Raw genomic sequence first — 57,671 nt, forward strand, 5'->3', positions numbered from 1 at the left:
CGCCCCAATCATCATAGGTCTCGACCAGCGAACTCGCGCCGCCCGGCAGCGGCGCAGCGGTCGCAAGACCAGCTGTGATTGCGAGCGCAGCTGCCACAAATGGACCGCTCAACAAAGGAAACCGGAATGCAGTCATTCGAATGAACCCTCTATGGTTGAAGACTGATCGCCCACGCGGACGGTTTGAGGTCGCCCCGCCCGTAGCCCGCGAAAGCCGATCAGACTTTAGTGTCTCGTCCTCGCCGGCAACAAGATACAGCGATTGCTATCGAAGCAAATGACCGTTCCGTCGAAACGCGGATCTTCCGTCATAACGCGGCTGCCATCGGCAGTTTCGGCATTGCCTGTCCGGATCGAGCGGAGCGGTATGAAGCGACCCGTGTCAAAGGCCGCCACCACTGAGCTTGCCGTCGTACCGGGTTCAAAACTCGCAGCTGGCTCCACCGACAGGATTCCAGGAACAAAAGTCGCGCTGTAGTTGGCGGAGGCCTGCAGCGTGCCCTGCGTTACTGCGTAGGCTCCTGGCTCGCTGAGACTCGTCGCCGTCGTGGCTAGGCTGCCGGACAGCGTATCGCCATTGACCAGTCCGGCACCTCCTACCCTGTAGGTGAGTGCAGGATTGGAGAGTCCGTAGCGGCGGCGAAGCGAATCCGCCACAACGATTATGGCGCGTTGGGTAACGGTTAGATTCGCACCGGTGTAGCTGATGGTATAGTTGGCGTTAGCCAGCGACCCCACAGCAATGCCGTAAGTGCCGGCATCGGCGTATTGCGTCGCCATCGTCGCCAGCGATCCGAAGAGCGTGTCGTTGTTGACGAGGCCGGTGACGCTGTAGGTAAGCGTCGGGTTGGCATCGCCGTAAGTCTTGGTCTGCGTATCGGCTCTTACGGCAATGACGCGCTGGCTGACGGCAAGGTTGGCGCCGGCATAGGTGATGGCATAGTTCGACGAAGCCGCAAGCGAGCCCTGGGTAATGGCATAGTTGCCGACATTGCTTGTAGCGCCGGCTGCCGAGGCGAGACTGCCGGACAATGTATCGCCATTGACAAGACCTGCGCCGCCAACGGCATAGCTCAACACCGGGTTGGCATCACCATAGGTGCGGCTCTGTGCATTCGCCGTCACCATGATAGCCCGTGGGGTGATCGACAGTGCGGACGCATTGCCGCTCGCCTGGACGAACACATAGTTGCCGTTGTTGACGGTCAATCCCGAGCCGACGATGCCATAGCCGCCAACGGCTGACGTACCGTTCGCGCTGGTTGAGAACGCCAGGGTGCCACTGAGCGCCGATGTCAGCGTATCGCCGTTGACGAAGCCGGTCACGATACCGGAGAAAACCGGGTTGGCATCGCCGTATTGCCGGGATGCAGCACTGGCCGCGTAGGTGAGCGTTGCCGGCGTGATGGTCAGCGTGTTGCCGCCATAGCTGATGGCGTAGTTCGGATTGTTGGTGCTGGTGATGCTGCCCTGGCCGATGGCATACCCGCCGGCAATCACATGCTCGCCCGCGGTGCGGTCGAGCGCGCCTGACAGAGCATCCCCATTGACCAGGCCATCACCACCGACAACGTAGCCGAGTGCCGGGTCGGCACTGCCATAGATCTTGCTCTGCGCATTGGCCGTCACGGTAATGGCCCGTGGCGTGATCGACAGCGCGGTGGCGTTGCCCGCAGCCTGGACGAAGGCATAGTTGCCGTTGTTGGCGGTCAAGCCGGAACCAATGACGCCATAGGTGCCGATACCGGACGTGCCGCCGGCGCTGCTTGAGAATGTCAGGGTACCGCTGAGCGCCGATGTCGGCGTATCGCTGCCGACAAAGCCTGTTACCGAACCGCCAAGAAGCGGATTGGCGTTGCCATAGGCGCGTGTCGCCGCATTGGCGGCATAGGTCAGCGTCGCTGGCGTGATCACGAAACTGGCCGGGTTCGCAGCCATCGCCAGGGTGTAGTTTGCACCGGCCGACAGCGTGTTGAGGGTGTATGCATAGGGTCCGCCGGCCACGGTCTCGCCGAGCGCTCGTCCGAGCGCACCGCTCAAGACCAAGCCGTTGTCGTCGATGCCGAGCGCGGCATTCACTACCTGTCCGCTGGCATTGTAGTTGAACAGCGCCGGATCCGCGCCACCATAGATCTTGGACTGGCCGGCATGTGGGGTAATGGTCAGGGTTGCCGGCGTGATTGTCAGGGTGCTGCCGGCATAGCTGATGGCGTAGTTCGGATTGTTCGTGCTGGTGATGCTGCCTTGGCCGATGCCATAGCCGCCTGCAATCACGTTCTCGCCTGTGGTCCGGTCGAGCGTGCCCGCCAGGGTGTCGCCGTTGACCAGGCCATCGCCGCCGACCACGTAGCCGAGTGTCGGGTCGGCACTGCCATAGATCTTGTTCTGCGCATTCGCCGTTACCGTTATGGCGCGTTGCGTGATCGACAGCGCGGTAGCGTTGCCGGCCGCCTGGACAAAAGCGTAATTGCCATTGTTGGCTGTCAGGCCGGAACCGTTGATCCCGTAGGCACCAACCCCGGTTGCGCTGCTGGCACCGGTCGAGAACATCAGGGTGCCGCTGAGCGCCGATGCCAGCGTATCGCTGCCGACGAAGCCGGTCACGGAGCCTTCCAGAAACGGATTGGCATTGCCATAGGCACGCGTCGCCGCAGTGGCGGTGTAAGTCAGCGTCGCCGGCGTGATCACGAAACTGGCTGGGTTTGCAGCCATCGCCAGCGTGTAGTTTGCACCGGCCGACAGCGTATTGAGGGTATAGGCGTAAGGTCCGCCAGCCACGGTCTCGCCGGTCGCGCGTCCGAGCGCGCCGCTCAGGACCAGGCTGCCGTCATTGATGCCGAGCAACAGGTTCAGGATCTTTCCGCTGGTGCTGTAGCCGAACGTCGGATCCGCGCCGCCATAAATCTTGGACTGGCCGCCATCTGGGGTGATGGTCAGAGTTGCCGGCGTGATGGTCAGGGTGCTGCCGGCATAGCTGATGGCGTAGTTCGGATTGTTCGTGCTGGTGATGCTGCCCTGGCCGATGGCATAGCCGCCTGCAATCACGTTCTCGCCTGCGGTCCGGTCGAGGGTGCCCGTCAGGGTGTCGCCGGCCACAAGTCCCATGCCAAGGACAGCATAGGTCAGCGCCGGGTCGGCGTTTCCATAAACCTTGTTCCGCGCGTTTGCCGTCACGGTGATGGCGCGTGGCGTGATTGCGAAGCTTGCCGGGTTCGCTGCCAGCGCCAGCGTATAGTTCGATCCGGCGGACAACATGCCGAGCGTATAGCCGTAAGGACCGCCGGTCACCGTCTCACCTGCGGTGCGCGTCAACGCACCGGTCAGGCTGAGACCGCTGTCATCGATGCCGAGCATTGCGTTCACCACCTGGCCGCCTGCGGCATAGCGATAGATCGGATCCGCGTTGCCGTAGACTTTGGACTGGCCGCTGTCAGGCGTGATGATGAGTGTCGCCGGATTGATCGCGAAGCGGGCCGGGTTTGCCGTCATCGCCAGCGTGTAGTTCGATCCAGCGGAAAGTGTATTGAGCGTATAGCCGTAAGGTCCGCCAGCCACCGTTTCGCCAGCCACGCGCCCCAGCTTTCCTGCATAGCCAAGACCACTGTCGTCGAGACCAAGCGTCGGATTCACCACTTGGCCGTTTGCGGTATAACCGAAGATAGGGTCCGTCTGACCGTAGATCTTCGATTGGCCGCCGTTGGGCGTGATCGTCAGCGTTGCCGGCGTAATTGCGAAACTGGCCGGGTTGGCGGCCACAACCAGGGCATAGTTCGCGCCGGCGGAAAGCGTGTTCAAGGTGTAGCCATAGGACCCGCCGGCCACCGTTTCACCCGCGATGCGTCCCAATGCACCGGTGAAGCTGAGAAGGCTGTCGTCGATACCAAGCAAAGGATTTACCACCTGCCCGCTGGCCACGAAGCCGAAGGTCGGGTCCAGATGACCGTAGATCTTGGACTGGCCGCCATTCGGGGTGATCGTCAGCGGCGCGGGCGAGATCGTCAGCGTGTTGCCGCTATAGCTGATGGCGTAGTTTGGATTGTTGACGTTGGTGATGGAGCCCTGGCCGATGGCATAGCCGCCAGCGACGACGTTTTCGCCGACGATACGGGTCAGTGCTCCCGTCAGGACGTCGCTGTTGACGAGGCCATTGCCACCGACCGTGTAGCCGAGCGAGGGATCCGCACTGCCATAGATCTTGGTCCGGGCGTCGGCAGTGACCGTGATCGGTCGTGCCGTGATGCTGAGATCGGCTCCAGTGAAGCTCGTGATTTGGTAGTTGGGGTCCCCGAGATTTCCCTGGGAGATGCCGTAGTTACCGACGCCCGACGCCTGAACGGCAGAAGTCGCCAGAGCTCCGCCCAGGATGTCGCCGTTGGCGAGACCAAGGCCACCGACAGTGTAGGTCAGCGACGGATTTGCGGCGCCGTAGATACGCGATGCCGCATTCGCCGCCACCGTGATCGGCCGTGCGTTGATGAGGAGGTTGGCCGGGGTATAAGCCGTGATCTCGTAGTTGGAATGGCCGAGACCTCCCAACGAAATGCCGTAACTGCCGATGCCGGATGCCTGGGTGGCCGAAGTGGCAAGTGATCCGAGAAGGACGTCACCGTTGACGATGCCGGAACCGCCTACCGCATAGGTGAAGGTCGGATTGGCATCGCCGTAGTAGCGCGACTTTGCATCGGCCGTGATCGTGATCTTGCGCGCCGTGATGGTCTCGTTCGCGGTCACATAGGTGATGGCGTAGTTCGAATTGCCCAGCGTTCCCTGGTTGATCGCGTAGTTTCCGACACCGGTGGTGGAACTGGCAAGTGTCGACAGCCCTCCGGTCAGCACATCACCATTCAGCAGGCTCCCGCCGGTGACCTGATAGGTCAGCGTCGGATTGACGACATCGCCATAGACGCGTGTTTTCGCGTCGGCAGTAACGGTGAGCGGGCGCGCGGCAACGGTCAACACGCCGGGAATATAGACCAGCCGATAGGTGTTCCCCGAGGCGCTGGTCACCGTCGCGCCGGAAGCTGTGATGGTATAGTCGCCGACGTTGGAGAACTGACCCACCGAGGTGAACAGGTTGGCCAAGGTCGCGAAGCTGTCGCCGGGCCGCAGGTTGCCGTAGTAAGTTGCCGTCAATGACGGGTTTACATCGCCATAGTAACGCGTGACGGCGTTTGGCGAGATGGTCAGCACCGTCAGGAAGGCGTAGAGTTCAGGATAGTGCGCAACGGCAGAGCCGTTGTTCTGGCCGACCTGGTTCGGTGGTGCCCAGACACCCTGGAAATCCCATCCGCCAAAGGTGGTCCCGTAACTTGAGAGATCCTGCAATTGCGCGGTGGTCAGCCCGGCAGCGCTGAACGTGAAGAAGTTGCTGCCATAGCCCTGGGTCCTGCCGGTCGTCATCGTATCCCAGAAGGAGTTGGTGACAGACCCGATGACACTGTTGTACCCGACCAACCCGCCCACATCGGTGGTGCCGGCGACGGCGCCCGTTGCGTAGGTTCGGATAATTGAGCCGTGGTTGTAACCGACAAGGCCGCCGATCGCGGAGCTGTTCGAAATGCCCGTCACTGCACCGGTCGCATAGGCGTCGCTGATGACTGCCCCTGATTGGCTGATGCCGACAAGGCCACCGACATTGCTCAGGCCGCTGACCGTCCCGCCGGCATAAGACTGGCTGACTGTTCCAAACTGCCCGCCGACGAGACCACCCGCATTGGCGCCGGTCGCTGCCACCGACGCCGTCGAGTAGCTTCGCGAGATGGTGCTGACATTGATGCCAACCAGGCCGCCTGCATTTTGCGCCCCCGCCACGGTGCCGCTCGAATAGACATCGGTAATCAGGCCAGCGTTCCGGCCGGCGATTACGCCAACATTGTTGTTGCCCGATATCGCCGCATTCAGGACGCCGAGGTTCCTTATCGTCCCACCCGACCCGATATAGCCGAACAGGCCCGTGGCATCGCCTCGGACGATCGACAGGTTGGAAATGGTGTGGCCGCCGCCGTCAAACAGACCCTGGAAATTGGCCGCACTGCCGATCGGAACGAAACCATAGCCGTCGCCAAACACATTGGAAGTAAACCAATTGCCTGACGTCCTGCCCAGCGCAGCGGCAATATCAATGTTTCGCATCAGCGTATAGTTCGCGGAGGGAGCGAGAGCCGCGAGCTGCAACTGATGTGCATTGGCAATATTCGTCGAATACTCACTCAGCAAGAACGGCCGCGTCGCACCGTTCCCACTGGCGTTGTTGAAAGAACCATCGGCGTCAATGATGACAAATCCGGCTCCGCCGGGCGTGGTGCCGAAGGTCAGGCCAGGCATATTGGCTTTGTTGGCAAACTGGGCCGTCGTCAGGCCGACGGCTTGGAATGTTCCCGCAGCGGCGCCGATGCCGTTGCTCTTGCCCGTGGTCTGCGTGTCCCAATAGGAATCGGTGACGCTGGCGCCATTCGTAACGTCGTAGCCAACCAGCCCGCCGCTTTGCGGATTGTATGTGGCGCTGACGGCACCGGTCGCATAGGACTGCGTGATGGGGCCCGCATTGGCGCCGGCAAGACCACCCGAGACATAGCCCGCCACATTTCCCGTCGCATAGCTCTGGGAGATCGCCGCATTGTTCATCCCGACCAGACCACCCGTCGCGCCGCCTTCGCCGTAGACGTTGCCGGTCGCATATGAACCGACGATAGGCGCGCGGTTGTACCCGACGAGGCCGCCCGAACTGTCCCCTCCGAAGCCTTGGCCACGATAGGTGTTGCTGACATTCCCGGTGGCGTAGGAATAGCGGACTGCTCCGCCTTCGTGATCGCCGACGAGGCCGCCCGAATACCGCCAGCCTGAGACGGCGGCGCCTGAGAAAGAATTGGTGATGGTGCCGTAATTCTGGCCGACGAGACCACCGACATAGACGTAGCCGGTTATTGCCCCACCGATGACGCCGAAATTCCTGATCTGGCCGGAATTGCCGGAGAACAAACCAATCAGGCTGGTCGACGGCCGGTTGATCGTCAGGTTCGAAACCGCCTGGTTCTGTCCGTCGAAGATACCGCTGAAATAGGTGCCCGAGATCGTGTAGTTGCTGGTGTTGAGGGTGAGATTGCCGATCGGCAGGAAGCCGGCGCCACTGTTCCAGGCGGATGTCACACTGGCATCGATATCGCGCCCCAGCGCGTAGCTGCCGGACAGGTTGTTGCGGACGTTCTGCAGGTCGTAGACATTGTTCACCAGCATGTAGCCGGTGAGCGACCCGCCGCCGATGATGTTGCTGCTGTAATCGGTAGCCGTGGTGTAGCTGGTAGCGTTGACGGATGGTGATCCCGGCAGATTGCTGGCCGGGTTGTAGTAGACGCTGACCGTGCCCGCTGTCGACACTTGGATGCCGCCGCCGAACGACACCGTGCCGCTGCCCATGCCACTGTTGTCGGCGCGCAAATTGACGTTGGCGCCGCCGGTGTTGGCGATGGCGGCATTGACATTGATGTTACGATAGGCGCTCAGCGTCAGGCTGTTGGTGCTGGACCAGTTGATGGCGCTGGCCACGGTGATGTCGCCGGCTTCCGTTCCGGCGCTGCCGAAACCGCCGGTGGTGACGGTGACGTTGGCCGAATTGAGTGCCGCCTGCAATGTCGCGACATTGATAACGCTGGTCCCGGTTGGCACGAAGGTGGTCGTACCGCCCGAGGTGGTCGCACCCTGGCCTGTGTTGGCTGCGTTCGAGATGACGATATTGTAGGGATCGAGCAGCAGCGTGCCGAACGTGCCTTTGGGCGCGGACAGATCGGTGACGCCACCGTAGTTCAGCAGCCCATGGCTCGAGACTTCCGCCTCGCCACCATTGCCCGACACCGCCCCGCCCCGGGCCGAGATGCTGCCCGAGAAGCTCGTCTGAGTGTCCGACCACAGCACGATGTCGCCACCATTGCCGCTCTCCGCCGCATCGGCCCTGATGGTCGTTGCCGCATCCACTGTCAGCGTCTCGGCGTGTTTCGTCTGCCCTTTGCCCTGGCGGTCGCCACCGATCTTGATGGTGCCGCCCCCGGTCCTGCCGGAGGCATCGAGCTTGGCGCCGGCGAGTTTTACCGCGCGGCCGGTCACCACGATCTTGCCACCCTTGCCGGCGGCGTTGCCGGCATCGACCTTGCCGGAAACAGCGACCTCGCCATCGCCGCCAAAAAGAACGATGTCGCCGCTCCTTCCAGCCACCCCCCTCGCCTCGATGGTGCCGGACATGTTGACGGCCTGACGGGCCATCTCGCGCGCCGCGGCGGCCTTCAATTGCACCGTGCCACCATTCGCCGATATCTTGCCCCGATTGGACACCAGCGCCTGCTTGCCTTCGGCCTTGGTCGGGATCGCCACCTGCAGGAAGCCGTCGCCCGACAGGTCCAGTGTCGCCTGTTCGCCCGAACCCAAGGCGGCCTTGCCCATCGGCACGGTGATCGTCCCGGAATTTTCGACCGAGCCGCCGATCAGCGCCATGTAACCGCCGCGCTCGATGGTGATCGATCCTGCATTCGTTACCGCGGCAGAGGCTCCGTTGCCGGCGAAAGTCCGCTTGCCGGCCATGAAATCATCGTCAGAGATGCCGAGCGTCGACGCGACGAAGGCGCCGGTGTTCACCGTTCCGGTCGCAGTGATGGCAATGCCGTTCGGATTGATCAGGTAAACCTGACCGTTGGCGGAGAGCTGCCCCGCGATCGTCGAGGTCGTCGAACCGGTGACACGGTTGAGGATGGCCGAATTGGCGTCCGGTTGGACGAAAGTGACACTGTTGCCCTGGCCGATGCCGAAACTCTGCCAGTTGACGACGGCATTGCCGCTGTTCTGGTTGACCGTCAACGCACCATTTGTAGGCGCTCCGATCGTCACGCTGCCAGCCGCCACCTGGCCGCCTGTGGGCAAGGACTGGGCGAGAACCGGATTGATGCCGAAAAGAGCGGTCGTCGTCAGCAGCGTGACAAGTCGCGCTTTGCGCGAATCGAAGCGGAATTCCTTGGAACCAGCCATGGCGAAAACCTTAGAATTGAAACGCTGCCGAGAGCGTGAAGCGGTTCTTGTTGTCACCATCACCGAAACGCTCGGTGCGGCCATACTCGAGATTGAGGTTCATGGCGGATGCGCTGGACGGCAGCGCCGCTCCGAACCGCAGCCCCAGGCCGTAGGCAGCGCCCTGCGCCGACGCCACCTCAAGCACGGTGGGCTGGTGCAACCGCACGCCGCCATAAGCGCCAAACAAGTAAGGCGAGATGATCACGGCCGTGTTGGCAACACTCGGCAGGCTTGTCACGAAGGGGAACTGCGCTTCAGCGCGCAGCACGAAACCATCGTCGCCTTGCATGGTGCCGGAAGGAAATGACGAAAGCCCGCCGAGGGAAGCAAGCCCGATCTGCTCTGAATTGAGCAGCGGCTGGCCAAAGGAGGTCTGAGCCTTGGCTCGGAAATCCAGGGTCAGATGTTCGGCGACCGGCTGACGATAGCCGGCACTCACCTCGACCTTCTGGAATTCGGCGTCCGCTCCCTGGCGCGACAGCGGCGTATTGCTGGCTTTGGCTTCGGCGGCATCGCGGGCACCCAGCCCGTCGATGCCGAAGGACGCCGTGACACCGGCGCTCAGAAGGGCATCGCCCGCGACATACCAGGAGAAATCGGTGCCGGCCCGCAGGATGCGCAAGCGATCCTTCGATATGGGAAAGCCACCCAGATTGGCGATGCTGAGATCTTCGTTCTGCGCATCGAAAGCACCAGTCAGGTTGAGCGTCAGGTCGCGAGAGCGGATCAGCGGATAGGCAAGCCGTGCCGAGTAGCGCTTGAAATCGGACATCAGGGCCAGCCCACCGATCCCGGCCTCCGGGAGCGTGCGCGAGGCGGTCGCTTCAAGGTTGAGGGTGAGCCCGTCGATGCCGAGAGGGAAAGTGACACCGCCGGCGAGAGAACGGTTGCGCGGCCTGTCCGACGAGAAGCCGTGTTCGCGATCGAAACGCGGAGCGCCGGAAGCGCGCAGATAGAAGATTTCGCCGAGGCCCAGCAGGGAATTGAACTCCACGCCGAGACCGGCATTGTAGCGGCCAAGCTGCCGCGACAGGGTGTTGTCGAGCGTGAGTGAACCGCTGAATGGGCGATAGCGCGCCTCGATCGTCAACACACTGGCGCCGGCCTTGCTGCCTTTCGACAAAGTCGAACGCAGTGCCGTACCGGGTGTATCTCCCGCGAGCAGGAGTTGCCGCTCTATAACGGTATTGGTGAGGCCTTTCTGTCCAGCGAGTGGCGCCAGCACTCGCGCCACGCGGTCTCGAATGGTCGGCGACAGGCTGGATGTGTCGATCCGCTCCAGGAAGCCATCGATGACGACGATGCGCAGGACGGCTCCATCTTTCAGGCGCTGCGCCGGCAGGATCACGCGCACCAGGCCGTACCCTGCTGCGGCATAAGCCCGCTCCAATTCGCCGGCGGCTGCAAACAGATCCGCCGCGGTCACCGTACGTCCGGATAGGTGCCCCGATATCCGTGCCTCATCGGTCGCAAGCGCCGGAAGGCCGCCCTCGATCACCACCCGGGAAAGGTTGACGTTCAATTTTTCCGCGCCGGAGGGCGCGGTCGGCCCGGAGGTCTCGGGAAGATCGAAACCGCCACCACCTCTTTGCAACGGCGGCTGAAATGTCGGAGGAGTTACCTGCGACGCGGTCTGCGCCAGCGCGCCACCGCAGAGCAGGATCACCGCCAAGCCACTTCCCACGACCGACGCCGCCGGAAGCATTGCCCCCCGCCGGTCTCTGTTCCTTGAAGTCAATTTTCCCCCGCCGGACGCCCGTTGCCTGCAGGGCGATCTTAAATCAGCCGGAGATGAAATGACTTCTCATTCAGCGCAAAAAGCGCGCGAAACCTCGACTTTTTCTGGGAGGATTGGGGTGGTCGACGCCGGTACGGCTACCAACTCGAGCTGATATCACGCGCCTCATCGTTTGGGGACAGCAAGATCATTACCGGAATTGCCGGACTTCCAGGACAGCACCCGAAGGGCCGGCGAAGCGATGATGCTGTGATGTCAGCGGCAGAGCGATCAGTCTCGCGATGTGCCTCAAGCGATGCGCTGCTGAAGCTGGGGCGCCTCTACAGTGTTACGCAATCCCGTCGCAACGACGGATACCCGGAATTTCCCCGACAAGGCCGGGTCGAAGATGGCGCCGACGATGATGTCGGCATCGGCGTCGACCTCTTCGCGTATCCGCGTCGCCGCCTCGTCGACCTCGAACAGCGTCATGTCGGAGCCGCCGCAGATGGACACGAGCAGCCCCCTGGCGCCTGTCATGGACGCCTCGTCGAGAAGCGGATTGGCGATTGCAGCTTCCGCCGCCGATCTTGCGCGGCCGTCGCCGGAAGCCTCGCCGGTCCCCATCATCGCCCGGCCCATGTTCCGCATCACCGACCTCACATCGGCGAAGTCGAGATTGATCAGGCCTTCTTTCACGATGAGATCGGTGATGCAGCGTACCCCGGCGTGAAGCACGCCATCCGCCATGATGAACGCGTCGGCGAAGGTGGTCTTGGCGTCAGCAATTCTGAAGAGGTTCTGGTTCGGGATGACGATCACGGTATCGGCGCTCTCGCGAAGGCGTTCTATGCCCTCCTCGGCCGCCTGCATCCTGCGCTTGCCTTCAAACACGAAGGGCTTGGTGACGACGGCCACCGTCAAGATGCCGGCAGCGCGCGCGGCATGCGCGATAACCGGCGCTGCTCCCGTACCGGTACCGCCGCCCATGCCGGCGGTGATGAAACACATATGCGTTCCGGCAAGATGGTCCATGATCTCGTCGATGGACTCTTCAGCGGCCGCGCTGCCGACCTGGGGCATGGATCCAGCGCCCAGGCCTTCGGTTACGTTCGCTCCCAGTTGAATCAGTCGCGGCGACTTCGACATCGTCAGCGCCTGGGCGTCGGTGTTGGCGGCCAGGAACTCCACGCCTTCCAGGCGCTCGGAGATCATGTTGTTGATGGCGTTGCCGCCGGCACCGCCAACACCCACCACGGTGATCTTGGGTCTCATCTCCAGGATTTCTGGCTTGGCGGTCATTGTGGTCCCTTTACGAAAACACCCGCTACGCCCCGCAGAACCGAGCAACGAGTATACGAATCAGATGATTTCCCCGCCGCTAGGGAATCAGAGGAGACGCTTCGCGGCAAGCGCGAGCTGAACCTCATCACGACGCTGTGCGCTGATCTGCACGTCGTCGTGGGCTTCATACTGGCCGATGCGCCAGGATCGGCCCCTCGAAAATTCCGCTCCGCTCGTTCATCAATTTCGAAGCGCCGAAGGCCGTGCGGTCGTTCTGCCCCTTGCCAGCAACAGGGCTCTCGTGATGGAAATCGGGAGAGTGGGTGTTGCCAGGCATGATCAGCTACACGACCGTCGGCACGAATGATCTCGCAAAGGCATTGCGATTCTATCAGCCTGTCTTCAAAGAGCTTGGCCTTGATCAATGTTTCCTGGATACGACGTCTGCATCGTGGGGCAAGAAGGACGACCCCTTCTTTTCTCGATACTCCGTGGGCTATCCATTCAACGCGGACCCCGCCACGCCTGGCAACGGCGCCATGACCGCGTTCATGATCGAAAGCCCGACGAAGATCGACCGCCTCCACGCAATCGCTATTGCCAATGGAGGTCATGACGACGGCGCCCCGGGCAGAAGACCACGTTATGGCGGCAGCTTCTATGGAGCCTACATCCGCGATCCGGACGGCAACAAATTGGCGCTCATCTGCTACGACTGATCGGGGCGTGGGCGGCCTGCTCGCCACACCGGAGTGCCGGCGCGGCAGTACCTTCAAGACCGGACTTTGACCAAGGGCTCCGGTCTGCTCCAGCGCGATCGCAAGTCCTCGTGAAAAAACTCGGACCAATCAGATCTGCCTGCATCGCGGCAATGTTCGAGCAATGTGCTGCCCATACGGTTTTCCTGTTAGGAGCCGAGGAGCCGCTTGATATGACAAAAAGCTGGAAGGCCTTTACCTCGGCCGCCCTTGCGGCGCTTGCGCTCAGTGGATGCCAGGACACGGTCGATCATCGCGAGCGTTGGCAGGACGAGGGCTACCGTGAGCGCTGGCACGATGACGACGATCGACGACCAAAATGGCACCGAGATCCATACGACGACGGCTCCTGGAATAGTCCGAACAGGCCCAATCGCCCCAACAATCCGAACAGGCCAAACCGACCGAACAGGCCCAACAATCCGAATACTTACTAATCCCCTTGTCGCCCTCTCACGGCAACACGCCCGAGATGCCGACGACCCATCCCATCGCCGTGCATTGCTTTGTCAGGCAGCACCACCAAAAAGGAATTTCCGTGGTTTCTTCAATCTCTTCCAACATGCCCCGTCCAGTGTTTCCGTCCGCCTCCTCCGGCCAGCAGACGGAGGCGGCACTGAAGCGCCAGATCGCCGCAAAAGAAGCGGAAGTGCAGGAAACGAAAGACAAGGCCCGCGCCGAAAAACTCGCCCAGGAGATTGAAGTCCTGAAGACAAAACTCGCCGCGTTGAAAACAAAATAGAGGGCTGAACGCGACACGACCCTGCCGCTCGGTTTGATGGCCGCCTGTTGCGGGCGGAAAGCCGAATGGCGATGTTTCGGCGGCTCCACCGCATGTTCGACTCCGGCTTGTCCTGTGGTTTGGGGTCGAAGGTCTATGACCTCCCCGACGGATCGCAGCGCGTTCACTGGATCGGGCACAGCGGCGGCGGCCCCGGCATCAAGATGGTTGTTGCTTATGAGCCGCGGGAAGGCTTTGTCGCGGTGGTGATCAATGGTGACGGCGATGCTCACGCCGTTGCCAAGCTTCTGCTCAGATCGCTGGACCCGGGCGCTTGATCGACCTGGGGCTCAAACCCCGCCCAACGGGCGGATCGGAGAACCGTCACTGAAGCGAGAAAGCCTGAACGCAGACGGATCGACAATTGGCCGCCGACCAAGCGCCATATCTGCAAGAAGACGCCCTGCCCCGGGACCAATTCCAAAACCATGACCGGAAAAGCCGGTGCCGATGAGCAGGCCCGGCACAGCGTCGACGGATGAAATGACGGGGACGGTATCCGGCATGGCATCGATCATTCCGCCCCATCTCTGCTCGATCTTGGCGTTTTTGAACTGGGGAAACACACGCATCAGGGATTGATAGGCCTTGTCGAGCGTCTTCCCCACAGGATCGGGATCAAGGGTCCGCACCTGCTCGAACGGCGAGATCTCATCGAGCGCCCTCGGGCGCGACAGCCGCCAATGGTCGAAAAAGGGGCGACCGAATCTCAGCTCGAGGTGTCGCCCCTCGATGCGAAGCAACGGCAGGAACTCCTTGAAGAAGCGAAAGCTGTCGGGCGTGATTTCCGCTCGGTTTTCAGAACCGTTTGCAATTGTGTACCCACCGTCGAGACGTTTTCGATAGGCGAACTGCGACGACCACGCCGCTCCCGGCGGTCCATCCAGCGGACCGGTCCGCAAGACGGAGGCCCGCACACCAAGTTGCGGCAAACGAACTCCCAGACGGCGGCAGAAGAGCGTGCTCCACATACCGCCGGCAAGCACCACGACCCTGCAGGTGATCGGACCTCGCTCCGTCGCCACGGATGTTATCCGGCCGGATGCCGTCTCCAGTCCCCGGACGGCGCATCGTTGCAGGACAACTGCGCCATGTCGCTGTGCTGCGCGCGCAATTGCCGGAGCAGCCTTTTGCGGTTCGGCGCGCCCGTCGCTTGGCGTGTAGAGACCACTTCGCCATGGTTTGGCCGCGCCGGGCATCAGGTCGGCAAGCGCCTGCCCTCTGATCATATGTGTGTCCAGGCTGTACGGCCCTGCCGCCTTTAGCCAGGCCTCCCGCTGTGCTTCGTCTTCAGCGTTTTCGCAGGCATACAGGATGCCGCTTTGACGAAAACCGATGTCTTCACCAAGAATGCCGGATAGGCCTTGCCATATCCTCATCGCTTCGACGATCAACGGAAGTTCGCGCGGGTCACGCCCCATTCTGCGAACCCATCCCCAGTTGCGGCTGGACTGTTCGCCCGCGATCTCCCCTTTCTCGCAGAGAACCACGGGGACACCCGCCATCGCGAGAAACAGGGCCGTGCTGACACCAATGATACCGCCGCCGATGACCACGACCTCGGTCTGACGTGGTATCGCCTCATTGGAACTGACTGCTTCAGTTGGTGGCTGCATTCCGTTCAAGGCCCATTTGTTTCAAAAACCGCAAGACGGCGGGCAATCCGCCGCAGCGCGGCAACACTATTTCGGCAACTGGCTTTCGAGATCTCCCGCGAGTATCCGAAGATACATCGGGAACATGGCGCGGCGAGCCTCCTGATCCTCCCGGATGCCCAGCGTGTAGTATCCCACCTGATGGTAGTAGGTAACCCGGGCGCGGACTTTCGCTTCAAACTGCGGATATCCCATTTCCTCGAAAACCTGCTCGAACAGGTTCATGCGGAAGTCATCGATTGCGGCCAGTTTTTTGGCCACGGCCCGCGAACTGCGGGCCCAGTCGCGCATCGCTGAGTCAAACTGCCAATCAAAATTCTTTTCCTCCAGCCACTGCCTGGCCATGTCGGTGAACTTCTCCATCGCACCGATGTCCGAACGCCGAACGGTATCTTCGAATGGCCTGGTGTTTTGCGATTCCCAGAGCTCGACAAGGGCTGACAACACTTCGGCTCTGTTTTGGAAATGCCAGTAGAAACTGCCTCGGGTTATCTTGAGGCGGCTGGCGATCAGATCGATTTTGACCGCATGTACACCGCCTTTGATGAGCGCCTCTCGCGCCGCATTGATCCAGTCCATCCGGCCAAGGCGCTCGGCACGCTCGTTCCCGGACGGCAGAACTCGGCTGGACTGGCCGCGTCGCGTTGATCTCGTGCTCATCGGAATGGCCTCGGAAGGACATTCCGCACGGTCCCACGTGGCGACCCGATTCCCACGATCATCGCTAGCTCCGTGTCGTTCCTCCTCCGTGGCTAGCGCAGGGTGCTCGGCGATGTCTATCCGGCATTGCTGTGGGCTTACGAAAATGCCTGACAGGCACAGGCTTGCGGCCGCCACCAATGCGGCGTCATGCAGAAGAGAGCGATGCCGAAGTTCCGAAGGCGCTGCCAATTGGACATCGACGCTATTTTCCGATCCGCTACGACAGCGCCGCAAACTCCGACGCCTGCCGCAGATGCTGCCGCAACAGCGCCTCGGCCCAGTCCATCTCGCCTGCGTCGATAGCGTCGAGGATGGCAAGGTGTTCGCGGCAGGACTGCTCGATCCGCTCGGGCGGAAGCTCATCGAATCCAGCCGATTCCTGCATGCGACGGAGATTGTTCTGCTGGCGCACCGCGTCGGCAAGGAAACGGTTGCCCGAGCAGATCGCCAGCCCCTGGTGGAACGACGCATTGATGCGGAACCATTCGTCACCGCCGATGCTGCCGGTATCGCTCAGCACCCGTTCATGCGCTCGCCGCACCGGCGCCAGCACCTGTGGGTCGGCGTGAAATCCCATGGAACGCAGCGCGGCGCATTCGACGGCCGTGCGGAATTCGTAGCTTTCCCGATACGCGTCTTCGCCAACCAGCGAGTCCGCAAAGCGCCAGCCATGTCCAGGCAGACGCTGCACCAGGCCTTCCGCAGCAAAGCGCAGCAGGAGCTTGCGGATGATGCCGCGCGAAACGCCGTAACGCGGGATCAGCTCGGCTTCCGAGACCTCCTGCGGCAGGTCGCCGAGCGCACGCTCGCGCATCATGCGCCGATAGAGTTCCTCAAGTGGGGAACTCGGCAGCACCTCCGCCGTGTCAAGGCCGGTGACATCCAGCGCAACCTGTAGCCCGCGCGTTTCCAACGGCGCCAGGATGCCTTTGGAGACCAGGAGCTCGAGAGCACCGCTGACCGGCGAGCGGGAAACGCCGAAGGTGCGAGCGAGCTCCGGCACGGAGATTCGGGTTCCCACACCCCACCCGGAATCGCGGATGCGATCGAGGATGCGTCGCGCCAGGTCGATCTGCAACGGGCTCGCCGCCTCGCCACGGTCCTCCTCCTCGTCATGCCGATCCATGCACTCTCCTGACTGTCCGACGGCATTATAGTCCGATCAGGAGACATAACGAAGAGGGTATAATTCCAAAAATAATGCTTTTCATGCAATCAAAATGCATTATGGTTGATCATCATCGCTTTTGAGGTACCCGCATGACCGTCGTTTCGCCTTTCCCGCTCATCGATGTCAGCGGAACCCCTTCCGAACGCGGGCGAGCCTATGGTGAGCAGGCTCGGGAGCGCATCGGCTTGTCGATTTCGCTTTATGCTTCGCAGTTGGAGAAGTTCGGCTTTGCCCGCGAAGAAATCAGTCGCTTTTCCGGGCTCTTCCTCCCTCGTCTGCGGGAATGGGCTCCCGATCTCGTCGAAGAGATGGAAGGCATCGCCGCCGGTGCCAATGTCGAGCTGACCTCGATCCTGATGGTCAACGCCCGCACCGAAGTGCTGCAGTTGGCGCGGCGCGAAAAAGGCATTGCCGATGACGAGCCGGATGGCTGCACCGGCGCCGTGATCCTGCCGGACGCGACCCGCGACGGCCGGCTGATCCATGGCCAGAACTGGGACTGGCGCGCCGAATGCGCGGAAACCTCCATCGTGTTGCGCATCAAACGCGACGACGGCCCGGATTTGTTGACCTTCACAGAAGCCGGAGGCCTGGCCCGCAGCGGCTTCAATGCAGCCGGCATCGGTATCACCGCCAATTACCTGGAATCGGATCGCGATTATCGCGAGATCGGCATTCCCCTGCCCTTCATCAGGCGCCGGGCATTGGAAGCCGCGCATTTCGCCGATGCCGTCCGCGTCGTGGCGATCACGCCGAAGTCCGGCTCCAACAACATGATCCTATCCACGGCCGAAGGCTTTGCCGTCGACCTGGAATGTGCCCCGGACGAGGCCTTCTCGATCTACCCCGACAATGACCTGATCGTGCACGCCAACCATTGGCAAAGCACTGTTGCCCTTTCGAAGCTGAGGGAAACTGGGGTGAAAGACGTCCCCGACAGCTTCTATCGCGACTACCGGGTAAAGCGCCGGCTCATGAAGAGCCAGGGCAACATTACCGTCGCCGATCTCAAGGATGCGCTTTTCGATGAGTTCGCCTGGCCACTCAGCGTCTGCCGGCCACCGATCAGGAAAGAAGGCGGCAACATCTCGGCGACGGTTGCGATGATCATCTTCGAACCGGCTGCTGGTTTCATGGAAATCGCGCCGCTGCCCGCTGAATGCCGTGACTTCACGCGCTACGATCTTGCCATGGACGAAGCCGTGCTTGCCCGCGTCGAACGCAGCCGGGCCGGCCGCCCCGAAACCCTTGCCCGTGCCGTGGGAGAAAGATGACCCGCTTTATCCTCACCCGTATCGCCAGCGCGATACCGACGCTGATCCTGGTATCGATCGCCGTATTCGGCCTGCTCCGCTTCATTCCCGGAGATCCGGCCGCGCTGATGCTCGGAGACCTCGCCAAACCTGGCCAGGTCGAAGCCATGCGTATCCAGATGGGCTTGGACAAGCCCGTTGTTGCTCAATACCTGATCTGGGTCGGCAATGTGCTGACCGGTGACTTCGGCAGGTCGATCAGCACTGGACAGGACGTTCTGCCGCTCATGCTGAACGCCTTTTCGGTTTCTGCCACCATCGTCCTTGTCGGTGTGTTCATCGCCGCGCTGATCGCGGTTCCGGCCGGCATGCTGGCGGCATGGCGCCAGAACAGCCTGGGCGATGTTGGTGTCATCGCGGTTTCAACCATTCTCCTGTCGATCCCGAGTTTCTGGCTTGGCCTGATGCTGCTGCTCGCCTTCGGCCTGCATCTCGGTTGGCTGCCGGTGATCGGTTATGTTCCCTTCAGCCAGGGCTTCTGGCCGGCTCTCGTCTACATCGTCCTGCCGGTGACCACGCTCGTACTGAGCGAGGCCGGTCCGATCGCGCGCATGGCACGCGCCAGCACCATCGAGGTGGCGCGACTGGAATATATCACCCATGCGCGCGCCAAGGGCCTTTCGGAGTCCGCGGTGATGTGGCGCCATGCCTTCAAGAACGCGTTCGCGCCGACATTGACGCTGATCGGCTTCGTGCTCGGTAGCCTGCTCGGAGGCATAGCCGTCATCGAAACGGTTTTCACCTTGCCGGGGCTTGGTCGCCTGCTTGTCGATGCCATCTATGCCCGCGACTATCCCGTGGTGCAGGGCACGATGCTGTTCGTGGCGGCGATCTACGTCGTCGTCAATCTGGTCGTCGACCTGCTCTATCCTTTCCTCGACCCGAGGGTTGCGGCATGATCGCGCTCGCGCTTGGACAATCCCGCTTGAAGTTCAATGCCGTCTTCGGCATCACGGTGACCACGCTTCTTCTGTTTACCGCGATCGCAGGACCATGGCTGGTCGGCTACGACCCGCTGAAACTCGACCTACCCTCGCGGCTTGCCGGTCCTTCCGCCCGGCACCTGCTTGGCGCCGACGAATTCGGACGCGACGTCCTCAGCCGGCTGGTGAACGGGGCTCGCACCAGCGCCTGGATCGCCTTTGCGACCGTGCTGTTCGCGCTCCTGACCGGTACGGTGTTCGGCGTCGCGGCCGGCTTCCTGCGCGGCTGGACCGACCGCATCCTGATGATGATCAATGATGCCTTTCTGGCCTTTCCGGGCCTGCTTCTCGCACTCGGCATCATGGCGGTGATCGGGGCAAGCCGCGACGGCATCGTGCTGGCGCTTGGGCTTGCCTACATGCCGATCGTCGTGCGCGTCGTGCGCTCGGCCGTGCTGTCCATCCGCGAGCGGGAGTATGTCGAAGCCTCGCGCGTCATGGGCAACAGCCAGTTCGTCACCATGGCTCGCCATGTGCTGCCCAACTGCGCAGCGCCGATCATCGTACTGGCTACGACGATGTTCGGCTGGGTGATCCTGTCCGAGAGCGCGCTCTCCTTCCTCGGCCTCGGCGTTCCGCCACCCGCGCCGAGCTGGGGCAGCATGCTGTCGACCGCACGCCCCTACATCAGCCAGGCACCACATCTGATCGTGCTGCCGGGGCTCTGCATCTCGATCACGCTGCTCGGCATCAACATGCTGGGCGACGCGGTTCGCGACTGGCTCGATCCCAAACTTTGAGGTCAGGAAGATGGACGGCATGAGCCTTGCGAGAAATCCGATGCTTTCAGTACGCGACCTGACCATCACCATAGGCCCGGACGGCAAGCGGATCGTCGATGCGCTGGATTTCGATCTGGCCTCCGGTGACATGATCGCCCTTGTGGGCGAATCCGGTTCCGGTAAAACGATGGCAGCTCGTTCCATTCTTGGCCTGCTGCCGCAACCTCTGGTCACGGCGCCCGAGAGCCGGATCCTCTTCAAGGGCAATGAAATCACCCGTGTCGAGCCCAGGGGCATGCGCAAGATACGCGGCGCCGAAATCGGCATGGTATTCCAGGAACCGATGGTTTCGCTGAACCCTGCCGTCACCATCGGCGAGCAGATGGCTGAGGGCCTGCGCCTGCACTACAAGCTCGGCAAGGCCGAGATTCGCGATCGTTCGCTCGCGATGCTGGAGCGCATCCAGATCAAGGAACCGGCAAAATGCCTCGCAGCCTATCCGCACGAATTCTCAGGCGGCATGCGACAGCGCATCATGCTGGCTTCGGTCATGTTGCTGAAACCGCGACTGCTCATCGCCGATGAGCCGACCACAGCACTGGACACGCTGGTGCAGCGCGATGTGCTGGACCTGATGGTGGAGCTCACGCAGGCCAACGGTACCGCGGTGCTCCTGATCAGCCACGACCTCGGCATGGTTTCCCACTACATCTCCAATGTCGTCGTCATGAGCGAAGGCAAGGCCGTCGAAAGCGGGCCGAGTTCGGAAGTACTGCACGCACCCAAGCATGAATACACGCGCCGCCTGCTGGACGCGCTGCCACGGCGCAGCGCCGGCGGCATTCGGGGCGGCGATCGTGGCAAGCCGGTGGTTGAGGTCAAGAATGTCGTGATCGATTATCCCGGCCGCAATCGGCTCTTCTCCAGGACCGAGGCCAAGCGCGCCGTGCACGGTGTCGATCTCACGGTTCGGAGCGGCGAAACGCTGGCGCTGGTCGGAGCGTCCGGGTCGGGCAAGACAACGCTCGGCCGTGCCATTGTCGGCCTGGTCAAACCGACGTCGGGTCAGATCGCCTTTCTCGGCACCGATGGCCATTCGCCGGCGGATCGCCATGCGCGTCATCGCCAGATGCAGATCGTGTTCCAGGATCCGTACTCTTCTCTCGACCCACGCCAGCGAATTGCCGATATCGTCGCGGAACCGCTGAAACTCGACAGATCGATGACAACCGCCGAGCGAGAGCGCCGCGTCGAACAGGTCTTTGCCGAGGTCGGATTGTCATCGGATTTCGGTCGGCGCTATCCGCACCAGTTGTCGGGAGGTCAGCGCCAGCGCGTCGCGATCGCTCGCGCCATCGTCGGACGCCCTGCTTTTGTAGTGGCTGACGAGCCGGTCTCCGCACTCGATATGACCGTCCAGAAGCAGATCCTGCTGCTGATCCGCGAATTGCAGGCCCGGCACAACTTCGCCTGCCTGTTCGTTTCACATGATCTCGGCGCGGTCGAGCAGGTCGCGGACCGCATCGCGGTCATGCAGGATGGGCGGATCGTCGAGATCGGTGAGCGCGACGACGTTATCGACCGGCCACAACATGGCTACACCCGCCAGTTGCTCGAGGCGGCGATGCTGATCGATCGCCGCTTTGCAGAGGCCGGCCGGCCCAAACAAACGATGGCGCTCTGACGCGCTTTTCAAACCGTAGCGGATATAGCTTCTAAGCAGCCTGCCACCAGGCGCAGGCTGCTTGGAGCAAGTTTGTCATACGGCGATCTCGCGCCAGCCTTCGTGGCTCGGCGGGCCGGCACAGACAGAAAGTTCTATGTCTTCGCCCAGCGCATAGATCACCGAGCCGACCGTCATCGGCGCAGTCAATGCCGCATTGTGCGGAGTTATCGAGACGATGCCGCCCGTCCGCCGTGCTGCAAGGCTTGCCTTGACCCCAGCCGCACCGGGCACGAGCGCGAGATCCGTTCGCAGGCTCTGCAAGCGGCCGTGAGATTCGTCACTGTCCTCCATATGGGCGGTCGCATCACGCCGGTCGGCACTGACCAACGGATGGTTGGTGTGCGGAGAACAGCCATTCGAAAACGGCACCGCAACAGCCCCGCCGGCCGAGCATTCGAAGGTGAGCGCCTCGCTCCGGTCGCCCAACTGGTAGTTCTGTCCGGACGCGTGCGGCACCTGACCCAGGAAGTCCGCTGCGGCCGCGGCAGACCCTCGAGCCAGCGCGCCACGCATGACGAAGGCCACCGGTAGCCCGCGCGGATTGACGGCGAGTTGGCTCAGCGTGTTGACGCAGATGCCGAGCCCGCGGCCAGAAACGCCCATCAGGCCGATCATACCCGCGGAGGTGAAAATGTAGGTTTGACAACCTCCATCCTGGATCCTCAGCAGCGCCTGGGCACCATCGTGCCAGCGTGGCAGGTCCATCGTCTGGGCGACCAGCGTTGGCCGGCCGTCGGCAGGCGCCACCGCCATGCTGCTGCAATGGGCAGCGTTCGAACGCCCCCACCACCATTCCTCGTCCATCAATTGAAGCGCATAGGCGGTTTCTTCGGGCAATCCGGCGCCTTCGGCGATGCCGGCAACTTCATCGGCGAGATCAGGCGCGTGAGCCATGATTGCCACACGGAAATCCGTTGCCTCCAGGAAACGTGGAAGAAACAGCGAGGCCGGCACGCCATACGCTTCACCAATCGCCTCTCGCCAACGCTCGACCTTTGCCAGGATCACACCGCGCAAAGCCTCGCCATGTGCCCGGCCGCGCTGCCGCGCATCCCCAACACAGTCGACAATCGGCAAATTCTCCGTGCGCATGATCTTGTTCCTCTTGCCCGATCCGGAGTTCCGGACCTCTGAAACAGGATCGGGGGCGATAGCCCCCGATCCAATCGCCCAATGTCGGGAATGACTTATTCGGATTTCCACACACCCCAGGTACGGGTGTTTTCAGCCGGCCAGGCAGCGTAGCCCTTAACCTTCGGCGAGACGGCCTCCACCGACGGCTCGAAGTAGAGGCCAAGCATCGGCACCTCTTCAGCCATAAGGGCATGCAGCTGCTTGAAGACGGCCTTGCGCTCGTCGAACTTATCCGTGGCCACCGATTTGAGATAAAGATCCCAGGCTTTCGGGCTGTCCCACTGCGCCGTCGGATCTGTCTTCTTGTCGCCCATGATGGTGCTGTACATCAGCGATGGGTCGAAGCGGGCCGAAAAACCGAACGATTGCAGCTGGAATTTGCCGGCCAGGTAGTTGTCGAGTTGCGCAGCCCAGTCGAGCACCTCCAGCTCGGCGTTGAATCCGGCGGCAGCCAGCATCGCTTGCAGGAGAACCGAGTTCTCATACATGCCCTGGTAACGCGTGTTGGTCTGGATCTTCAGCTTTTCCCCCTTGTAGCCAGCTTCCGCAGCCAATGCCTTTGCCTTTTCGGGATCGTACTGCGGCCATTGCGATGCAAAGCTGTCGTCAAAAAAGGCACTCGCCGGCGCCACCGCCGAAGGATCGGCCTGGGCAAGACCGTTCGTGCGCGCCGCGGCGATCTGCGAAATGTCCACGGCATGTGCCAAGGCCTGCCGCATCTTCGGATTGGACAGCAGCGGGTCCTTGGTCTGCATGAGGATGGCCGTCCAGGACAGGCCCGGCGAGGAGACCACGTTCATGCCGTGGGACTTGGCTTCATCGAGCCGTGTCGTTTCGAAATTGGGCAGGATGTCGATTTCGCCGGCAAAAAGCGCCGTCTCGGCGGCGGAAGTGTCGGGAATGACCGTAAAACGGACGTGATCGACATAGGCCTCGCGGCTGCCGGCGAACCCGTTCTGCTTCTCAGCAATCGGCTTGTAGCCATCAAATCGATCCAGCGCGATGTATTGCGCCCTGACCCATTCCTTCAGCTTGAACGGGCCGCTGCCGATCGCGGAACCGTCGATCCATTTGCCGTCAGCCCCGACATTCTTCGGGCTGGCGACCCAGACATTGGCCTGAACGCCGGCCAACAGCGGCAGAAAGAGCGCGTTGGGCGCATTCAGCTTGAAGGTGACGGTACGCTCGTCAACCGCCTCGACGGACTCGACCTTGAGCCCCTGGGTGCCATCAAAGCTGGTGATGAACAACCATTCGTTGGCCGGGTCCATCCGGCGCTCCCAGTTCCACTTCACGTCGGCGGCAGTGACCTTGTCGCCATTGTGATAGACGGCGCCATCGCGCAGTGTGAACGTATAGGTCTTGCCGTCCTCGGAGATTTTCCAGCTTTCGGCCAGGACCGGCCCGATCGACAGGTCGGTGCGGTAGCCGACCAGGGTCTCGAAGATCTGATGCATGACCGTATCGGTGTTGGCATCGCGCTGAATGCCATTGGTGGCGCGAATGTCGGCATTCAGTCGGACGTTAAGCGTGCCGCCTCTCTTCTGCGCCTCCTCGGCCATCACCGGCAAGGCAACGCTGACCGCCAATGCGGCGGCCATCGCCTTGAGCACTTGCCGTCTTCCCATTAACAAGGCTGTTCCCATTCTTTTGTTCTCCAGCTGACGAATTGTGTTCGTTCTTAGCTGGACGCCGAATCCTGCTTCAGCGTCCGTGCGAAGAATTCCTTGACCTTGGGCACGAGGTGCAGGTCGTCATGCGTGATGCCCGGCACGATGTCGTGCTGGACTGCGATGCCATGCTTCTCGAAGCTCGCCTTCAGCGCGCGCATGCGGTCGTTTCGGGTCACACCGGCAAGATCTGCTCCCGGCATCCACCAGTCGTCGTCCTTGGTGATGGTGATCTCCCAGGTCTGCAGGTCGTCTCCGCCGATGACCATCTGCACGGCGACCTTGCGCATCGCCTCAAGATCGATCTTCTTGCCGAAGACCTTCTCGAAATCGCGCACGCCGACCCAGAAATCATGGTCGAAATCGAGAAGAGTCACCACGCCTGGCGCACCGATCGAAGCAGCAAGCAGCCGTTCGGGATGTAGGAACAGGAAACGGTGGGTGAAATGCCCGCCACCCGAGAACCCATACATCATCACGCGCTCGCCCCGGATACGATAGCGCTCGCGCATCTCCTCGATCATGTCGAGCATCACGGCATCGTAGTGGAGGTCGCCATGGCGCAGCATCTTGTAGGACGACAGATCGCCCGGAAAACAGATGCTGGTCGGGAACAGCGGCGCCAGCACGATCACGCCGTTGGCTTCGGCGAAATCGGCGAAGGCGTTGCGGTAGGCCTCCATGCCGCGCTCGGTGCCGTGCACGATCACGGCAAGCGGATAGGTCTTGTCGCCATCCTCTTCATAATCATGCGGAACATAAGCGCAGTAGGCGAAACGCTGATCGTAGCGAGAGGCGTAAACGGTCGTGTGCCCGAAATCGTAATAGGAGAGCTTTTTGCCATGCCCCTGGACGTTTCGCATATCACCCTCCTTCGAAACCCCTTTTGTTGACGACGACTATTTCATAATTTTGTTCAACTGAAAAGCATCTTTGTAGCGATTTTAACGTCACAAGTCGCACTTTGCATCGATCAACGCCGGATTGAAAACGACGACAGGCTTATCTGGAGCGGCAAGATCATGTGCATGCCGGCGGTAAAAGCCGCCAGGCCACGCCGCAGCGCTTGCGGTACGGCGCGCCAACGGCCATTATGTCCTTGAAATAATGCGAGCTTCGGCCGCCGACCGCTTGAGCGCAATCGATCCGCATTGTGGCTTTCGCAATTTGAAACTGTAGCTAGATGCGTGGATTTCAGAAGCTGAAGTAGCGCACCGCCAATGGCCGAGAAGATGCAACTTGGACTGACTGCCGTCGAGACTGTCCCCCTCCACGAAAAAGTCTACCTGGAAATCGTCCGTGCGCTGATGTCCGGCCAGTTTGCACCGGGACAGAAGTTGACGTCGCGAAAAGTGGCTAAGGAACTGGGGACCAGCGACATGCCGGTCCGCAGTGCCTTGATGCGCCTGCAGGCACTGAGGGCATTGAGCCCGTTGCCCAATGGCAGCATGGAAGTGCCCGTCATATCGGCCGAGCGGTTTTCCCAGCTGACGGCGGTGCGAACCCTCCTGGAGGGGGCGGCGACGGAACTTGCGGCACAGCGCATCAACGGCAATGCGCTGCGCACGATACGCCGCAACTGCGCCGAACTGACTGACGCCGCACAGGCCGGCGTCATCAACGACTACCTGCGCAAGAACTACAATTTCAAATTCTCGATCTACCGCCATTGCGGCAACGACCAGATGATCTTCCTGATCGAGACGGTGTGGATGCAGGTTGGACCGTTCCTGCGCAATCTGACCACCGGTTTCGAGGACAATCTCGCCTCGATCCTCGACATCGACTACCATGAGGAGGCCGTCGCGGCGATCGCGGAACATGACGGCGCGAGGGCCCGCGCCGCCATCGTCCGGGACATCAATGACGGCTATCAGCATCTGCTGAAGCACGCCAGGTTCCCTGAAGCCGGCTAGAGCAATTCCAGCAAAAGTGCATAGCGGTTTTGCGTCCAGAAATTGCGTCGAAACAAGACGATAGAGCGTTGCCGGCGATTCTGTTTTCGCCGGAAATGCTCTAGCCTGCATTGCGGCCGAAAGCCGAGACCTTCTTCAACAGCTTGATCATCACCTGATCCATCGCTTCATCGATCGGGGCGCTTTCCGCCGATTGCCTGACGATGACCGTTTCGGTTTTGGGATCGACCCAGAGCCACTGGCCATGAATACCCATCGCCGCCAGTTCGCCGGTGCCGGTCTCATACCAGTAATTTCTATAGCTTCCGGTCGGCAAACAATCGGCCTGGTCGCCTGCGGCCCAGATGGCGCGATCGCCACCTGCCCACAGACCCGCCACCCAGTCCGCGGGGATCACGCCGTAACCGCCTTGACGCACCAGTTCGCCAACGCGGGCAAGATCGCGCGCCGTCATCGAAATGCCGCCGGACGCACGCGGATTTCCGGCCCTGTCGACAGTGATCTGCGCATCGGTATGCGCTCCCATCGGCCGCCACAACAAGCGGCTGAGGAGCTCGGCAAACCGCTCGCCTGCGGCGCGCTCGATCACCAGCGCGGCCATGTCGGTGTTCGGCGAGCGATAGACGTGCCTGGTGCCGTGCGGATGCGATGCCTTCGGCAAGGTGCACAGGAAACTCTTCAGATCCGGTGTCGCCTCATCCTTATGCTCCGGGTTCCAGAGCATGGCCCGCCTGTAGCGGTCGAAGGCGCCGTTGCGGTCGAGGTAGATCTCATCGAAATCGATGCTCACCTGCATGTTGAGCAGGTCACGCACAGGCACATCCCCATAAGCGGAACCGATCGCTTCGGGAACATACTCACCGGCGACAGCGTCCAGCGAAAGCTGGCCGTTTCCAACCAGAACTCCGGCGAGAAGGCCGGTGATCGACTTCGACACGGAGAACACGAGGTGCGGCTTGGCAGCGTCGTTGTGATCCGCGCACCATTCGGCGATGAACTTGCCACCGCGCATGATCACGAAGGCATCGGTGTGGTTCCTCACCAGGAATTCGCGCAAGCTGCGTGATTGTCCATCGAGATCGTCGACCTCGAGGTCTGCGAAATCACCCAGCGTGCACGCCGGCCTTTCCTGCAGCCGGGCACCGCGGACTGTAGCTGTCGGCACAAGCTCGGCGGCATTGTGAAATGCCCAGGACGAGTGCGGCCTCGTCCGCCAGTTCGCCAGGTCGATCTGCGCGCGGTGTGCTATCGAGTTTTGCATTTTCACTTCCGTATTGAACAAGGGAGACAAGTCGAGCCGGCCGGCTTGGCCGGTAACGGCTATTCGCGCGCTCTGCCGATCTTCCAGTAGCCCATCAGGTTTGCGAGCCGTCGGTCGACCCCTCGCTCCTTGACGAGCGCTGTACGGATACGGCTGACAGCGCCGGTCTCGCCGGCTACCCAGGCGTAGAATTTGCTGGTTGCCGAAGAAGCCCGATCCCAAAGCAGATCGTCGCTGTCGGGCTCCACCAACGCCTCGGCATTCGAGCCGGACAAAACGTCGCGCGGCAGCTCGACCTGATCGGCAGCCGCAATCATCCTGTCGCCATAGGCATGAGCCTGCCCGCTCTGGCCCTCGCGAACCAGCCAGCGCAGATCGAGGCCATCCCAGGCCGGAAGGTCTAGTCTATCCGCCTGGTGAGGTACCTCCAGGAAGGCATCGACCCGCGGCCGCACGGCAAGCGCGGCCAATTCTTCCAGTATCCCGGCAGCTGCCGGCAACGCTGTTTCGTCGGCAAGCAGCAGGACATGCCGGACACCCGCTGGCGGCTGCCATTCATAGCCGCCCACTTCACCGCGATAGTTCGCATTCGGCGCCGATATCTGGATCGGGTCGCCGGGTTGGGCATTGAGAGCCCAGCGCGACGCTGGCCCGTTGTCGCCATGCAGGACAAAATCGACATCGACCTCGCAGCGATCCGCGCGCAGATAGCGGATTGTGTAGGTGCGCATCGGCGCGCGCTCGCGCGGCGGCGCGGTGCGATAGATATCGTACCAGTCCGGCCGGTTCGGAATTGCCTGCAGAGTCCCATCCGCTCGCGGGAAAAACAGTTTTATGCGCTGGTCTGGCGCAAAGGTCGCCATGGCAGCAACATCCTCACCGGCAAAGGTGATACGGGCCATGTGCGGCGACAGGATCTGCCTGCCGGCATGGCGAACGTCGAAAATGCGATAAGCGCTCTGTTCAGCCACAACCGACCTCACTGTTCCCCAAGGCTTTGCCGGCATCCAGCTGCCTGACGATCGCGGCAATGGCAGCCACCCGGTCTTCATTGGAGGCAGCAGTTGAACCGTCGGCATTCCAAAGGCTGTTTTCGAATCCCACGCGCACCTTCCCGCCTGCTGCAAGCGCCGCGGAAAGGGCCTCGGTCTCGCCACGACCGAAGGCGCACACCATCCAGTCAGGCTGAACAGGCAATGATGGGGCGGCTTCCAGAAAGGGACGAAGGTCATCGGCGCTGCTGTCCTGGCCCACAGAATAGCGACCGAGGACATAAAGCACCGAAAGACCGGCCTCGGGTACCAGGCCGCGCCTGATGAGATCCGCGAGCCGCAGGACATCATCGGCGTCGTATAGAATATGCTGCACGGCAATGTCGTGCTGAACGCACCAGCCGTAGAAATCAGCGGCAACTGCTTCGCCATCGGCATCGGGAACGAATTCGCGGACAGCCGCGGAGATCGCGCGCGGCCTGAGATCACGCACCAATGCCATCTGCTCCGCGGGCCTGTAGAGGCCAACGGCTTCGGTCGTGACCTGGACCGTCATGTCCGGAACAGCTGACGCGATCGCGGCAATGGCCCGCCGGTAGAGATCCGCGTCGAGTATATGGCGGCCTTCCGCGTCGCGGACATGCAGATGAATGGCTCCTGCCCCTGCGGCGAAGCAGGCGGCGGCGGTCGTCGCGATTTCGTCCGGGGACATCGGCAGGCGTGGATGATCGAACTGGGTGCGGCGGGCGCCGTTCGGTGCAACCATGATGCGCGGCAGGATCGGCATGCTGCTCATGCGTCCCCCTGCAGCGTGCGCAGCAAGGCAATCAGCAACCGGTCACGGCGCGCGGACAGCTCTTCGATGTCCTGGCCAGCCGCCTCCTCCTCTACCCCGGCAATCAGCGCCGCGCAGGTTTTCGCATCGAGCCTCGGAGCGCCGAGCGATGCCCACCGGGCTTCCTGTGCCGGGCCGAGATGTTCCAGATAGGCGGCCATCCCACCCCCGCCACCGCCGAGGTGATAGAGCATGTGCGGGCCGTCGATCGCCCAGCGCAAGCCGGGCCCGCTGCGGATGGCGCGATCGACGTCGGCAACGCTGGCGATACCTTCGGCGACGATGTTCACCGCCTCGCGCCACAGTGCCGCCGTCATGCGGTTCGCGACATGCCCCGGAGCTTCCCGCGCCACCTTGATCGGCACCTTGCCGATGCGCTGCATGAAATCGTAGGCGGCGTCCTGCGCAGCCTGTGCGGTGGCGTCGCCCCTCACCAGCTCGACAAGAGGTACAAGATGCGGAGGGTTGAAGGGATGCGCGACAAGCACCCGTTCCGGATGCCTGCAACGCCGCTGAAGGTCGCTGGCCATCAAGGAAGAGGTGCTGGAACCGATCATCACGTCGGGCGCAGCGACGGCATCGATTCCGGCAAGCAGATCCTGCTTGAGCGTCAGCTTTTCAGGCGCGTTCTCCTGGACGTAGTCGCAGCCGGCCAGCGCGTCGTCGAGCCGCTCGAAAAACCGCAGATTGCCGGCACAACCGTCGGCGACGGGCTTAAGTTGCGACAGATCACGAAGCGCATCGCCGACTGTCTTGCGCAACCGGCTTTCCGCGCCCGGCTGCGGATCATGCGCACGAACCTGGAGACCATGGCTCAGGAAATACGCCGCCCAGGCCCCGCCGATCAGCCCCGCCCCGACAATGGCGACCGTCTCGATCGCCTCGCATCGGAAAGCCTCCGCCATTTCAGAGGTGTCCCTCGCGGGTGAGGTCCGCAGTCACCTCATCGATCGCGTCGCGCAATGTCTCAGCAAGCTGTGACAGTTCTGCTTCCGTGACCACAAAAGGCGGAGAGAGCGCGATCACATCCGAGTTCGGCAAAGCGCGGACGAGCACACCGCGACGGCGTGCCGACAAGGCGACGCGGCCGGCAACCTTCAGCGAAGCGGGGAATGCCGCTTTCGTCGCCCGGTCCGCGACAAGCTCCACGCCCAGCATGAAGCCGGCGCTGCGCACGTCACCGACAAGGCGAAGGTTGAGCAGCGTGTCGCTAAAGCGCGATCCAAATGATGGCGCCATCGCAGCGACGTGCTCGACAAGCTTTTCACGCTCAAGAATGTCGAGATTGGCCAACGCCGCGGCGGCGCATGTCGGGTGTCCCGAATAGGTGAAGCCGTGTGCAAACGGACGGCCGTCCCGGGACGCGTCCTCGAATACGGACCAGACACGTTCGCCGACCAGCACGGCCGACAACGGCAGATAACCGCTGGTCAGGCCTTTGGCGGTGACGATCAGGTCCGGTTCCATATTGTAGAGGTCGGATGCGAACCATGCTCCGACACGCCCGAAACCGGTGATGACTTCATCGGCGACAAGGCGAACATCGTGTTTTTCGAGCACCTTGGCGATGGCGGCGAAGTAGCCGGCCGGCGGCGGCAATACGCCACCTGTCCCCATCACCGGCTCGGCAATGAAACCAGCGACCGTGTCGGCGCCCTCGGCCAGGATCGCCTGCTCGAGCTCCTGAGCAAGAAAGGCGGAATAGGCCTCTTCGGTCGCGCAGCCGCGCGCCGGCGCATCCCGATAAAGATCAGGACGCGAGACGTGCCTGGCAAAATCGAGCGGCAGTCCAAAGTTCTGGTGAACCATCGGTATGCCGGACAGGCTGCCAGCAGCCGCCGTTACGCCATGATAGGCATAGGAGCGGGAGATGATCTTGCGCTTCAGCGGCTTGCCGCGCAGCATGTTGTACGACCACAACATCTTCGTCGCAGTGTCATTGGCGTCCGAGCCGGACAGGCCATAGAACACGCGCCGCATCCCGCTCGGCGCGAGTTGCAAAAGCCTTGCCGAGAGCCTGATGCTGGGCTCGTTGGCCACCGTGTTGAAGGAATGAAAATAAGGCAGTTCAAGCGACTGCCGATGCATGGCATCCGAGATTTCCTCGCGCCCGTAGCCGACATTGACGCACCAGAGCCCGGCGGCACCGTCGAGATATGTCTTGCCAGAAACATCGGTGATGGAGGAACCCGATGCGCGCGCCATCACCAGGGCGCCATTCCCTTGCTGATCGGCGATCGCCGTGAAGGGATGGAATTGGGCCTCCCGGTCGAGCGCCACCAAAGCCTCGCCATCAAATCCCACGCTTGCGACCATCATCTCCTCCTCTCGCACCGGCAACGTCAGGTAAATCCGGCGCTTCGCTTTGTATAATTTGCGATCGCAGATCACACAACAGAAAGTAACTGATCCAGCGACTTCACCATCAATCAGATAGCCAGAGATCAAATATCTATTTGTTTATATGAAATTATTTCCGATGCGGTTTACAATGAACCGCGATGCACATCATTGAAAAACTGCCGGAAAACCAAGAGTCAAGCATCCACGCTGACCTCACCGATCGGGCTGGTGGAGCAGGCCAGGACATAGCCGTCGTCCTTTTCGCCTTGCGAAAGGACCGACCGCTCGGGATCGGCCGCGTTGGCAGCAACGCGCCATTCTCCGGAAACCACCTTGCAACGGCAGCTGCCACAGATGCCGGCTTCGCAGTCGGATGTCAGCTCGACACCGACTTTGCGCGCCAGTTCGAGCAGGGTTACCGTGCCCGATCCGCTGATCGACTTGCCAGCCTTGACGAACGAGACCTTGTAGGCGCCGATTTCCGGCAATGGCATGGCTGCGCGATCCGGACCGAAGGTTTCTTCCAGGAATGGAAACTCCGGCTGCGTATCCCACCCCTCATAGATTTCTCGCGCCCTGGTTCGAAAGCCATCGGGGCCGCAACACAGCACCGCCCTCTCGGCAAAATCAGGGCAAACCGCTTGCATCATGGCCACGTCGAGCCGGCCAGCCAAAGCCCGCACGCTGGACCGGTCCTCGAACCGCCCTGCCATAGCGTCGGCCTCCACAGCGGCATTGCTTCCGGTCAGGTTCCAGGAAAGCTTCAGCCGGTCGCCCATCTGCATCTTGATCGACAGCAGTTCATACAGGAAGGCGACGTCTTCCGCCCCGCGCGCGCTGTGATGGAAGCACACATCGAGGGGCAGGTTGGTATCGGCAATGAAACGCAGCATCGCCATCATCGGCGTGATGCCGCTGCCGGCGGACAGCAGCAGGAGCTTCCCGGAAGCACCGGCTGCCGCAAGGTGGAAGCGGCCGTTCGGCCCGAGCGAACGAATGCTGTCGCCGACTTTCAGCGTGTCATGCAACCAGTTGGAGACACGACCGTCACTGACCCGCTTCACCGTCACCGAAAGATAGTGCGGCCGCGATGGCGATGAGGAGATCGTGTAGTTGCGGCGGACGATGTCACCGTCGATGTCCAGCAGCAGCGTGATGAACTGACCGGGCTTGTAGTCGACGGCATGATCTGCCACGAAGCGGAACGTCCGGAAATCGGCTGCCTCGTCGATTATCGCCACGCAGCGCAGCTGGCGCTCATGGCTGCCATGGCGGGCCGCCACGCCGATACCGGCCGCGGTCGATGGCAGCCGGGTGACCGGCTGCGCATTTCCCGGCATGATGGTTATCGCCGGCTTGCGCGACAACACTTCGACCTTGTCGCCGACATGCAGCCGGCCGAGTGTTCGCGGGACCAGAAACTGGCCGAAATAGGCCTTGCCATCCTCCCCTCGACGCTGCCGGCCGAGCAATGCCAGCGGCTCGTGATCAGGCCGCGCCTCGCCGGTGGCGGGATCGAGCGTGATCATCACGCAGCGGTCGCACGCACCGATGGCTTCGAACTCGACCTCACCAATCCGCACGTGCCGCCAGCCATCTTCGTCAAAGGCAGGCGCACCGCCAACAACAAGGTTGGGCCGGAACCGCTCCATTTCGGCTTCAAGATCGAGGTAGCGATTGACATCGGCAAGCGATGCCAGATTGGTCAGCAGCAACGGCGCCGTGTCGGCAAAGCTTACCGTGCCGCCGGGGCCGATCGCCAGCGGGCGATGCGTGACCGCCCCCTTGATGACCATCCTGCAGGAGCGGTCGAGGAATCGCGTCAGCCACTGGCGAACCTCTTCGCCGGCATCAAGTGCCACGACATCGTCACCCCAGATCGACACGTTGCGAGCGACATCGAGCCGGCCACGTGAGAACACCAACGACGGCATGCCGGGCGCGGAGAGAACGATCTCGTCGCCATCGACATGTGTGTGGACCTGCATAAGCCGCGGCGCCTTGCGGGCGGTCAGGCAATTTCCGGTCTCGTCGACCACCATCATGCGTCGGTCGCCGGCCAACCCCTCGGCTTCCAGACGCGCCGTCTCAATCGAGATTCCGGCGCCCGACTTCAGCGGATAAAAGGTGATGCGTTCCAGCCGGCACGACGTATCGAACATGACAAACTACCGTAGGTCCCTGCCCTCGAGCGCGGTGCGAACGGCAGAGCAGACCTCCAGGAAAGCAGCGTCCGACGCCTTCGAGATGCCGGCATGCTGCATGAAATTATGGATCAGCCCATCGAAACAGCGATAGCGGACATCGTTGCCGGCAGTCTTGAGCTGTTCGGCAAAGGCCCACCCCTGATCGCGCAACACGTCATTTTCGGCTGCATAGAAAAGGATCGGCGGCAGACCAGCAATGTCGGTTGCCAGCACCGGCGACACGCGCGTGTCGGTGGCCATTTCGAGGTCCGGCAGGTAAGCCTTCGCGAAGTATTCGGTCTCGGCAAACTCCAGATAGTAGCCCGTGGCGAATTCGCGATCCGAACCCGAAGCCGGCGCGAGACCGAGATACGGCCTGGCATCCACCAGGGGATAGAGCAGGCACACGGTCCGGAACAGCTTTTGCTGCCTGTGGTGGCGCATGAGAGCAATGGAGAGGTTCGCGCCGGCGCTGTCGCCCATCAGCGCAAGACAGGCCGGATCGCCGCCGTGATCGGCCGCTTCGGCCAACACCCAGTCGACCGCTGCGAGTGCATCTTCGACCGCGGCTGGGAACGGGTGCTCCGGCGAAAGCCTGTATTCAACGAAAATGACCAGGGCGCCACACTCCAATGCGATGCGGGCCGATTGCAGCGCGTAGGTTTCGGCATCGCCAAGGACGAAGCCGCCACCATGCAGGTAGAGGATGACCGGCAGGGGGCCGGCAGTTTCTGCCGGCCTGTAGAGGTGGAGGGAAATGGCTTCCTTGGCTGCTCCAAGCCTGACGGTGGTTTCCACCACCGGCTTTTCGGGAGATCGGCTCATCTCCCGGTACTGATCGCGGTAGCCGCGGCGCGAGCCGTCCAGCGTGACGTCATCCTGCTGGGCAGCCTGTTCGCGCGCCAGCCGGTCGAGCATGACCCTGATATCCGGATCAAGTGCCATTTCCAATTCAACTCCCAATCAAGCCGTGAACGGCGGCGTCATTTTCGCGCCCATCTGAAATTACGGCCTGGATGCCCTGCTCACTTCAAGAGGTCTGTCCAGATCTTCGTATACATCGCCTGGACATCGGCCGGGCAGCCAACATTGACCTTTCCGTATTGGACCAGATCAGCCGGAATATTGAGTTCCAGCGCATCCTTCATGTCTGCAGGCATGAACTTCTCCGAACCCTTGATCCCGTTGGCATAGCGGGAAAACGCCGACAGCATCGCCGCGTTCTCCGGGTCCATGACAAAATTCATGAACAGCTTGGCGTTCTCGACATTCCTGGCATCCTTCAGGATCATCAGATTGTCCATCCAGACCGGGTACCCCTCCTTGGGGTAGCCGTAGAGGATATCCGGATTCTGCAGCCGTGAGCGGAAAGACGAGCCGTTCCAGTTGACGCCGGCGGCGATGTCGCCACGCGAATATTTGTCGATATTGCCGAAGTCCATGGCCAGCCATTTCGGCTTGGCAGCAACCAGGGTGTCGCGCACCTTCTTCAACACCGCCTTGTCGTTGGTGCACGGCTCGCCGCCCACATAGGAGACCGCGAGGAACATGACGTCCGACATTTCCGGCACCACATTGACCTTGCCGACCAGTTCGGCCGGCGGATCCATGAAGATGGCCGAGGTGTTGATATCGCCGGAATAGACCGACTTGTTGACCGTCACGCCCGTCGTGCCCCACATCCACGGCACCGAATAGCGCCGACCGGGATCGAACGGGACATCGACCCAGCGGGGGTCGACATTCTTGAAATTCTCCATCTGGTCCGGGCGGCTCTCCAGAACGAGGCCTTCGTCGATCCAGACCTTGACCACCGGCGCGGAAGGCACCACCACGTCATAGCCGTGGCCGCCCTGGCGGACCTTGGCGAGCGCGGTGTCGTTGGAATCGTATTCGGTCACCGTGACCTTGACGTCGTATTTCTGTTCGAACTTCTTGACCATCTCCGGGCTGGTGTAGTTGCCCCAGTTGTAGATGTTGAGCACACCTTCGGCACGAGCCGAGCCCATGCCTGCAAGCGCAGCCACGGCAGCCACGGTTAAGGTCTTCGTCCAGGCCATCATGTTCCTCCTCCCGGTTTTGCGCCTCGTCACGTGCGCTTCAACGGCAGACTGTCATGCGATCGCGCGGCATACAAGAGTGCGATCTGCGATCGCAAAAAATTATTTGATGATCGCACTCCAGCGACGCTGGCGATACCTGACGAAGGCCTGGCAAGGAGACCTTGCAGGCACGCAGATACCTTTGGAATCGCGTGACGCTATCGCGCCGGAAGCTCACGCCTTGGCGCAGACATCGCGAATGGCGTGGAAGGCGGCCAGAGCCTCGATCGAACGGTCAGGATTGACGAACTCCGGCCAGGTCGACAGCTTCACCACGGCAAAATCGGTCTGCGGGTCCATGTAGATGTACTGGCCGAAAATGCCCCGGCACATATAGGAGCGCCGTTCGGGATCCTCGATCCAGAACTGGTTGTGATAAGCGCCGCGCGGCAGGACGGTTCGATAGACGCCCTGGAAGAGCTCATGGTTGCCGCGCCGGGTTTCCTCGATCCATTCGGACGGGACGATCTGCCGGCCGTTCGCCATGCCGCCGCGCAGATGCAGCAGGGCAAAGCGGGCGTAGTCACGAAGCGTCGCGTTGAGGCCGCCGTCGGCCAGCGCATAGCCGCCATGATCGACGGTTATGTAGGCATCCTCTTCGGCCCCCAACGGCGCCCACAATTCGTTGCTGATCAACTCGGCCAACGGCAGCCCGCTGACCCGCTCCATCAGGAAGCCAAGGATATCGGTCTCGATCGAACGGTAGCTGAAAATCTCGCCATGCGGCCGCTGCAGTTCGGTCAGCGTCATGATCAGCTGCCAGACCGTTTGCGGCCACTCCGGCCGCGTCATCGGCTTCCAGCCGCAGGCCTGGTCGAGCTGCTGCATGTGCGAGCCTTCGGTGGTGTAGGATTCGTCGAACAGGACACCACTCGTCATGTCCAGCACCTGCTGGACCGTTGCGCCACGATACGCCGTCGCTTCCAGCTCCGGCAGGTATTTCATCACCGGAGCGGCGGTTTCGACGAGCCCCTTGTGAACAAGGATGCCAAGCACAGTGGCCACGATCGACTTGGTCACCGACATCGCCAGGTGATGGCCATGCGGCGTCATCCCGTTCATGTAACGCTCGGCAACGATCTCCCCGCGCGACAGCACAAGAAACCCATCGGTGAAGCTGTTGTCTAGGAAATCGCGGATGGTGCGGCGGCGTCCCGCGACCTCGAATTCGATGTGATCGATTTCGATAGTGCGCGCCGGCAATGGCAAAACCGGACCCTGCCCGCGCCAGATCCGCGCCGTGGCGGTCATTTCCCGCACATGCTGGAACGTCCAGCGATGATAGGGCGGATAATCCCAATCCATGCGCGGAATGATGGGCGATCCCGGGACTTTCGGATTGCGCCTGGGCGCACTGCTGTTGGCGTTCATCTGTAATTCCCTTTCATTGCCGGCCGGCGATCTGCTCGAACGCCGTCATCCCTTGATGGCTTCGCGATCCACCACCTGCCCGGGCAATCGATGCAGCGCTGCGACGAGTTCGCGCGTGTAGGCCTGTCGTGGGGTCGTCAGGACATCCGCGGCAGCGCCCTGTTCCACGATCCTGCCCGAGCGGAACACGTAGACGCGCTGACAGAAAGAGCTGACGACGGACAGGTCGTGCGAGATGTAGATCAGCGTCAGAGACCGCTCGCGGCGCAAGCGGGCAAGCAGTTCCAGGATCTGCGCTTGCGTGGTTACGTCGAGTGCAGAAGTGATCTCATCGGCAATCAGCACTTGCGGCTGCAGTGCCAGTGCTCTCGCGATACCGACCCGCTGGCATTGACCGCCCGACAGTTGTCGCGGCTTGCGCTCACCAAGAGATGAGGGCAATTCCACCATGTCGAGAAGTCTCGAGGCCTGGTTCAGTGCACCCCGTCGATCGGCCATGCCATGGCGCCAGATCGGCTCGGCGATCGTTTCCAACGCGGTCATGCGCGGATTGAGGGAATCGTATGGGTTCTGGAAAACCATCTGGACGCGGCGGCGCAATTGCAGGAGCTCACGGCCGGCAAGCCGCTCGATGGGGCGGCCATCCAGCTTGATCGTTCCGGATGCCGACCGGTTCTGCCTGATGATGGCGCGCGCCAGCGTGCTTTTTCCAGATCCACTTTCGCCGACGATACCAACCGTTTCACCGGCCAAAACGGCAAGCTCGACACCATCCAGCGCTGCGAAAGGCGCGGGTTTTCGATTGCGCAGGATATCGGCAAGATCCCGCTTTGCCGGGAATTCGACCCGCAGGCCTTCGACCTGCAGCAACGGCGGCTCATCTTCGTTCTGTGTCCATCCGGCCTTGAACTGCTTTCGACCAGGCTGCGAATCCACCAGCAGCTTCGTATAGGGATGCTGCGGCGCATCGATGATCTGCCCGGCCTCGCCCTGTTCGACGATCTGGCCATGACGCATCACGATGATGCGCGAGCAGATATCGGCCAGAACGCCGAGGTCATGCGAGATCAGCGCGATCGCGAGGCCTCTCTGCCGGTTGAGGTCCTTCAGCAATTCGAGGATCTTTGCCTGGACCGTGACATCGAGGGCGGTGGTCGGCTCGTCGGCGATCAGCAGCCTGGGCGCGCAGCTGATCGCGGCTGCGATCATCACGCGCTGTTTCATGCCCCCGGACAGTTCGTGCGGATATGATTTTGCCCGCATGGCAGGCTCGCGGATGCCGACATCCCCGAGAAGCCCGACCGCTCTCTCCCACGCCTCGCCCACCGAAAGGCCAAGATGCCGGATCATCGGTTGCGCGATCTGCTTGCCGACCTTCTGCAGCGGGTTCAGGTGAGACGCCGGATTCTGGAAGATCATCGCCATGTCGCGGCCGCGCAGCTTCGTCCAGGCGGTTTCCTCCAGGCCCAGCAACGCCTGGTCGTCGAAGAAGACGTTGCCGGCCACTTCGGCCGTCGACGGCAGCAATCCCATCGCCGCACGGCAGATGGTCGATTTGCCGGAGCCGCTTTCACCGGCAATGCCGACGATCTCGCCCGGCATGATCAGGAACGAGACGTCTTTCAGCACCCGGGTATTGCCGAACGTCACCGAGACATCGGCGATATCGAGCAGCGGGCGGCCTGTCATCGCAAGCGGAACGAGCGGCGCGTTCATGCCGACACCTGCCCACGGCGCAACTGGCCAAGGCCGTCACCAAGGAAAGCCAAGCCCAGTCCCAGCGAAATGGCCGCGAGACCTGGGAAGGTGCAGATCCACCACGCCTGGCGGATGTAACGGCTTCCGTCCGAGATCATCACGCCCCATTCGGCCAACGGCGGTTGTGCTCCCATGCCGAGGAAGCCGAAGCTCGCGCCCGCAAGCATGACCAGCACCGCATCGCTTACCGCATAGGCGATCACCGGCCCGAATGCGTTGGGCAACACATGACGCAGGAGCACAGCGCGATCGGGATAGCCCAGGCATTGCGCGGCCTGCACATATTCGCTGTCCCGGATCGCCATGACCTCGGCGCGCACCAGCCGCGCATAGGTCACCCAACCGACCAGCGTCAGTGCGATGAAGAAGTTGAGCAATCCCGGCCCAAGCACGCCGACGATCGCCAGCACCAGGACGAAGAATGGAAAGGCTGCCGTGAGATCATAAATCCGCATCAGCAGCGTATCGACCACGCCGCCATAATAGCCGCTCAGCAGACCAACGGTTGTGCCGATGAAGAGCGGCGGAAGCACGCCGGCAAGGCACATCAACAGGTCGATGCGTGCGCCATGAATGACACGCGAAAGCACGTCCCTGCCGACCTGGTCCGTACCGAACCAATGCGCTGCGCTCGGAGCCTTAAGCGCATTCGCGATATCGACCGCGGTCGGATCGTATGGCGCTACCATTGGAGCGAACAAGGCCAGAAGGATCCAGGCGCCGACGATCGATCCCGCGACAAGGATGCTCCAGGGTATGATGGCATCGGCTTGTTTGATCGGCCCCGATACGGGAGCAGCTTCCATCGACATGGCGATCTCCTACAGCCGTGCGCGGGGGTCGATGGCGGCGGACACGAGATCGACCACGAATGTCACCGCCACGGTTGTTACTGCAAACATCAGGGTGAGGCCCTGGACGACCTGATAGTCCCGCGCCAGCAGCGAATTGACCATCAGCGTACCGAGACCCGGCACCGCGTAAACGGTTTCGACGATGATGGTGCCGCCGATCAGGAAAGCGACGAGGACGCCGAACAGGTTCAGCGTCGGCAGGATCGCATTGGGGAGAACCGTGCGCCAGAATATCTCGCGTTCACCGGCCCCTTGTGCGCGCGCCGCAACGACGAAGTCGGCCGAAGCCTTCTCGATGAGGGCAGCCCTCAAGCTCTGGACCAGAACCGGCACCATCCAGATCGCCGTCGACAGTGCCGGCAGGAACAGATGGTGCAGGTGATCGGCGAAGGTCTTGCCGTAGCCCGAGACCGGAAACCAACCCAGCCCGACACCGAAGAAACGCGACATCATGATGCCCAGCCAGAATACCGGGATGGCCATCCCTGCGATGCCGATGAAACGGATGAGCTGGTCGGCCAGGCTGCCGGGACGGCGCGCGCTGGCAATCGCCAATGCCACTGATGGCGGCACCGCCAGACAGATGACGTAGCCGGTCAGGAACAGCGTTGGCCAGATATATTGACCGATCAGGGCAACAACCGGACGCTTGTAGCGCATCGACTGACCGATATCGCCGGCGAACAGGTTGCCGGCATAAGTCATGAATTGCTGCCACAGGGGCTGGTCCAATCCGAAACGCTGTCTGATCGCCTCGATTGTTTCCGGGCTGGCGCGATCGCCGGCAATGACCCGGGCGGGATCGCCCGGAACCATATGCACGAGCAGGAACGTGACGATGCAGATGCCTGCAAGCACGAAGATCAACTGGATGATACGTCTGAGAATTGTCTGCAACTCGCCACCGTTTCCATCGCTGGAACCAGGCCGGGCAAAGCCGGCATAGTCAAAGCGGCACGGTGCCTTCCGGCACCGCGCCGCCTCTGGGAGGATCTATTGCTCGATCGTTGTCTCTTCGAGCGTCCATTGCATCGCCGGCGTCATCTTCAGGTTCTTCAGACGCTTCGAATAGGCGATCGCATAAGGCGAGTAATAAAGTGGGATCTGCGAGACCTCTTCCGTGGCGATCTTCGAAATCTCCTGGTAGATGGCCGCCCGCTTGGCAGGGTCCTGCTCGCGTGAGCCCTGCTCTGTCAGTTCGTTGAGCCGCTTGTTGTTGTAGAAGGTGTTGAAGGCGTGCGAATCGCACTCGCCGCAGAGCGCCCAGCGCACCGCAAGGTCGGGATCGGTCACTTCGTTCATCCACCAGGTCGGCGTCGCATCATATTCGCCCTTGCCGGTCGCGTCCCACCACCCCGGCGTATCGACATTGACGAGAACCGGCTTCAACCCGATCGCTTCCCACTGCGCCTGCATCAACAGTCCGATCTGCTGGTTGGTCGAGCCGCCACCCAGGATGATCTTCACTTCCTTCCCGACCATGCCGGATTCCGCCAGCAACTGCTTGGCTTTCTCCATGTCGGCGACGATGCCGGGATAGCTGTCGTCGTGGAACTGCAGCGATCCTGGAAGCGGCGTGTTCGCCGGCTTCGCATAGCCGCCGGTGACGGCCTGGGTCAGCGCCTTGTTGTCGAGTGCATAGGCAGCGGCCTGCCTCGCCTTGAGATTGGAGAACGGCTCGCGACCGTGGTTGAGAAGCGAGACGAAGATGACATTAGATGGCTCCATGCGCATGTCGATGCCGTCGGTTGCCTTGAGATCCTCGACCTGGGACCAATTGACACCGCGCATGACGTCGACCTCGCCGGTCTTGAGCATGGCCGCGGCCGTTTCGGGTTCGGCGACTTCGAGCAATTCCACGGTCGCATCCGACTTCGGATAACCCTGGCGCCAATAGTGCGGATTGGGTGCGAGCACGAGCTTTTCGCCCGGCTTCCACTCCTTCACCATGTAGGGACCGGACGAAAGCGGTACCGAAGCGAAAGCGCCATCAACGCCGCGCTTGTCAACATCGGCCTTGGAGACGATGCCGACGTTCCACAGCTCTAGATTGGCCAGCATCGGCGCCAGAGCATGCTTCATCTTGATGACGACCGTCCTGGCGTCCTGAGCGGAGATCGATTCCACGGCCGCCAGAGGCGATGGCAGCGCCGACTCCTTGTCCGAGCGGACGCGCTCAAGGCTGAATGCGACGTCATTGCCTGTCACCGGCGAACCGTCCGAGAACTTGGCGTCACGCAGATGCAGGGTATAGGTCAAACCGTCTGCGGAGACGTCCCACTTTTCCGCGAGCCCTGGTTCCAGTTCGCCGGTCTCGAAGTTTCGATGCAGAAGGCGTGAATAGAGCTGGCCGAAGACTTCAATGTTGCCGGCCGCGCCGGAGCGGGACGGATCAAGCGTGGTCGCCGGATATGGCGACGCCAATCGGATAACCGACTCGGCCTGCGCTGCACCGCCAGGCGCTAGAACCGCCAGGCCCAGCGCAGCTGCCAGCAACGCCCTCATCATGGTTTTCATCTGAAACTCCCTCTGGGGCGCTTTGCGCCTTCTTGTTTTCGCCGTCGAAACCGTCTTTCAGCCGACGTCATTATGCGATCGCAGATCGCAAATAATGTCAAGGTCATTGTGCCGTCGGCCGGCAATTCGATGCTCTTTTCGGCAGGCACGAATCCAGCACGCGAAGCCTTCCTCGCATGCAGGCGGATCGGACCGTAGGTTTGCCGGGAATCCCAGGCTGCTATTCGGCGACCCTGCAGCACCGTGCCGCAAGTCAGCCCGGTCGATGCGACCGGGCTCTGAATGGTCATTGCTGCGGTGTAAAGCCTGGAGCATTTTGTAGCCGAGCGGGATCACTTGGCGTTACAAAAATGTAGCGAAAACAAAAACTTAGAGTGTTTCCGCGTTTCCATGAAAAACGGATGCGCTCTAGAACTGCCAGCTCAAGGAAGCGCGTCGGTGCGTCCAGTAGGCTGCAAAGCGCCCGCCGGCACGGACAAGGGCTTCGCGTGGACCTGCTTCCACCACTCGGCCATTCTCCACGAAGACGATGTTGTCAGCGTGCGCGATGGTCTCCAGCCGATGGGCAACGATCAGCACCGTGCGGTCGGCAAAGCTCCGGACAGCGGCAGCGATCGCTGCCTCATTGCCGGTGTCGAGTGAACTCGTGGCTTCATCGAGCAACAGGATCGGCGCATCTTTCAGCAGGGCTCGCGCGATGCTGACCCGTTGCCTTTCGCCGCCGGAGAGCGCGGTCCCCCTCTCCCCGACGGGTGCGTCCCACGTTCCCAGCCGCGCGACGATCTCATCGACCTGCGCCGCGCTCGCTACCCGATCGATGTCATCGTCCGTGGCAGCTGGACGCCCGATCCGGATGTTTTCCCTGATGCCGCCTTCGAACAGCTGTACGTTCTGGAAAACCACCGCCACCTGATCCATCAGGCTCGACGGAAGGTAGTCGCGGACATCCTGTCCACTGACCAGAACCTTGCCACCGTCGACATCGTGGAACCGGGCAATCAACGACAGGATCGTGCTCTTGCCGGAGCCGGAGGGGCCGACGATGGCGGTGGTCGATCCGGCCGGCACCTTGAAGGAGATGCCCTTTAGCAGGGTGTTGCCCCCCGGCGCGAAATCGACATCGCAGAACTCGACGTCCGGCATTCTTGCGGCCGCGTCTGTTGTTGGGCGCGACAGCGTGGACAAGGAGAAGACGTCGATCGTGCGTCGCCAGGCACCACGCACGGATTCCAGCGCCGGCGCCAGATCCGAAAGCGTCGTGAAGGGCTCCAGATACCGCGTCGTCACGACGATGAGCACCACCGCCTCGGCCGCATTGACCGCGCCGGTCGCCACGAGCCAGGCAATGACGCCCATGAGCGCGACAAGCACCAGTTGAAAGACAATCGAAAACAGCAGGGTGCCGGGCACCGTGAACCAGATCATGCGAAGCCCGGCGCGATGTTGCCGTTCGACGGCATCTCCGAGCGGCGTACCCTCGACACCCAGGCGACCGGCTGCACGCAGGATCAGTTGAGCCTTCGCGAACTCGTCGGTCCGCTCTGCAGCTTCCTCCGAGGCTGCGGCAAAGGCGTCTTCCGACTGCCGCATCAACCGAGCCCCGAAAAACAGCGCGGCCAGAAGAACCGGCACTGCCGCGACGGCGACCACACCAAGCGGCAAGGCCACGAAAAGCAGGCCGATGCCGATCAGTGGCGGCAACAGCAGCGAGATGCCGACCTGGCCGCAAAGGTTGACGAAGGCGGCAAACAGCTCAGGCACCGACCCGGCGAGCGCACGCTTGGCCTCGCCCTGCTGCTTCGCGCGGAACTCCCCAAGCGGAACGGCCAGCAGATGGTCGATGAGCGCATGATTGGCTGTGTTGGCGACGGCAAAACCCAGGTCGAAGGCGCGGACGATCAAGCGCGATTCCGCGAACCATCCCGCCACGATTGCCGCGGCAAGCACGCCAAGCCAAGGCAGCGCTTCGCGCAGGCCGGCACTGAAAAGCGCTCCGAGCAAGGGCAGCAGGACAAGCGCCGCTGCAGCGCGTGCCAATGCGGCAAGAACGACGTAAGCAATGTAAGGCGCGATATGGCGCCGAGCTTCCATTGGGACCAGCAGGCTCATGCCGCGACCTCCTCTCCCGCATGCCAGAGCTCTCGATAGAGCCCGGGCGTGCCGAGCAGGCTTTCATGGCGCCCCGATTGCACGATTTTGCCGTCCTTGATGACGACGATGGTGTCCGCTCGCGTGATCGTATGCAGCCGATGAGCGACGACCAGGACGGTCCTGTCCCGTGTCAATGCGCTGATCGCCTCCTGCACGAGATGCTCGGATTCCGGGTCCGAGAAAGCCGTCGCCTCATCCAGGATCAGGATCGGCGGATTGGCCAGAAGAACACGCGCGATCGACAGGCGCTGCGCCTCGCCACCCGAAAAATATGCATCCTCGCCAATGACGCTGTCATATCCGCGCGGCAGACGGACAATCCTGTCGTGAATGTTGGCCGCGCGCGCCGCGCTTTCGATCTCGGCCCCGCCGGCCCCGGGCCTGGAAAGTGCGATGTTGTCACGAACCGAAGCCCGGATGAAGGAAACGTCCTGGAAGACGAAACCGATGCTCCTGTTGAGCGTCTCCGGGCTGAGGTCACGGATATCGATCTCAGCACCTCCGGCCGACAGCGTGATCACGCCTTCCGTCACGTCGTGAAAACGCCCGGGAAGAGAGGCCAGCGTCGACTTGCCCGCGCCGCTCGGTCCGATCAAGGCGGTCATCGTGCAGGGTCTCAGTTCGAGCGAGATGGCGCTGAGCACCGGCCTGCCGGGTCGGAAGCTGAAGGAAACATCGCGAAACCGCAGCGTCAGTGGTCCTGCTGGCAGGCTGGCGCCCGAACCGCGTCGATCCAGTTCCTTTTCCTCCAGCAACACGCCGATACGCCGGGCGGCCAGGCGCCCCTCGCGCAAGGGGACCAGACCATAGGCCACCGCCATGATCTGGCCGCCAAAGGCAGTGCCCAGGAAAATGAAAGGCAGGATATCGGCCGGCGTCATGCTACCGGCGCTGATGCGCCACATGCCGCCGGCAATGATCAACAGAAGGAAGGTTGGCGACTGGATGGCAAGCTGTGAAAGCACCTTGCGGCCCGCCATCGGCCGCTGCCAGCCATTGAGGAACTTCGCCTGGCCATCGAGCGCCGCGCGCAAATCGCGCCCGTTGCCGCCAAACACCCGCACCACGGCGAGCGCGTCGACAAAAGCACCTGCTGCGGCATTGGCTTTCTTGGTCCAATCGGCCACGCGCGCCAGATTGTCGCCATTGCCACGCATCATGTGGCTGAAGAGGAATATGAACGCAATGATCGGCAGGAAGAGCATCGCTGCCAGGCCGGCGTCGACCGTGAAAAGATAGACAATCACCGCCAGAGGCGTGACGATCCCCGCAACAGCATCCGGCACCGCATGCGTGACCATGTAGTGCAAGCAGCTGGCGTCTTCCTGCACCGACTGGTGCACGGCAGCGGCGTTTCGCTCGGTGAACCAGCCGAGGGGCAGCCGGCCGAGCTTGCCGATCACGGTGCGGCGCAGGTCGCGGCCGAATTTGGCGTCCACCGCATGCAACCACAACAGCAGTATCGAAGAGAACAAAGCCGCGGTCCCGTAAAGCACAAGTGTCGCGATCACCAATGGCTGGAATGCACTCCAGCCGGTCTCACCGGCGAGCAGCTTGCGTCCGATCTCCGCCAGCAGGACGAACGGCGCCAGCCGCATCAGCGAGATCAGCGCCTGCAGAACGCCTCCGATCCGCAGCTTCCAGCGTAGCGGCGCCAGCAGCTCAAGGCCGCGCTGTGAACGCCAGCGGCCAGTGACGGGTGCAGGCGGGGACAGTTCCATCGCTTGCACCGCCTGCTCGGCAACCTTGGCTTCGGTCGCCGGCTCAGCCTCCTCGGCACCGTGGTCCTTGCGCAGGCGCATCGCCTTGCCGCGCATCCAATAGGCGCGATGCTGGATATCGGCGAGCGGGAAACCATGCTGCTTGTTGAGACAGGCGCGTACCTCCTTGACCATCTTGGCCTCACCGGCGAGCCAGGCATGCCAGTTGGACCAATCGCGATGCGGAATAGCGCCCGCAATGGCTTCGGGGGTGCTTTGCAGAACCCACTCAACGCGCGCGTTGGGATGGGCGGTGACGGGAATGCTCCTGTCGCCTGCCGAGACTTCCTGGAGCAGCACGACAACGCGCGCCTCCCGCCCGAGGATCTCCAGGATGCTATTTATGGCGGGAATGGCTGACGGGTCGCCGATCAGCAGATAGCCATCGGGCTCAGGTTCGGGTGGATCGAACTTGGTATAGGATATGTAGGACGCCGTGATCGTATCGCCGGGCCGGGCCGCCATAGCCCAACTGGCCGCCGGCCCCGCCGGCTGGTGAAGCACGAAATCGAAGCTGACCTCGCCGCTTTCGGGATCCGGATCGATCAGCGTGTAGCCGCGCTGGTGAACCTTGTCGGAACCATCCGGATCCGGAGCCCAAAGACGGATGAAGCTGGCGGTCGGCGTTTCGCGTCCATCGATCATGGTCGGCGCATGAAAGCGGATGCGGCGAAAGGCAGGCGTCAGATCTTCCACGCTGAGCACCGTCATGATGTGCTCGGTCGCGCCGAAAGCCTTCATCAACGCGTTCTGGAAACCGCGTGCCATCGTTGTCCTCGCTGCATGCACAATCGCCAGCGCTGACGGACTGTGTCCCGACAGGATCGATGGATTGCGCCTGTTGTTTGCTTGAGCGCCAGGCGCGCCCCAAGAAAACATGACTGTTCAAATCATGAAATAGCCGCCAAGCCCGCAGAATCGCAACCGTGGCGGCTATCGCCAGAGCAAGGAAAACTATCGCGAACCAACCGGACTCAATGTTGCCGCAGCTGGCCGCGCGCCTGATCGGCCGTCGGCGGATGGCCGAAATGCTTCCTGTACGCGGCGGTGAAGGCGGCCGGGTTCGAGAACCCGACATGCCGGCCTGCCTCCGCGACGCGCAAGCCGTGCTCCGACATCAGGATGCGCCCCATCTTCAGCCGCTGGACCCGGACATAGCCGAAGATCGTCGTTCCGAACGCGAGCTTGAAGTTCGACTGCAACGTGGTGAGGTTGACGCCGACCTCGCGGGCGAGATCCAGCGCCTTGGGCGGATCGGCCAGGCGTCGATCGAGAATCTCACGCGCGTTGTGTGCTCTTTCATATTGCAGCCGCCCGATCTTCTGACCGACGCGCTCCTGCTCATGCAGCGCGATGGCGATCTCCAGCAGGAAACGCAAGGTCTGGCTCTCATGGTAAAGCCTGGCCAGGTTTCCTTCGTAGGGATGGTCCAGGATCTCGTTGGCGATTTCCACCGCGCGCGCCAGGTGAGGCAAGGTTGCACGGCGGAAGCCTGGCTGCAGGAAATCCCTGAGGCTGGACAGGCTGTCATTGTCGACAGTACTCGCAAAACGATCGAGAAAGTCGGGCTTGACCGTGATGCCGAAAGCCCGCGCCCGCTGCCCGGTGAACCAGGCGCGTTCGCCGGCAAGACGCGACCCGAAGCCGAGAACTTCGATCCTGCCAGGTTTGTGGGCGACGGCAGGCTGACCATCGAGCCGCAACGGCTCGCTGCTGCCATCAAGCAGCACCGTGCACAGCAGCGACGGCTCGATCTCGACCGCCAGGCCGCTGTCCTTCAGGTAGGTGATATCGTAGCCGGACATCAGCAGGCCGGGCTGGACCTCCTCCGCTTTCAGCATGCCGGACATGGCCGGAGTTTCGATCGATGTCCGCGCCAGCACCCGGTGTTCGATGGTGATTGCGCGCTCGGCGGCTTCACGCAGCAGGTCGGAGACTGAAAAGTCCCCCACGATGGCTGTCGAAGCACCCATGAGCGATACCCCCAAAACGAATACGGTCGCATGCAAACCGCGGTTTCTGTTTCCCGCGATGGTTTTGCTTGCTGCCGCGATAGTGACGCGATTGCGGCCGCCCAGCCGCGTGGCTAATACCTGATAATTATAATCATGATTTAGGAAGCTGGCTAGGGTCCGCCCCGGCCGGCGCATTTGAACTGCGTGGGGATCCAATGCGCTTGAAAGCATATCGCAGGTCGCTGACCTGCGGCGTTGCCGCTCTGTTGAGCTTGCCGGTCGTTATGACACCGCAACCGGCTGCTTCCCAGGAAGCGCCCCGGGTCGAGCAAGGTGCGACCGTGCTGGACAAGATCGTGCTCACCGGGCGAAAGCGCACCGAAGTGGAAGAGAAGGCACCGGTCAGCGCGACGGTGATCCAGTCCAAGGATATTCCAGCCTCCGGCCTGGATGCAGGCGCCGATATTGCCAGGAAGGCGCCCAACACCAATTTCGTCGACTACTCGCGCTTCGGTGATAATTACCTGAATATCCGTGGTGTTTCGACACTTGGCGGCCCGCTCAACTCCTTCGATTCCACGGTCGGCTTCTCCGTCGATGGCGTGCCGACCAGCGTCATCGGTTTTGCCCCACCCCTGCTCGATGTCGAGCAGGTCGAAGTGCTGCGCGGCCCGCAAGGAACCACATTCGGGCGCAACGCCCTTGCCGGCGCCATCAACGTCGTCAGCCGGCCGGCGGATGGCGAACGCGATTTCCGCATCAACACCGAGATCGGCAGCAACGGTCACGCCTTTGTCGAAGGCATAGCCGGCGGCTGGATCTCGCCCGACGTACTTGCTGGTCGCGGCGCGGTGCGCCTGCAGAAGTACGATGGCGATGTCCCCAACCCATACCTCAACAAGGACCTCGGTGGCGCCAAGGTCGGCGCGGCGCGCGGAACCGTGCGCTATACGCCCGATGCGACGTGGACCATCGATGTCAGTGGTTCATACAGCCGCGACCAGAGAAACAACCCCGCCTATCTGCTGTTCAATCATCCCGACTTCCCCATCAGTGGTGAGGATGTCGAGCCGAAGAACCTGCGCACGATCGCGCAGGGCACGGTCAACATCCGCAAGGATTTCGAGAACGTCAGCTTCACCTCGACGACCAGCTATCAGGATATCGGCGTCTCCAACTTCGGCGACTTCACGGATTCCTATCTGTACGGTCCCTATCTCGGCCTGCCGCCGCAGTTCCTGTTCAACCCTGCGGCCGACAAAGTGGATTCGGACGAGAAAGAGCGCATCTTTACCCAGGAATTCCGCCTGAACTCCTCGGAGTCATCAGAATGGCAGTGGGTTGCAGGAGCAAGTTACCTGCGCTCCGACTACGACTTCCATCGTAAGACCGCGACGCCGTTCCCGACGATGAACGGTACTTTCGACAACAAGATGACCAGCGAAACCTATGCTGCCTTCGGCGACGCAACGGTTCCGCTGAATGAGCACTGGTCCATTTCGGGCGGACTTCGTCTGGCGCATGATCGCCAGACCTTCGACGGCAACTACGTGACGAACGGTTTCCCCGGCACGATCCCGGTCTTCAGGCAGGCCAACGAGATGTCGGATACCTACATGACCGGACGCGCCGCCATCGCCTACAACTGGAACGCTGACGTGATGAGCTATGCCTCCATCGCCCGCGGCTATGCTTCGGGCGGCTTCGAAAAGACCTCGCAATATGCGGGGTTCGGCATGCCCTCGTTGAAATTCGACCCAGCCAAGAGCTGGACGTACGAAATCGGCACCAAAGCCAATCTCACTGACGGCATCGCCGTGCGCGGGGCCGTCTTCTACAATGACGTCCGCGACGGCCAGCTCAGCGGTTTCGACCTGGCGACGATGCGTGTCTTCATGACCAACCAGAATTTCCGCAGCTACGGCCTCGAACTCGGCGGTTCCGCCGAGCTGACGGACGGCCTCGAGTTGACGGGCGGCATCGGATACACGAAGTCCGAGATGGTTGATGTGACTGCGGAATCGATGCTGACCGGTGCGCGTGAAGGCAACCGCGTGCCGCAGGTGCCGCAGTGGACCGCCAATCTCGGTCTCGGCTATCGGTTGCCCGGCGAGGCGCTGGGGATGAGCGGCGACTTCACCGCCAACGTCAGCTATCAGTATGTCGGGACCCGTGTCTCCGACCTCGCCGACAAGGAAGAGCTGGAGCCCTATCACACAGTCAACGCCCGCATCGGCTGGGAAAACGAGAAGTACGGCTTCTATGGTTTTGTCAACAATCTGCTCGACGAGCGGCCGCTGGCCTATTCGCTGACGATGGCTCCTGGCGTACGCGGCGTCTACATCGGCCGCGGCAGGGTGTTTGGAGCAGGCGCTACGGTGAAGTGGTAGCCTGAGAACCTCGGACGACATCCTGCGACCGGACCAAGCGCCAGCTGACATTGCGGCTCAAACTTGAGTTTGTCGGAGCCTGCGTTTCCGGAGCCGAATGCGCCACAGCTTTGTCAGATAACCGGAAGCATCGGTCGACTGGCTCATACGGCTCGGATCGAATGCCGCGTCTCGTAGCACGCAAGCAGCTGCCTGTCCGCCTTCTGCAGCTTCAGCGATGCGATGACTGGACCGATCCGTTCCCAGGTCGACGGGACGATTTTCTGCTGACTTCTGCTGACTTATGAGGTCGAAGTCTTTGCAGTTGTCGCATTTTTTGGCGCGGTCGTTTTCAAATGAGCGGTCATACAAGGGGCGAAGTCCAGGCCGATCGCCTCGGTTGACACAGAACTGTCAGACAACGGGGGGCATCATCACCGCTCCGGTGAGTACCCCCGCTCAAACGCATTTCGGTGAGGACATCCCATGCCATTAGCCGTCGACAAGATGGGAAACTATCCTGGTCGGACCAAGGTGGCAGCACCACCGCCATCGACCCCGGAGCCACCGTCAACGACACCTGAATGGAAGGCCGCTGTCGAACGCGCGACCTCACAGCGTGCGGCTGCGGACGGTACCAGGCCGAGGGTCGGCGCGAACGAACAGCCCTATGTCATCCAAAGCGGCGATACGATGACGGATATCGCGGCGCGCAACCACATGAGCCTTTCCGGGCTCGCCAAGACGAACGCCCAGGTGTCCGATATCGACCGCATCCAGACCGGGGAGGTCGTTTTCGTTCCGCGCGAAGACCCGAACGAGGGCAAGATCCGCGAATCCGGGCGCGCCGCGGAAGACGCCAGCAAGAAGGCAACCGATCTGGAACAGAAGAGCCGCGACCCGAGCATAGATCCGGCGACGCGCAAGGAATATCGGATCGATGCCACGGATGCGCGGCGCGTGGCGGACGCGAAATGGACGGAATTCAACGCACTGGTCGGCGGAGAAATCCGTCAGTCCGGTGAAGATCAGGCATTTCCCGATGAAGCGTCGCGGCCGCGTGTTGAAACGCTGAAGGGCTATTTTCCAAACGACGCGCGCGCGCTGCAGGAGATCGACAAAGCGGATGCCGCGGTCAACGAGGATTGGAAACAGACGCGCCTCACGAAAGGGGAATTCAACACGCTGATCAGCGATGCCCAGGCGGCCGATCGCGAAGCTGCCCGCCTCGATGATATTGCCCGCGATCCATCGCTGCCCTCCGATCGCCGCGAATTCGCGCGCAACAATGCCGCCGAGGCTCATGCCGATGCCAACGCAAAATGGTCCAAGTTGACCAATGCGACGCAGCGCGAATTGCGCCATGCCGGCAACGCCAAGGTGTTTCCGGAGGAAGTCGCGTCCGAGCGCTACGACACGTTGAAGAAGACGGCACCTCAGGACCCCAGGGCGCAGGCCGCGATCGATACCGGCTTCAACATCGTGAAGACGGATTGGCAGAAGCAGGGCTGGACGCGCGACCAGTTCGGCGTGGTGCTCGACAAGCACGATGCGCTGGTCGAGGCGAAAAACACCGATCCGGGCAAGGTCGAACAGCGACGCGGCGAACTCGACAAGGAGATCGAAACGCAGCTCAAAAGCGCAGGCGACAGCGCTCCTCCCGGTCAACGCGAATTGGCAATCGCGAGCCGCGGTGCGCTGCTTGTCAAGTTCGGCCCCGACGATCCGGAGTTCAGGGACGCCGTCGACCGCGCCACATACAACGTTGTGGTGAAGCCGGGTGTCGACGCCGTGCGTCAGGCCTATGGGCAAGGGGGTGGAAAAGCCGCGGCTGAAGAACTTGAAAAGCAGACGCGTGACGTTTCGCCGGAAACCGCGGCGCGGATAATCGCCGGCATGCCTGACGTCATCGGCGGCATCGCCCAGTATCTCGGCAAAAGCTCCTACGGTCCCGAATCGACAAACCCGGACGAGATGGCGAAAACCTACGGTCAGCTCGCGCTCGCGACGGACCGGGCCGCGCGGTCGGCAAACGGCAAAGCGGTGGTCGCCGACGTTGCCCGGATGCTGGTGCAGCATATGCCCCAGACCATCGCCCGCATCGGTGAGCATGGCGACAATCCCCTCGGCATGTATGGAGAAGCGTTTTTCCTTTCCTTAAGCCGCGGCCACGGCGCTTCTCTTTCGCTGGCCGCTACCATCGAAATGAAGCGCACGGGACAGACCGCTCGCGCGGAGTTCGCGCTGATTGCGCTTGCCGACGGCGTCGTCGAACTTCAAAGCCAGACGAACAAGGCCGTTACGGATTTCGGCAAAGCGACCGAAACGGTGAGCCAGTTGCGCGCCAACCTCGCGCCATTCATGACGCCCGAGCAACTTGATCTGGCCACCATCGGCTATGTCGAGCGCAACCAGAATATCATCAAGGATTTCGACAACGCTTCCAATGCGCTTGATGACCTCGGATACGGAATCGTCCGAACGAACTACGCTATTTCCGAAGCGCTTCCTGAACTGGCGGAGTTGAAAAACGCCGGGCACCTCGACAACGTTCGCAAGAACTTTGCTGGAACCAAGGAAGCTGCGTTTGCCATGGGGATGAGCGGCAAGGGTCGCGACGAGGTTACGCGGATTGTCCTGGAGAAAGACGCCGCGCAAGCGACCGGAAAAACCAATCCGACGTCGACGATTACCGGCAGCCGCGGTTTCCTGAAGGAGTTCGTCAATTCGCAGCTCTCATCGTCTCCGGCGACAACGAGCGCGATTGCCGATGCCGGAGACAGTTCGCGATCGTCGGCCTCCTCCGCCCCGAGCAAGACAAAAATCACGGATGTGTTTGGCTCGCCGGATAATCCTCCCAAGGAAGTCAAGGTCGATGCAAAGAAGGTGCATGGCTTCGGCGCTTCGATGAATTTCCTTGGCGCCGTCTTCAATGGCTATCAAACGTTCCAAAGCTACGAGAAGCTTTCCAGCCAGCCGACCGGGCTGCTGGATCAGACCAAGGCCGTTTATTACGCGATCGGCACCGCCAAGGAGACAACCGAACTTTTCGCAGCACTTGCGCAACGCGGGTGGCGCGGGTTTCAATTCATCTCCAGCGATTTTTCGAGCTCGGTCGCTGCCAAGGCAGCACGAACGGGCCTCGCCAGCGAAGCCGGCTGGGTGAAATTCAGCACCTATTTCAAAATTGGCGGGGCCGTCATCGACAGCGCTTTCGCAGTCGACGCCTTCATCAAAGGAGAGTGGCAAGCGGGGATTCTCTATGGGGCAGCCGCAACTGGCGGCGGTCTTATGGCGGCCTCCTCGATCGCCGCCAGCGGAAGTTGGCTGGCGGCGGCTGGTCCATGGGGCGCCGGCCTCGTGCTCGCTTCGGCGATCGGGTTGATGATCTATAACGGCGTCAAGAGCGCCGATGCGCTTGAAAAACCGACGCGAGAGTTCCTTGAAGCCGCCGGCATCAGGCCCGAAATTGCCAGTGCCCTGGCTGACAATGACGGGAGCGGCAACAGCATGATACCCCGGCTTGCTGCCACCGCGCAGCAATTTGGCGTCGACCCGCATGAGTTGCTTGGCAAGCTGAACACCATGGATCCAGGCAAAGTCCATCAACTCGTCGAAGCGGCCAAGACCGTCACGCCCAACGACGCCGGCGAGCTCAAGGTGACAGCTGACAATGATCGCAACGTGCGAGGGCCGGACGACAAGTACGTCACCGATCCGCAGAATGGTGCGTTCAGAGGCGTTATCACGCGTGAATTCAATCCTTCTTATCCCTTCAACGGTCAGCCTCAATACAAGGATGTCAAGCGTGAAGACACCGCGCCACACAGCCAAACCGCGCTGCGCGACTATGCACGAGCGGTTTTCGGGCAGCCGCTTTTGGGTTGACGGCAGATTCTAACATTTTGCCCGAGCGGGCCGGAGTACCACCGGTCCGCGTGGCGGTGCGGGAAATGGGTCGCGTATACATTGCCTGACGCATAAGCAGCCTCTCGGCGAATCGTTCGCAGACCCACCGTCGATGAACAACGACAATGGTGGCCCGGAGGGTGTCTTCCAGGGTATAAAAATCAATGGCCTAGCGGCCGGTTAGCCAACCCGTATCCTTCATACGATCTCGTATGGCTGGGCGAACCAAAAGGTCAAAATCGGGAACAACGCTGGATTGATCGCAACGGGATGAATTGCTGAGGCTAGCCTCTAGACGCCCATTGAACTTCCGTCTCAAACGACGAAACAACCGGGCAGGAATGCAAGCTGCTCTTATGCGACACCGGCGCATTTGTGCTGTCAGCGAGCCCCTCACCTATCGTTCAGTGAAAGCCCGCGACATGCTTTCGCGGATGGGCTTCGTCAGATAGTCCAGAAATGTCCGCTCCGCGGTCTCAATCATAACTTCGACAGGCATGCCAGGCGTCGCGGTGAAGCCGGGAATTCGGGCAAGCTCGCCTGCCGACAGCCGAATACGCGCCAGATAGACCTCGGTATTGGGAAGGGTAGCGTCGGACAAGGCGTCCGCGGAGACGTAGTAGACGTCTCCATACAGCACCGGCGTCGTGCGCCGGTTCAGCGCCACCAGATGGATAGTCGCCCTCTGGCCCGGCTTGACCGCGTCGATATCCTTGCGCTGGACCTGGGTCTCGATAATCAGCGGAACGTTGGCGGGGAGGATTTCAAGAATCTTCTTGCCGCTTTCGATAACGCCGCCCGAAGTGTGATAGTACATCCGCACCACGGTCCCTGAAACCGGGGCATTTATCGTCGAACGCTGCACGATGTTTTCCGCCTGGCGGGCCTCCTCGCGTATGGCGTCAAGCTCCCCCTCGCTGCTCTGCAGCTCCTCGAGCGCCTTCTGGTTCAGCTCGGTGATCGTCTGATCGATCTGCTGGCGGAATTTTTCGACCTGAGCATCTGTCTCGGATACCTCCGCATTCAGCCTGCCGATCTGGCCCTCTGCGTCGGCGATTGCCCGCTGAATCGCGTTGACCTCCGGCTTGCGCATCAGCCCCTGATTCAGAAGCTTCAATTTGCCTTTATATTCCTCTTGCAGAAAGGAAAGCTGCTCGGCCATGGAACTGCTTTGCCGACGGAAGCCTTCCGCGCGGAATTTCAGTGATTCCATATTCTGCTTGAGCAATCCGACCTCGCTTTCCACACGGCTCTGGGCCGAACGAAAACTGGCGATCTGCCCGTCGACGATCGAGCCGATGTCGTTATCGCTCCTGTTGTCGATGACGATGCGGGGAAAGTCGATTTCGGGTTTGTTTGCGACCTGTGCGGAAAGGCGCGCAGCATTGGCTTCGAGCCGCGCCTGGCGCAGGAAGAGTTGCCGCTGCTTAACCTGTGCTGCAATTCCGTCGAGTCGGATCAAGGGTTGGCTGGCGGTGACGTGATCACCCTCGTTGACCAGGATCTCTTCAATGATCCCGCCCTCGAGGTGCTGGACCACCTTGTTCTCGCCGGTTGCAACGAAACTGCCCGCGCTGATTACTGCTGCTGCAAGCGGAGCAGTCGCCGCCCATATCCCGAAACCGCCGAACACCGCCAGGATCAGGACCAGGCCGACGAGCGCGTGCCTGCGTATCGAACGCGGTACATCGCCGTACCAATCGAGATCGTGAACGTCTGCGGTGCCTGCAGCCATCAGGCCACCTGAGCCGTCTGGGCGGCGACGACAGGACGTCCATTTGCAGCGTTTAACGGCGCCAGCGACTTGAGGACTTCCTGGCGCACGCCGAACATCGAGACGGTGCCGTTAGACAAGAGCAGAATTTTGTCGACGGAATTGAGCAGCGATGGCCGTTGCGTGATGGTGATCACGGTGATCTTTTCCTCTTTCGCGTGCGCAAGGGCCCGCAGCAGCGCGGCGTCACCCGCCCCATCCAGATTGGAATTGGGTTCATCCAGAACGACCAGACGCGGATTGCCGAAAAAGGCGCGAGCAAGCGCGATCCGCTGCTTCTGGCCACCCGATAAAGGCGAGCCATCGGCTGCGACCATGGTTTCGTAACCTTGGGGAAAGGTCGAGATCAGTTCGTGCACATCGGCCAGCGTAGCGGCTTTGTAGATGTCGTCGTCACTGGCATCTTCGCGCATGCGGCCGATATTGGCCTTGATTGAGCCAGGAAAAAGCTGAACGTCCTGAGGCAGATAGCCGATGTTCTCGCCAAACTGGCGCTGGTCCCAGTTGCGCAGGTCCATCAAATCCAGACGCACGTTGCCGGATGTCGGCAAGATTGAACCGACGAGCATCTTACCGAGCGTCGTCTTGCCGGCGCCAGAATCCCCGATAACGGCAAGCGATTCGCCAGGTGAGAGCGTGAACGATATCCCATTGAGTACAACCCGCTTGGTTCCCTGCGGCACGAAGAGCAGGCGCTCGACGTCGAGCCGTCCCTCCGGCCGGGGTAGTTTCAACCGTTCGAAGTTCAAAGGCGACGATTTGAGCAAGGTCGAAATCCGCTCATAAGCGGCACGGGTATTGATGAACTGGTGCCACCCTTCGATGGCGCCTTCCACGGGAGCCAGAGCACGGCCAGCGATGATCGAGGCAGCGATGACCATGCCGCCCGTCAATTGCCCTTCGAGGGAAAGGTAGGCCCCCCAACCCAGCATGGCCACCTGCGCAAGCAGG

At 61.7% G+C, this 57,671-nt stretch carries 39 protein-coding genes (2 of these 39 cut by a window edge); 10 read left to right on the forward strand and 29 right to left on the reverse strand.

Features of this window, described 5'->3' with window-relative positions; translation table 11 throughout:
• From AC3WTO_RS16715 to ftsZ, 4 genes are all read right to left on the reverse strand, one after another.
• A protein-coding gene (locus AC3WTO_RS16715) for an invasion associated locus B family protein (protein WP_492461866.1) crosses the window boundary here: on the reverse strand, nucleotides 1-136 show its start. 401 nt of this gene lie to the left of the window's left edge; only the first 136 of its 537 coding nucleotides appear in the window; it begins with the start codon at nucleotides 134-136; its stop codon lies beyond the left edge, outside the window.
• 89 nt (nucleotides 137-225) lie between these two features.
• Complete coding sequence (locus AC3WTO_RS16720) at nucleotides 226-9,009, reverse strand: beta strand repeat-containing protein (protein WP_492461867.1); 8,784 nt, start codon at nucleotides 9,007-9,009, stop codon at nucleotides 226-228.
• A gap of 10 nt (nucleotides 9,010-9,019) precedes the next feature.
• Nucleotides 9,020-10,717 (reverse strand): ShlB/FhaC/HecB family hemolysin secretion/activation protein, encoded by a 1,698-nt coding sequence (locus AC3WTO_RS16725; RefSeq protein ID WP_492462119.1) that lies wholly within the window; start codon nucleotides 10,715-10,717, stop codon nucleotides 9,020-9,022.
• Nucleotides 10,718-11,077: 360 nt separating this feature from the next.
• Nucleotides 11,078-12,070, reverse strand: coding sequence for a cell division protein FtsZ (gene ftsZ, locus AC3WTO_RS16730; RefSeq protein WP_492461868.1), 993 nt, complete (start codon nucleotides 12,068-12,070; stop codon nucleotides 11,078-11,080).
• A 317-nt stretch (nucleotides 12,071-12,387) separates the two neighbouring features.
• On the opposite strand from ftsZ, the gene AC3WTO_RS16735 reads away from it, so the two are divergent.
• The 3 genes from AC3WTO_RS16735 to AC3WTO_RS16745 all read left to right on the forward strand — a co-directional run bounded on the left by AC3WTO_RS16735 (nucleotide 12,388) and on the right by AC3WTO_RS16745 (nucleotide 13,869).
• Entirely contained in the window at nucleotides 12,388-12,771 is a 384-nt protein-coding gene (locus AC3WTO_RS16735) for a VOC family protein (protein ID WP_492461869.1), read from the forward strand.
• Between the two features lie 511 nt (nucleotides 12,772-13,282).
• Nucleotides 13,283-13,552: a hypothetical protein gene (locus AC3WTO_RS16740; protein ID WP_492461870.1), complete on the forward strand. Its 270-nt coding sequence runs from the start codon at nucleotides 13,283-13,285 to the stop codon at nucleotides 13,550-13,552.
• 65 nt (nucleotides 13,553-13,617) lie between these two features.
• Nucleotides 13,618-13,869, forward strand: a complete 252-nt coding sequence (locus AC3WTO_RS16745; protein WP_492461871.1) for a hypothetical protein — start codon at nucleotides 13,618-13,620, stop codon at nucleotides 13,867-13,869.
• A gap of 12 nt (nucleotides 13,870-13,881) precedes the next feature.
• Here AC3WTO_RS16745 and AC3WTO_RS16750 read toward each other — a convergent pair whose 3' ends face one another.
• The 3 genes from AC3WTO_RS16750 to AC3WTO_RS16760 all read right to left on the reverse strand — a co-directional run bounded on the left by AC3WTO_RS16750 (nucleotide 13,882) and on the right by AC3WTO_RS16760 (nucleotide 17,074).
• Nucleotides 13,882-15,207 (reverse strand): NAD(P)/FAD-dependent oxidoreductase, encoded by a 1,326-nt coding sequence (locus AC3WTO_RS16750; protein WP_492462120.1) that lies wholly within the window; start codon nucleotides 15,205-15,207, stop codon nucleotides 13,882-13,884.
• Between the two features lie 66 nt (nucleotides 15,208-15,273).
• Nucleotides 15,274-15,906, reverse strand: a complete 633-nt coding sequence (locus tag AC3WTO_RS16755) for a TetR/AcrR family transcriptional regulator (protein ID WP_492461872.1) — start codon at nucleotides 15,904-15,906, stop codon at nucleotides 15,274-15,276.
• Nucleotides 15,907-16,165: 259 nt separating this feature from the next.
• Complete coding sequence (locus AC3WTO_RS16760) at nucleotides 16,166-17,074, reverse strand: GntR family transcriptional regulator (protein ID WP_492461873.1); 909 nt, start codon at nucleotides 17,072-17,074, stop codon at nucleotides 16,166-16,168.
• 134 nt (nucleotides 17,075-17,208) lie between these two features.
• Between AC3WTO_RS16760 and AC3WTO_RS16765 the strand changes: the two genes are divergently transcribed.
• Genes AC3WTO_RS16765 through AC3WTO_RS16780 form a run of 4 tightly spaced genes read left to right on the forward strand, consistent with a single transcriptional unit; the run spans nucleotide 17,209 to nucleotide 21,821 of the window.
• Nucleotides 17,209-18,393 (forward strand): C45 family autoproteolytic acyltransferase/hydrolase, encoded by a 1,185-nt coding sequence (locus AC3WTO_RS16765; RefSeq protein WP_492461874.1) that lies wholly within the window; start codon nucleotides 17,209-17,211, stop codon nucleotides 18,391-18,393.
• Nucleotides 18,390-19,331 (forward strand): ABC transporter permease, encoded by a 942-nt coding sequence (locus tag AC3WTO_RS16770; protein ID WP_492461875.1) that lies wholly within the window; start codon nucleotides 18,390-18,392, stop codon nucleotides 19,329-19,331. Before AC3WTO_RS16765 ends, AC3WTO_RS16770 begins: the two co-directional genes overlap by 4 nt.
• Nucleotides 19,328-20,155: an ABC transporter permease gene (locus AC3WTO_RS16775; RefSeq protein WP_492461876.1), complete on the forward strand. Its 828-nt coding sequence runs from the start codon at nucleotides 19,328-19,330 to the stop codon at nucleotides 20,153-20,155. Before AC3WTO_RS16770 ends, AC3WTO_RS16775 begins: the two co-directional genes overlap by 4 nt.
• Before the next feature lie 19 nt (nucleotides 20,156-20,174).
• On the forward strand, nucleotides 20,175-21,821 hold the full coding sequence (locus AC3WTO_RS16780) for a dipeptide ABC transporter ATP-binding protein (RefSeq protein WP_492461877.1): 1,647 nt from the start codon (nucleotides 20,175-20,177) through the stop codon (nucleotides 21,819-21,821).
• A 75-nt stretch (nucleotides 21,822-21,896) separates the two neighbouring features.
• On the opposite strand, the gene AC3WTO_RS16785 is transcribed toward AC3WTO_RS16780, so the two are convergent.
• From AC3WTO_RS16785 to AC3WTO_RS16795, 3 genes are all read right to left on the reverse strand, one after another.
• Nucleotides 21,897-22,955, reverse strand: a complete 1,059-nt coding sequence (locus AC3WTO_RS16785; protein WP_492461878.1) for a C45 family autoproteolytic acyltransferase/hydrolase — start codon at nucleotides 22,953-22,955, stop codon at nucleotides 21,897-21,899.
• Nucleotides 22,956-23,050: 95 nt separating this feature from the next.
• The gene (locus AC3WTO_RS16790; RefSeq protein ID WP_492461879.1) at nucleotides 23,051-24,625 is read right to left on the reverse strand and encodes an ABC transporter substrate-binding protein; all 1,575 of its coding nucleotides are present in this window, start codon (nucleotides 24,623-24,625) and stop codon (nucleotides 23,051-23,053) included.
• A 53-nt stretch (nucleotides 24,626-24,678) separates the two neighbouring features.
• On the reverse strand, nucleotides 24,679-25,530 hold the full coding sequence (locus AC3WTO_RS16795; protein ID WP_492461880.1) for an alpha/beta hydrolase: 852 nt from the start codon (nucleotides 25,528-25,530) through the stop codon (nucleotides 24,679-24,681).
• A 357-nt stretch (nucleotides 25,531-25,887) separates the two neighbouring features.
• Here AC3WTO_RS16795 and AC3WTO_RS16800 point away from each other — a divergent pair, with 357 nt between their 5' ends.
• Nucleotides 25,888-26,583: a GntR family transcriptional regulator gene (locus tag AC3WTO_RS16800; protein ID WP_492461881.1), complete on the forward strand. Its 696-nt coding sequence runs from the start codon at nucleotides 25,888-25,890 to the stop codon at nucleotides 26,581-26,583.
• Nucleotides 26,584-26,683: 100 nt separating this feature from the next.
• On the opposite strand, the gene AC3WTO_RS16805 is transcribed toward AC3WTO_RS16800, so the two are convergent.
• From AC3WTO_RS16805 to AC3WTO_RS16880, 16 genes are all read right to left on the reverse strand, one after another.
• The gene (locus AC3WTO_RS16805) at nucleotides 26,684-27,844 is read right to left on the reverse strand and encodes a serine hydrolase domain-containing protein (protein ID WP_492461882.1); all 1,161 of its coding nucleotides are present in this window, start codon (nucleotides 27,842-27,844) and stop codon (nucleotides 26,684-26,686) included.
• 59 nt (nucleotides 27,845-27,903) lie between these two features.
• Complete coding sequence (locus AC3WTO_RS16810; RefSeq protein ID WP_492461883.1) at nucleotides 27,904-28,815, reverse strand: siderophore-interacting protein; 912 nt, start codon at nucleotides 28,813-28,815, stop codon at nucleotides 27,904-27,906.
• Nucleotides 28,808-29,632: a beta-keto acid cleavage family enzyme gene (locus tag AC3WTO_RS16815; RefSeq protein ID WP_492461884.1), complete on the reverse strand. Its 825-nt coding sequence runs from the start codon at nucleotides 29,630-29,632 to the stop codon at nucleotides 28,808-28,810. The genes AC3WTO_RS16810 and AC3WTO_RS16815 overlap by 8 nt, the downstream gene beginning before the upstream one ends.
• Nucleotides 29,629-30,576, reverse strand: a complete 948-nt coding sequence (locus AC3WTO_RS16820) for a 3-hydroxyacyl-CoA dehydrogenase NAD-binding domain-containing protein (RefSeq protein WP_492461885.1) — start codon at nucleotides 30,574-30,576, stop codon at nucleotides 29,629-29,631. Before AC3WTO_RS16820 ends, AC3WTO_RS16815 begins: the two co-directional genes overlap by 4 nt.
• A 1-nt stretch (nucleotide 30,577) precedes the next feature.
• Complete coding sequence (locus AC3WTO_RS16825; RefSeq protein WP_492461886.1) at nucleotides 30,578-31,987, reverse strand: aminotransferase family protein; 1,410 nt, start codon at nucleotides 31,985-31,987, stop codon at nucleotides 30,578-30,580.
• Between the two features lie 221 nt (nucleotides 31,988-32,208).
• Complete coding sequence (locus tag AC3WTO_RS16830) at nucleotides 32,209-34,176, reverse strand: MOSC N-terminal beta barrel domain-containing protein (RefSeq protein WP_492461887.1); 1,968 nt, start codon at nucleotides 34,174-34,176, stop codon at nucleotides 32,209-32,211.
• 6 nt (nucleotides 34,177-34,182) lie between these two features.
• The gene (locus tag AC3WTO_RS16835; protein ID WP_492461888.1) at nucleotides 34,183-35,145 is read right to left on the reverse strand and encodes an alpha/beta hydrolase; all 963 of its coding nucleotides are present in this window, start codon (nucleotides 35,143-35,145) and stop codon (nucleotides 34,183-34,185) included.
• An 80-nt stretch (nucleotides 35,146-35,225) separates the two neighbouring features.
• Nucleotides 35,226-36,260 carry an extracellular solute-binding protein gene (locus AC3WTO_RS16840; RefSeq protein ID WP_492462121.1) on the reverse strand — a complete coding sequence of 345 codons (1,035 nt, stop codon included), beginning with the start codon at nucleotides 36,258-36,260 and terminating at the stop codon, nucleotides 35,226-35,228.
• A gap of 216 nt (nucleotides 36,261-36,476) precedes the next feature.
• A complete protein-coding gene (locus AC3WTO_RS16845; RefSeq protein WP_492461889.1) occupies nucleotides 36,477-37,673 on the reverse strand; it encodes a serine hydrolase domain-containing protein in 1,197 nt (398 codons plus the stop codon).
• Between the two features lie 45 nt (nucleotides 37,674-37,718).
• Nucleotides 37,719-39,389, reverse strand: coding sequence for a dipeptide ABC transporter ATP-binding protein (locus AC3WTO_RS16850; protein WP_492461890.1), 1,671 nt, complete (start codon nucleotides 39,387-39,389; stop codon nucleotides 37,719-37,721).
• Entirely contained in the window at nucleotides 39,386-40,243 is an 858-nt protein-coding gene (locus tag AC3WTO_RS16855; RefSeq protein ID WP_492461891.1) for an ABC transporter permease, read from the reverse strand. Before AC3WTO_RS16855 ends, AC3WTO_RS16850 begins: the two co-directional genes overlap by 4 nt.
• A gap of 9 nt (nucleotides 40,244-40,252) precedes the next feature.
• The gene (locus AC3WTO_RS16860) at nucleotides 40,253-41,182 is read right to left on the reverse strand and encodes an ABC transporter permease (RefSeq protein WP_492461892.1); all 930 of its coding nucleotides are present in this window, start codon (nucleotides 41,180-41,182) and stop codon (nucleotides 40,253-40,255) included.
• A 96-nt stretch (nucleotides 41,183-41,278) separates the two neighbouring features.
• Nucleotides 41,279-42,802 carry an ABC transporter substrate-binding protein gene (locus AC3WTO_RS16865; RefSeq protein ID WP_492461893.1) on the reverse strand — a complete coding sequence of 508 codons (1,524 nt, stop codon included), beginning with the start codon at nucleotides 42,800-42,802 and terminating at the stop codon, nucleotides 41,279-41,281.
• A gap of 408 nt (nucleotides 42,803-43,210) precedes the next feature.
• Entirely contained in the window at nucleotides 43,211-44,911 is a 1,701-nt protein-coding gene (locus AC3WTO_RS16870) for an ABC transporter ATP-binding protein (RefSeq protein ID WP_492461894.1), read from the reverse strand.
• Nucleotides 44,908-47,481 (reverse strand): ABC transporter ATP-binding protein/permease, encoded by a 2,574-nt coding sequence (locus AC3WTO_RS16875; protein ID WP_492461895.1) that lies wholly within the window; start codon nucleotides 47,479-47,481, stop codon nucleotides 44,908-44,910. The genes AC3WTO_RS16870 and AC3WTO_RS16875 overlap by 4 nt, the downstream gene beginning before the upstream one ends.
• A 206-nt stretch (nucleotides 47,482-47,687) precedes the next feature.
• The gene (locus AC3WTO_RS16880; RefSeq protein WP_492461896.1) at nucleotides 47,688-48,686 is read right to left on the reverse strand and encodes a helix-turn-helix transcriptional regulator; all 999 of its coding nucleotides are present in this window, start codon (nucleotides 48,684-48,686) and stop codon (nucleotides 47,688-47,690) included.
• 197 nt (nucleotides 48,687-48,883) lie between these two features.
• Between AC3WTO_RS16880 and AC3WTO_RS16885 the strand changes: the two genes are divergently transcribed.
• Nucleotides 48,884-51,058: a TonB-dependent receptor gene (locus AC3WTO_RS16885; protein WP_492461897.1), complete on the forward strand. Its 2,175-nt coding sequence runs from the start codon at nucleotides 48,884-48,886 to the stop codon at nucleotides 51,056-51,058.
• A 591-nt stretch (nucleotides 51,059-51,649) separates the two neighbouring features.
• Here the strand turns inward: AC3WTO_RS16885 and AC3WTO_RS16890 are convergent.
• Nucleotides 51,650-52,402: a hypothetical protein gene (locus tag AC3WTO_RS16890; protein ID WP_492558422.1), complete on the reverse strand. Its 753-nt coding sequence runs from the start codon at nucleotides 52,400-52,402 to the stop codon at nucleotides 51,650-51,652.
• Nucleotides 52,403-52,567: 165 nt separating this feature from the next.
• Between AC3WTO_RS16890 and AC3WTO_RS16895 the strand changes: the two genes are divergently transcribed.
• Nucleotides 52,568-54,925 carry a hypothetical protein gene (locus AC3WTO_RS16895; protein ID WP_492461899.1) on the forward strand — a complete coding sequence of 786 codons (2,358 nt, stop codon included), beginning with the start codon at nucleotides 52,568-52,570 and terminating at the stop codon, nucleotides 54,923-54,925.
• 418 nt (nucleotides 54,926-55,343) lie between these two features.
• Here the strand turns inward: AC3WTO_RS16895 and AC3WTO_RS16900 are convergent, their stop codons facing one another.
• Both AC3WTO_RS16900 and AC3WTO_RS16905 read right to left on the reverse strand, forming a co-directional pair.
• A complete protein-coding gene (locus AC3WTO_RS16900) occupies nucleotides 55,344-56,681 on the reverse strand; it encodes an HlyD family type I secretion periplasmic adaptor subunit (RefSeq protein WP_492461900.1) in 1,338 nt (445 codons plus the stop codon).
• On the reverse strand, nucleotides 56,681-57,671 hold the end of the coding sequence (locus AC3WTO_RS16905) for a type I secretion system permease/ATPase (protein WP_492461901.1). It continues 1,214 nt past the right edge of the window; the window shows 991 of its 2,205 coding nt (coding positions 1,215-2,205); its start codon lies off the right edge, out of view; its stop codon occupies nucleotides 56,681-56,683. Before AC3WTO_RS16905 ends, AC3WTO_RS16900 begins: the two co-directional genes overlap by 1 nt.

The sequence above is a fragment of the Mesorhizobium sp. EU05-FHT14A09 genome (assembly GCF_058790995.1).

Coding starts and splice junctions, on each gene's coding strand:
- AC3WTO_RS16720 (WP_492461867.1), bottom strand. CDS start 9,009: ATGGCTGGTTCCAAGGAATTCCGCTTCGATTCGCGCAAAGCGCGACTT.
- ftsZ (WP_492461868.1), bottom strand. CDS start 12,070: ATGACCGCCAAGCCAGAAATCCTGGAGATGAGACCCAAGATCACCGTG.
- AC3WTO_RS16735 (WP_492461869.1), top strand. CDS start 12,388: ATGATCAGCTACACGACCGTCGGCACGAATGATCTCGCAAAGGCATTG.
- AC3WTO_RS16740 (WP_492461870.1), top strand. CDS start 13,283: ATGCCGACGACCCATCCCATCGCCGTGCATTGCTTTGTCAGGCAGCAC.
- AC3WTO_RS16745 (WP_492461871.1), top strand. CDS start 13,618: ATGGCGATGTTTCGGCGGCTCCACCGCATGTTCGACTCCGGCTTGTCC.
- AC3WTO_RS16750 (WP_492462120.1), bottom strand. CDS start 15,207: ATGCAGCCACCAACTGAAGCAGTCAGTTCCAATGAGGCGATACCACGT.
- AC3WTO_RS16755 (WP_492461872.1), bottom strand. CDS start 15,906: ATGAGCACGAGATCAACGCGACGCGGCCAGTCCAGCCGAGTTCTGCCG.
- AC3WTO_RS16760 (WP_492461873.1), bottom strand. CDS start 17,074: ATGGATCGGCATGACGAGGAGGAGGACCGTGGCGAGGCGGCGAGCCCG.
- AC3WTO_RS16765 (WP_492461874.1), top strand. CDS start 17,209: ATGACCGTCGTTTCGCCTTTCCCGCTCATCGATGTCAGCGGAACCCCT.
- AC3WTO_RS16770 (WP_492461875.1), top strand. CDS start 18,390: ATGACCCGCTTTATCCTCACCCGTATCGCCAGCGCGATACCGACGCTG.
- AC3WTO_RS16775 (WP_492461876.1), top strand. CDS start 19,328: ATGATCGCGCTCGCGCTTGGACAATCCCGCTTGAAGTTCAATGCCGTC.
- AC3WTO_RS16780 (WP_492461877.1), top strand. CDS start 20,175: ATGAGCCTTGCGAGAAATCCGATGCTTTCAGTACGCGACCTGACCATC.
- AC3WTO_RS16785 (WP_492461878.1), bottom strand. CDS start 22,955: ATGCGCACGGAGAATTTGCCGATTGTCGACTGTGTTGGGGATGCGCGG.
- AC3WTO_RS16790 (WP_492461879.1), bottom strand. CDS start 24,625: ATGGGAAGACGGCAAGTGCTCAAGGCGATGGCCGCCGCATTGGCGGTC.
- AC3WTO_RS16795 (WP_492461880.1), bottom strand. CDS start 25,530: ATGCGAAACGTCCAGGGGCATGGCAAAAAGCTCTCCTATTACGATTTC.
- AC3WTO_RS16800 (WP_492461881.1), top strand. CDS start 25,888: ATGGCCGAGAAGATGCAACTTGGACTGACTGCCGTCGAGACTGTCCCC.
- AC3WTO_RS16805 (WP_492461882.1), bottom strand. CDS start 27,844: ATGCAAAACTCGATAGCACACCGCGCGCAGATCGACCTGGCGAACTGG.
- AC3WTO_RS16815 (WP_492461884.1), bottom strand. CDS start 29,632: ATGAGCAGCATGCCGATCCTGCCGCGCATCATGGTTGCACCGAACGGC.
- AC3WTO_RS16820 (WP_492461885.1), bottom strand. CDS start 30,576: ATGGCGGAGGCTTTCCGATGCGAGGCGATCGAGACGGTCGCCATTGTC.
- AC3WTO_RS16825 (WP_492461886.1), bottom strand. CDS start 31,987: ATGGTCGCAAGCGTGGGATTTGATGGCGAGGCTTTGGTGGCGCTCGAC.
- AC3WTO_RS16830 (WP_492461887.1), bottom strand. CDS start 34,176: ATGTTCGATACGTCGTGCCGGCTGGAACGCATCACCTTTTATCCGCTG.
- AC3WTO_RS16835 (WP_492461888.1), bottom strand. CDS start 35,145: ATGGCACTTGATCCGGATATCAGGGTCATGCTCGACCGGCTGGCGCGC.
- AC3WTO_RS16840 (WP_492462121.1), bottom strand. CDS start 36,260: ATGGCCTGGACGAAGACCTTAACCGTGGCTGCCGTGGCTGCGCTTGCA.
- AC3WTO_RS16845 (WP_492461889.1), bottom strand. CDS start 37,673: ATGAACGCCAACAGCAGTGCGCCCAGGCGCAATCCGAAAGTCCCGGGA.
- AC3WTO_RS16850 (WP_492461890.1), bottom strand. CDS start 39,389: ATGAACGCGCCGCTCGTTCCGCTTGCGATGACAGGCCGCCCGCTGCTC.
- AC3WTO_RS16855 (WP_492461891.1), bottom strand. CDS start 40,243: ATGTCGATGGAAGCTGCTCCCGTATCGGGGCCGATCAAACAAGCCGAT.
- AC3WTO_RS16865 (WP_492461893.1), bottom strand. CDS start 42,802: ATGAAAACCATGATGAGGGCGTTGCTGGCAGCTGCGCTGGGCCTGGCG.
- AC3WTO_RS16870 (WP_492461894.1), bottom strand. CDS start 44,911: ATGAGCCTGCTGGTCCCAATGGAAGCTCGGCGCCATATCGCGCCTTAC.
- AC3WTO_RS16875 (WP_492461895.1), bottom strand. CDS start 47,481: ATGGCACGCGGTTTCCAGAACGCGTTGATGAAGGCTTTCGGCGCGACC.
- AC3WTO_RS16880 (WP_492461896.1), bottom strand. CDS start 48,686: ATGGGTGCTTCGACAGCCATCGTGGGGGACTTTTCAGTCTCCGACCTG.
- AC3WTO_RS16885 (WP_492461897.1), top strand. CDS start 48,884: ATGCGCTTGAAAGCATATCGCAGGTCGCTGACCTGCGGCGTTGCCGCT.
- AC3WTO_RS16890 (WP_492558422.1), bottom strand. CDS start 52,402: ATGGCGCAATTCGCGCTGCGTCGCATTGGTCAACTTGGACCATTTTGC.
- AC3WTO_RS16900 (WP_492461900.1), bottom strand. CDS start 56,681: ATGGCTGCAGGCACCGCAGACGTTCACGATCTCGATTGGTACGGCGAT.